The organism is Mesorhizobium sp. CO1-1-7, assembly GCF_020164885.1.
Taxonomy (GTDB): Bacteria; Pseudomonadota; Alphaproteobacteria; order Rhizobiales; family Rhizobiaceae; genus Mesorhizobium; species Mesorhizobium australicum.
The window spans coordinates 344446-400980 of sequence record NZ_JAIUHA010000001.1; the positions used below are offsets into that span (position 1 = coordinate 344446).

The 56535-nt window shown below is 62.8% G+C and carries 57 protein-coding genes (2 of these 57 cut by a window edge); 19 read left to right on the top strand and 38 right to left on the bottom strand.

What is annotated here, in order from left to right:
• Positions 1–659 carry the 3' portion of a tetratricopeptide repeat protein gene (locus tag LB516_RS01530; RefSeq protein ID WP_140821731.1) on the top strand. It extends 172 nt beyond the left edge of the window, so the window shows 659 of its 831 coding nt (coding positions 173–831); its start codon lies beyond the left edge, outside the window; it ends in the stop codon at positions 657–659.
• 89 nt (positions 660–748) lie between these two features.
• Here LB516_RS01530 and LB516_RS01535 read toward each other — a convergent pair whose 3' ends face one another.
• The 9 genes from LB516_RS01535 to LB516_RS01575 all read right to left on the bottom strand — a co-directional run bounded on the left by LB516_RS01535 (position 749) and on the right by LB516_RS01575 (position 9850).
• Positions 749–1765, bottom strand: a complete 1017-nt coding sequence (locus LB516_RS01535; RefSeq protein WP_015319327.1) for a type II secretion system F family protein — start codon at positions 1763–1765, stop codon at positions 749–751.
• Between the two features lie 9 nt (positions 1766–1774).
• Positions 1775–2788 carry a type II secretion system F family protein gene (locus LB516_RS01540; protein ID WP_015319328.1) on the bottom strand — a complete coding sequence of 338 codons (1014 nt, stop codon included), beginning with the start codon at positions 2786–2788 and terminating at the stop codon, positions 1775–1777.
• A gap of 29 nt (positions 2789–2817) precedes the next feature.
• A complete protein-coding gene (locus LB516_RS01545) occupies positions 2818–4329 on the bottom strand; it encodes a CpaF family protein (RefSeq protein WP_015319329.1) in 1512 nt (503 codons plus the stop codon).
• Positions 4330–4352: 23 nt separating this feature from the next.
• Positions 4353–5642 carry a CpaE family protein gene (locus tag LB516_RS01550; RefSeq protein WP_224718791.1) on the bottom strand — a complete coding sequence of 430 codons (1290 nt, stop codon included), beginning with the start codon at positions 5640–5642 and terminating at the stop codon, positions 4353–4355.
• 47 nt (positions 5643–5689) lie between these two features.
• Positions 5690–6421 (bottom strand): CpaD family pilus assembly protein, encoded by a 732-nt coding sequence (locus LB516_RS01555; protein WP_140787152.1) that lies wholly within the window; start codon positions 6419–6421, stop codon positions 5690–5692.
• Between the two features lie 14 nt (positions 6422–6435).
• Positions 6436–7950, bottom strand: a complete 1515-nt coding sequence (locus tag LB516_RS01560) for a type II and III secretion system protein family protein (RefSeq protein WP_140714024.1) — start codon at positions 7948–7950, stop codon at positions 6436–6438.
• On the bottom strand, positions 7947–8756 hold the full coding sequence (gene cpaB / locus LB516_RS01565) for a Flp pilus assembly protein CpaB (protein ID WP_140614762.1): 810 nt from the start codon (positions 8754–8756) through the stop codon (positions 7947–7949). The genes LB516_RS01560 and cpaB overlap by 4 nt, the downstream gene beginning before the upstream one ends.
• Before the next feature lie 210 nt (positions 8757–8966).
• Positions 8967–9485 carry a prepilin peptidase gene (locus LB516_RS01570; RefSeq protein WP_140614763.1) on the bottom strand — a complete coding sequence of 173 codons (519 nt, stop codon included), beginning with the start codon at positions 9483–9485 and terminating at the stop codon, positions 8967–8969.
• Between the two features lie 188 nt (positions 9486–9673).
• Positions 9674–9850 (bottom strand): Flp family type IVb pilin, encoded by a 177-nt coding sequence (locus LB516_RS01575; RefSeq protein ID WP_140614764.1) that lies wholly within the window; start codon positions 9848–9850, stop codon positions 9674–9676.
• A 358-nt stretch (positions 9851–10208) separates the two neighbouring features.
• Between LB516_RS01575 and LB516_RS01580 the strand changes: the two genes are divergently transcribed.
• The 3 genes from LB516_RS01580 (at position 10209) to LB516_RS01590 (ending at position 12030) form a co-directional block, all read left to right on the top strand.
• Positions 10209–10628 carry a pilus assembly protein N-terminal domain-containing protein gene (locus LB516_RS01580; RefSeq protein ID WP_140660658.1) on the top strand — a complete coding sequence of 140 codons (420 nt, stop codon included), beginning with the start codon at positions 10209–10211 and terminating at the stop codon, positions 10626–10628.
• 138 nt (positions 10629–10766) lie between these two features.
• Complete coding sequence (locus LB516_RS01585; RefSeq protein ID WP_015319337.1) at positions 10767–11348, top strand: TadE/TadG family type IV pilus assembly protein; 582 nt, start codon at positions 10767–10769, stop codon at positions 11346–11348.
• A 40-nt stretch (positions 11349–11388) separates the two neighbouring features.
• Positions 11389–12030, top strand: a complete 642-nt coding sequence (locus tag LB516_RS01590) for a TadE/TadG family type IV pilus assembly protein (protein ID WP_224593879.1) — start codon at positions 11389–11391, stop codon at positions 12028–12030.
• Positions 12031–12035: 5 nt separating this feature from the next.
• On the opposite strand, the gene LB516_RS01595 is transcribed toward LB516_RS01590, so the two are convergent.
• The gene (locus LB516_RS01595) at positions 12036–12956 is read right to left on the bottom strand and encodes a phosphate/phosphite/phosphonate ABC transporter substrate-binding protein (RefSeq protein WP_224718792.1); all 921 of its coding nucleotides are present in this window, start codon (positions 12954–12956) and stop codon (positions 12036–12038) included.
• A 135-nt stretch (positions 12957–13091) separates the two neighbouring features.
• Between LB516_RS01595 and LB516_RS01600 the strand changes: the two genes are divergently transcribed.
• The 9 genes from LB516_RS01600 (at position 13092) to LB516_RS01640 (ending at position 22665) form a co-directional block, all read left to right on the top strand.
• Positions 13092–14333 (top strand): phosphopentomutase, encoded by a 1242-nt coding sequence (locus tag LB516_RS01600; RefSeq protein WP_140821368.1) that lies wholly within the window; start codon positions 13092–13094, stop codon positions 14331–14333.
• Positions 14326–15216, top strand: a complete 891-nt coding sequence (gene mutM, locus LB516_RS01605) for a bifunctional DNA-formamidopyrimidine glycosylase/DNA-(apurinic or apyrimidinic site) lyase (protein ID WP_224718793.1) — start codon at positions 14326–14328, stop codon at positions 15214–15216. Before LB516_RS01600 ends, mutM begins: the two co-directional genes overlap by 8 nt.
• Before the next feature lie 33 nt (positions 15217–15249).
• On the top strand, positions 15250–16023 hold the full coding sequence (locus tag LB516_RS01610; protein WP_140714030.1) for an enoyl-CoA hydratase: 774 nt from the start codon (positions 15250–15252) through the stop codon (positions 16021–16023).
• Positions 16024–16202: 179 nt separating this feature from the next.
• Positions 16203–16469: a 30S ribosomal protein S20 gene (rpsT, locus tag LB516_RS01615; protein ID WP_015319343.1), complete on the top strand. Its 267-nt coding sequence runs from the start codon at positions 16203–16205 to the stop codon at positions 16467–16469.
• 854 nt (positions 16470–17323) lie between these two features.
• The gene (gene dnaA / locus LB516_RS01620; RefSeq protein ID WP_015313987.1) at positions 17324–18868 is read left to right on the top strand and encodes a chromosomal replication initiator protein DnaA; all 1545 of its coding nucleotides are present in this window, start codon (positions 17324–17326) and stop codon (positions 18866–18868) included.
• Between the two features lie 200 nt (positions 18869–19068).
• Positions 19069–20187 carry a DNA polymerase III subunit beta gene (gene dnaN / locus LB516_RS01625; RefSeq protein ID WP_015313988.1) on the top strand — a complete coding sequence of 373 codons (1119 nt, stop codon included), beginning with the start codon at positions 19069–19071 and terminating at the stop codon, positions 20185–20187.
• Between the two features lie 66 nt (positions 20188–20253).
• Complete coding sequence (gene recF, locus LB516_RS01630; protein WP_224718794.1) at positions 20254–21393, top strand: DNA replication/repair protein RecF; 1140 nt, start codon at positions 20254–20256, stop codon at positions 21391–21393.
• Between the two features lie 31 nt (positions 21394–21424).
• Positions 21425–22177: a molybdopterin-synthase adenylyltransferase MoeB gene (locus LB516_RS01635; protein ID WP_015313990.1), complete on the top strand. Its 753-nt coding sequence runs from the start codon at positions 21425–21427 to the stop codon at positions 22175–22177.
• Positions 22178–22179: 2 nt separating this feature from the next.
• On the top strand, positions 22180–22665 hold the full coding sequence (locus LB516_RS01640; protein WP_224718795.1) for a GNAT family N-acetyltransferase: 486 nt from the start codon (positions 22180–22182) through the stop codon (positions 22663–22665).
• Between the two features lie 35 nt (positions 22666–22700).
• Here the strand turns inward: LB516_RS01640 and LB516_RS01645 are convergent, their stop codons facing one another.
• Entirely contained in the window at positions 22701–23702 is a 1002-nt protein-coding gene (locus LB516_RS01645) for a 2-hydroxyacid dehydrogenase (protein WP_140660652.1), read from the bottom strand.
• A gap of 148 nt (positions 23703–23850) precedes the next feature.
• On the opposite strand from LB516_RS01645, the gene LB516_RS01650 reads away from it, so the two are divergent.
• The gene (locus tag LB516_RS01650) at positions 23851–24411 is read left to right on the top strand and encodes an SH3 domain-containing protein (protein WP_015313993.1); all 561 of its coding nucleotides are present in this window, start codon (positions 23851–23853) and stop codon (positions 24409–24411) included.
• Here LB516_RS01650 and LB516_RS01655 read toward each other — a convergent pair.
• Both LB516_RS01655 and irrA read right to left on the bottom strand, forming a co-directional pair.
• Positions 24401–24781, bottom strand: a complete 381-nt coding sequence (locus LB516_RS01655) for a DUF4260 domain-containing protein (protein WP_140714034.1) — start codon at positions 24779–24781, stop codon at positions 24401–24403. The genes LB516_RS01650 and LB516_RS01655 overlap by 11 nt on opposite strands.
• Positions 24782–24808: 27 nt before the next feature.
• Positions 24809–25240, bottom strand: coding sequence for an iron response transcriptional regulator IrrA (gene irrA, locus LB516_RS01660; protein ID WP_015313995.1), 432 nt, complete (start codon positions 25238–25240; stop codon positions 24809–24811).
• Positions 25241–25482: 242 nt separating this feature from the next.
• Here irrA and fabA point away from each other — a divergent pair, with 242 nt between their 5' ends.
• The 4 genes from fabA (at position 25483) to LB516_RS01680 (ending at position 29789) form a co-directional block, all read left to right on the top strand.
• Complete coding sequence (gene fabA, locus LB516_RS01665) at positions 25483–26001, top strand: 3-hydroxyacyl-[acyl-carrier-protein] dehydratase FabA (protein ID WP_127276870.1); 519 nt, start codon at positions 25483–25485, stop codon at positions 25999–26001.
• Between the two features lie 49 nt (positions 26002–26050).
• The gene (fabB, locus tag LB516_RS01670; protein WP_023773045.1) at positions 26051–27271 is read left to right on the top strand and encodes a beta-ketoacyl-ACP synthase I; all 1221 of its coding nucleotides are present in this window, start codon (positions 26051–26053) and stop codon (positions 27269–27271) included.
• A 31-nt stretch (positions 27272–27302) separates the two neighbouring features.
• The gene (gene fabI / locus LB516_RS01675; protein ID WP_224718796.1) at positions 27303–28115 is read left to right on the top strand and encodes an enoyl-ACP reductase FabI; all 813 of its coding nucleotides are present in this window, start codon (positions 27303–27305) and stop codon (positions 28113–28115) included.
• A gap of 129 nt (positions 28116–28244) precedes the next feature.
• Positions 28245–29789 carry a putative bifunctional diguanylate cyclase/phosphodiesterase gene (locus LB516_RS01680; RefSeq protein WP_015313999.1) on the top strand — a complete coding sequence of 515 codons (1545 nt, stop codon included), beginning with the start codon at positions 28245–28247 and terminating at the stop codon, positions 29787–29789.
• Between the two features lie 116 nt (positions 29790–29905).
• On the opposite strand, the gene LB516_RS01685 is transcribed toward LB516_RS01680, so the two are convergent.
• The 10 genes from LB516_RS01685 to rimP form a co-directional block, all read right to left on the bottom strand.
• Positions 29906–30916 (bottom strand): class I SAM-dependent methyltransferase, encoded by a 1011-nt coding sequence (locus LB516_RS01685; RefSeq protein WP_224718797.1) that lies wholly within the window; start codon positions 30914–30916, stop codon positions 29906–29908.
• A gap of 69 nt (positions 30917–30985) precedes the next feature.
• Positions 30986–33133 (bottom strand): polyribonucleotide nucleotidyltransferase, encoded by a 2148-nt coding sequence (pnp, locus tag LB516_RS01690; RefSeq protein ID WP_015314001.1) that lies wholly within the window; start codon positions 33131–33133, stop codon positions 30986–30988.
• A gap of 279 nt (positions 33134–33412) precedes the next feature.
• Positions 33413–33682: a 30S ribosomal protein S15 gene (gene rpsO / locus LB516_RS01695; protein ID WP_015314002.1), complete on the bottom strand. Its 270-nt coding sequence runs from the start codon at positions 33680–33682 to the stop codon at positions 33413–33415.
• A gap of 181 nt (positions 33683–33863) precedes the next feature.
• Complete coding sequence (gene corA, locus LB516_RS01700; RefSeq protein ID WP_140660647.1) at positions 33864–34958, bottom strand: magnesium/cobalt transporter CorA; 1095 nt, start codon at positions 34956–34958, stop codon at positions 33864–33866.
• A gap of 52 nt (positions 34959–35010) precedes the next feature.
• Positions 35011–35991, bottom strand: a complete 981-nt coding sequence (gene truB, locus LB516_RS01705) for a tRNA pseudouridine(55) synthase TruB (RefSeq protein WP_224718798.1) — start codon at positions 35989–35991, stop codon at positions 35011–35013.
• The gene (gene rbfA, locus LB516_RS01710; RefSeq protein ID WP_015314005.1) at positions 35991–36401 is read right to left on the bottom strand and encodes a 30S ribosome-binding factor RbfA; all 411 of its coding nucleotides are present in this window, start codon (positions 36399–36401) and stop codon (positions 35991–35993) included. Before rbfA ends, truB begins: the two co-directional genes overlap by 1 nt.
• Before the next feature lie 140 nt (positions 36402–36541).
• Complete coding sequence (gene infB / locus LB516_RS01715) at positions 36542–39118, bottom strand: translation initiation factor IF-2 (RefSeq protein WP_015314006.1); 2577 nt, start codon at positions 39116–39118, stop codon at positions 36542–36544.
• Positions 39115–39765, bottom strand: coding sequence for an RNA-binding protein (locus tag LB516_RS01720; RefSeq protein ID WP_224718799.1), 651 nt, complete (start codon positions 39763–39765; stop codon positions 39115–39117). The genes infB and LB516_RS01720 overlap by 4 nt, the downstream gene beginning before the upstream one ends.
• Positions 39766–39803: 38 nt before the next feature.
• Positions 39804–41399: a transcription termination factor NusA gene (gene nusA, locus LB516_RS01725; RefSeq protein ID WP_224718800.1), complete on the bottom strand. Its 1596-nt coding sequence runs from the start codon at positions 41397–41399 to the stop codon at positions 39804–39806.
• 49 nt (positions 41400–41448) lie between these two features.
• Positions 41449–42096: a ribosome maturation factor RimP gene (gene rimP / locus LB516_RS01730; protein WP_015314009.1), complete on the bottom strand. Its 648-nt coding sequence runs from the start codon at positions 42094–42096 to the stop codon at positions 41449–41451.
• A gap of 312 nt (positions 42097–42408) precedes the next feature.
• Here rimP and LB516_RS01735 point away from each other — a divergent pair, with 312 nt between their 5' ends.
• Entirely contained in the window at positions 42409–42546 is a 138-nt protein-coding gene (locus LB516_RS01735; RefSeq protein WP_198026155.1) for a hypothetical protein, read from the top strand.
• 52 nt (positions 42547–42598) lie between these two features.
• On the opposite strand, the gene trmB is transcribed toward LB516_RS01735, so the two are convergent.
• From trmB to LB516_RS01810, 15 genes are all read right to left on the bottom strand, one after another.
• On the bottom strand, positions 42599–43300 hold the full coding sequence (gene trmB / locus LB516_RS01740) for a tRNA (guanine(46)-N(7))-methyltransferase TrmB (RefSeq protein WP_041163235.1): 702 nt from the start codon (positions 43298–43300) through the stop codon (positions 42599–42601).
• A 27-nt stretch (positions 43301–43327) separates the two neighbouring features.
• A complete protein-coding gene (gene metK, locus LB516_RS01745) occupies positions 43328–44593 on the bottom strand; it encodes a methionine adenosyltransferase (RefSeq protein WP_015314012.1) in 1266 nt (421 codons plus the stop codon).
• Between the two features lie 168 nt (positions 44594–44761).
• Positions 44762–45181 carry a helix-turn-helix domain-containing protein gene (locus tag LB516_RS01750; RefSeq protein WP_015314013.1) on the bottom strand — a complete coding sequence of 140 codons (420 nt, stop codon included), beginning with the start codon at positions 45179–45181 and terminating at the stop codon, positions 44762–44764.
• 138 nt (positions 45182–45319) lie between these two features.
• Positions 45320–46912 carry an apolipoprotein N-acyltransferase gene (gene lnt / locus LB516_RS01755; protein ID WP_224718801.1) on the bottom strand — a complete coding sequence of 531 codons (1593 nt, stop codon included), beginning with the start codon at positions 46910–46912 and terminating at the stop codon, positions 45320–45322.
• An 86-nt stretch (positions 46913–46998) separates the two neighbouring features.
• Positions 46999–47469, bottom strand: coding sequence for a VOC family protein (locus tag LB516_RS01760; RefSeq protein ID WP_140722955.1), 471 nt, complete (start codon positions 47467–47469; stop codon positions 46999–47001).
• A gap of 14 nt (positions 47470–47483) precedes the next feature.
• A complete protein-coding gene (locus LB516_RS01765; protein WP_140722958.1) occupies positions 47484–48578 on the bottom strand; it encodes a hemolysin family protein in 1095 nt (364 codons plus the stop codon).
• Positions 48579–48606: 28 nt separating this feature from the next.
• Positions 48607–49113: an rRNA maturation RNase YbeY gene (ybeY, locus tag LB516_RS01770; protein ID WP_224718802.1), complete on the bottom strand. Its 507-nt coding sequence runs from the start codon at positions 49111–49113 to the stop codon at positions 48607–48609.
• 18 nt (positions 49114–49131) lie between these two features.
• Positions 49132–50124 (bottom strand): PhoH family protein, encoded by a 993-nt coding sequence (locus tag LB516_RS01775; protein WP_031241013.1) that lies wholly within the window; start codon positions 50122–50124, stop codon positions 49132–49134.
• Positions 50125–50207: 83 nt separating this feature from the next.
• Positions 50208–51629: a tRNA (N6-isopentenyl adenosine(37)-C2)-methylthiotransferase MiaB gene (gene miaB, locus LB516_RS01780; RefSeq protein WP_224718803.1), complete on the bottom strand. Its 1422-nt coding sequence runs from the start codon at positions 51627–51629 to the stop codon at positions 50208–50210.
• Between the two features lie 62 nt (positions 51630–51691).
• A complete protein-coding gene (locus LB516_RS01785; RefSeq protein ID WP_140722964.1) occupies positions 51692–52492 on the bottom strand; it encodes a lysophospholipid acyltransferase family protein in 801 nt (266 codons plus the stop codon).
• A gap of 121 nt (positions 52493–52613) precedes the next feature.
• Positions 52614–53108 (bottom strand): ribosomal protein S18-alanine N-acetyltransferase, encoded by a 495-nt coding sequence (gene rimI / locus LB516_RS01790; RefSeq protein WP_140660641.1) that lies wholly within the window; start codon positions 53106–53108, stop codon positions 52614–52616.
• A gap of 82 nt (positions 53109–53190) precedes the next feature.
• On the bottom strand, positions 53191–53868 hold the full coding sequence (gene tsaB, locus LB516_RS01795; protein WP_224718804.1) for a tRNA (adenosine(37)-N6)-threonylcarbamoyltransferase complex dimerization subunit type 1 TsaB: 678 nt from the start codon (positions 53866–53868) through the stop codon (positions 53191–53193).
• Between the two features lie 107 nt (positions 53869–53975).
• Positions 53976–55082, bottom strand: coding sequence for a DUF1513 domain-containing protein (locus LB516_RS01800; RefSeq protein WP_224718805.1), 1107 nt, complete (start codon positions 55080–55082; stop codon positions 53976–53978).
• 226 nt (positions 55083–55308) lie between these two features.
• The gene (locus tag LB516_RS01805) at positions 55309–56388 is read right to left on the bottom strand and encodes an imelysin family protein (protein ID WP_224718806.1); all 1080 of its coding nucleotides are present in this window, start codon (positions 56386–56388) and stop codon (positions 55309–55311) included.
• On the bottom strand, positions 56388–56535 hold the final stretch of the coding sequence (locus LB516_RS01810; protein WP_224718807.1) for a di-heme oxidoredictase family protein. Its footprint extends 1454 nt past the window's final position; the window shows 148 of its 1602 coding nt (coding positions 1455–1602); its start codon lies beyond the right edge, outside the window — the gene reads right to left on this strand; its stop codon occupies positions 56388–56390. Before LB516_RS01810 ends, LB516_RS01805 begins: the two co-directional genes overlap by 1 nt.

Here is a 56535-nt window from a genome sequence, read left to right on the forward strand (position 1 = left end):
ACGCCACGGCCGCACTTGGCCAATCCTACGCGAGGAACCCCAACGACAAGCGGATAGCGACCAACTTCGCGGCGGCGCTGCAGATGGACGGCGATGCCGACCAGTCGCTTGCCGTGATGCGCAAGCTGGCGATCGCCTACCCCAAGGACCGCGAAGTTCTCGCCGCCTATGGCAAGGCATTGGCCGCCAATGGCCAGCTCGAGGCAGCGCTCGACGCCGTGCGCCGCGCACAAACGCCGGAATACCCCGACTGGAGGCTGGTGTCGGCGGAGGCGGCCATCCTCGATCAGGTCGGCCAGAAGGACGAAGCGCGCCAACTCTACCGCAAGGCGCTTGAACTCAAGCCGAACGAGCCATCGATCCTTTCCAATCTCGGCATGTCCTATGTGCTGGAAGGGGATCTGCGCACCGCCGAGACCTATATGCGCTCTGCCGCCCAGCAGCCGAATGCCGACAGCCGGGTGCGTCAGAACCTGGCGCTTGTTGTCGGGCTGCAAGGTCGCTTCGATGAAGCCGAGAAGATCGCCTCGCAAGAACTTTCCCCCGAACAAGCACAGGCCAACGTCGCCTATCTCCGGCAGATGCTGGCCCAGCAGAACGCCTGGAGCCAGCTCAAGGATCAGGACAAGGCGAAAACGGCGAAAACCGCCACCAACTGATCGTCGCGCGCGGCGCCCGATCGCGCCAAACGAAAGAGCCGCGTGGCATTTTCCGCGCGGCTCTTTCGCTTTGGATTGTGCGGATTCGCCTACTGGGTGCCGTTGCTTTGCGACTGGCCGAAGATGCCGCGCTGGCTGACCTGGATGCCGGCAGGACCCAGGATGATGGCGAACAGCACCGGCAGGAAGAACAGGATCATCGGCACGGTGAGCTTGGGCGGCAGCGCGGCGGCCTTCTTCTCGGCCGCGTTCATGCGCATGTCGCGGCTTTCCGCGGCAAGCACACGCAGTGCGAGCGCCACTGGCGTGCCGTAGCGCTCGGCCTGGACGAGCGCCTGTGACACGGACCTGACCGATTCCAAGCCGGTACGGCTCGCAAGATTCTCGTAAGCCTGCTTACGTTCCTGCAGGTATGAGAGCTCGGCGTTGGTCAGGATGAATTCTTCCGCCAGGGCCACCGATTGCGCGCCGATCTCGTCGGCGACTTTGCGCAGGCCGGCTTCCACCGACATGCCGGATTCCACGCAGATCAGCATCAGGTCGAGCGCATCCGGCCACGCCAGTTGGATCGACTGCTTGCGCTTGGTCGCGCGGTTGTTGACGTAGAGGACCGGCGCATAGAAGCCGCCATAGGCAACGAGGATGCAGACGAAAAGCCGGATCACCAATGGCTTGTCGGGCAACCCTCCGAGCACGAAAATATAGAACAGACCCAGCGCGAAACCGACAAAAGGAAGCACCAGACGGAAGAACAGAAATCGCGTTAGCGGATTTTGCCCGCGAAAGCCGGCGACCTTCAGCTTTTGCAAGGTGGACTCGTCGGCCAACGCACGGCGCAGATCGAGCCGGTCGACAATGTTGCGCATACCGACCGACTGCTGCTCGCGCAGGCCCTTGCGGCGGCGATCGGCCTCGTTCGCAAGCCGCGCGCGCTGCTTGGCGCGAAGCTCGTCACGCTCCAGCGCGACCGACTTCATGCGCGCCTTGAGCTGGTTTCCGCCAAGGGCCGGCAGCAGCGTAAAAACGGTTGCGAACACGGCGACAGCGACCAGCATCGCAATCAGGAGGCTGGGATCCGTCAGTGATTTGATGACTTGTTCGGTCATGCCACGGCCCTAGACTTCAAAATTCATCATCTTGCGCATCACGAAGATGCCGATCGACATCCAGATGCCGGAAACACCGAGGATCAGATGGCCGACGCTGGTCGTGAACAGCGGCATCAGGTAGTTGGGACTGGAGAGATAGACGAGAAAGGCAACGATGAAAGGCAAGGCGCCGATGATGGCGGCGGATGCTTTCGCCTCCATCGACAGGGCCGCGACCTTGGCCTTCATCTTCTTGCGGTCGCGCAAGACGCGCGAAAGATTGCCTAGCGCTTCGGAGAGATTGCCACCGGCTTGCGACTGGATCTGGATGACGATGCCGAAGAAGCTCGCCTCGGTGCATGGCATGGTTTCGGGCATGCGCAAGGTGGCGTCGGGGATCGACAGGCCCATCTGCTGCGAATCGACGATGCGGCGAAACTCGGTCTTGACCGGTTCAGGGGATTCGTTGGCGATCAGGCGTATGGCATCGTTCAGCGGCAGGCCGGACTTGACCGCCCGCACGATGACGTCGAGCGCGTTTGGAAATTCGTTGAGGAATGACTTGACGCGCCGGCTACGACGAAAAGAAACGAACCAACGCGGCAGGCCAAGCGCTCCGGCGAGCAGCACACCGGGCAAGACAATCATCGGCGCACCGGCCACGAACGCGACCACCGTCAGCGCGAGACCGCAGATGGCCGAATAAATATAGAAACGTTCGATCGACACCTTCATCCCAGCCTGGCGAAGCTGCGCTTTCAGCGGCGGCTTCTTGACGGCGATGTCCTTGGATTTCTGCTTTTCGTCGAGATCCTTCAGTGAATCCTGCACCGATTTGCGGCGCTTGGCGGCGTCGGCCGCCCGGTCGCGGGTGGCCTTGACGACGGAACGGTCCGTCTCGGCGGCCTTGATCGTTTCCAGCCGCCTGCCGGCCTGTTTCTCGTTGCTGATCTGGTTGAACAGAAATACATAGGCGACCGCGCCGGCGCTGAAGCCGGCGAGTACGACAAACGCCAGTACGGTGCCGTCAATTCCAAACATCGACCAGAACCTTCACGCCTGTGAGTGCGTCAGTCAGCACGTTTCTCCATGGCCTCGAGCGCTATTGCGAGGCGCTGCTCTTCGCCGTAGTAGCGCGCGCGTTCCCAGAAATGCGGGCGGCCGATGCCGGTCGAGACGTGTTCTCCCAGCAGCCTGCCGTTGGCGTCCTCGCCCTTGATGTTGTAGAGGACGATATCCTGGGTGATGACGACGTCGCCCTCCATCCCGATCACTTCGGTGATATGGGTGATGCGGCGCGATCCGTCGCGCAGGCGTGCCGCCTGGATGATGACGTCGATGGAGCCGACGACGATTTCGCGCACGGTTTTCTGCGGCAGCGAATAGCCGCCCATGGCGATCATGGATTCGATACGGTTCAGGCATTCGCGCGGGCTGTTGGAGTGGATCGTGCCCATCGAGCCGTCATGGCCCGTGTTCATCGCCTGAAGAAGGTCGAAGACCTCGGGTCCGCGCACTTCGCCGACGATGATGCGTTCAGGCCGCATGCGCAGGCAATTCTTGACCAGGTCGCGCATCGTCACCTCGCCCTCGCCCTCGAGATTGGGTGGACGCGTTTCCAGGCGCACGACATGCGGCTGCTGCAGCTGCAGTTCGGCCGAGTCCTCACAGGTGATGACGCGCTCGTCGCGGTCGATGTAGTTGGTCAGGCAGTTGAGCAATGTCGTCTTGCCGGAGCCGGTGCCGCCCGAGATGACGATGTTGCAGCGGACACGGCCGATGATCTTGAGAACTTCGGCCCCTTGCGGAGAGATGGCGCCGAACTTGACCAGCTGATCGAGCGTCAGCTTGTCCTTCTTGAATTTGCGGATGGTGAGCGCGGTGCCATCGATAGCCAACGGCGGCGCAATGACGTTGACGCGCGACCCGTCGGGAAGACGAGCGTCGCAGATCGGGCTGGATTCGTCGACGCGGCGGCCGACCTGGCTGACGATGCGCTGGCAGATATTGAGAAGCTGCTGGTTATCGCGAAACCGAATGCCGGTCTGCTCGACCTTGCCGTTCACTTCGATGTAGACGTTCTTGGACCCGTTGACCATGATGTCGGCGATGTCGTCGCGCGCCAGCAACGGCTCGAGCGGCCCATAGCCAAGCACGTCATTGCAGATGTCCTCGAGCAGTTCTTCCTGCTCGGCGATCGACATCGCGAAGTTCTTGATCGCGATGATGTCGTTGACGATGTCGCGGATTTCCTCGCGCGCGCTTTCGGGATCGAGCTTGGCGAGCTGCGACAGGTCGATCGTATCGATGAGAGCCGAGAACACCTGGCTCTTGGTGTCATAGTAGGTTTCGCTCTTTTCGCGGCCCCTCCTCGGTTCCGGCGCCATGGGTGGCGCTTCGACCGCGCGCCTGGCCGGCGGCGCGACAGGTGCGCTCGGCTGAGGCGTGGCCGCGGGCCGGGCAAGCACCGCGGTGTCGGCCGGACCCGCGGCGGCCGGCGCAATCGTAGCCGGTGCCGATGCCGGCTGGCGGAATTCCGGCGTGAACCGGTTGCCGTCGTCGTTGCCTCTTTTACCGAACATGACCGACTACCGACCCCATTGCGTCACTTCTTGTTGCGCGAGAGCTTGCCGAGCAGACTGCCCAGGCCAGCTTTCTTCTTCGCCCGGATTTCGCTGCGGCCCGTCAGCACATGGGCAATCTCGTTGATCGTGGCCACAACCGGATTCTTGGCATCCATCTCGCCCAGCATGCGCCCGTTGTTTGCGGCATTGCCGAACAGCAGGGGATCAAAGCCGATGACCGACATTGGTGTCAGGCCGAGCGGTTCGGCGAAATCGGATGCCGAGATCTCGGGCCGCTTGGGCACGCCGGCCTGGTTGATGATCAATTTCGGCGGCGGGTCGTTCGGACGAAGCCGCTTCAACATGTCGACCAGGTTCTTGGTGTTGCGCAGATTGGCCAGTTCCGGAGTCGCCGTGATGACGATCTCGTCAGCCTTGACCAGCGTGTTCTTGGCCCATCCCGTCCAGACATGAGGAACATCGAGCACAAGCAGCGGCACGCTGCGCTGCGCGGTATCGACAAGTTGCGCGAAGGCATCGGGATCGAAGTCGTAGACGCGTTCCAGCGTCGAGGGCGCCGCAAGCAGCGACAGGTGCTCGGCGCATTGGGTCAACAGCCGGTCGAGATAGACTTCGTCTATGCGCTCGGGCGAGAACACCGCCTCGGCAATGCCCTGGGCCGGATCCTGGTCGAAATTGATGTTGGCGGTGCCGAAGGCGAGATCGAGGTCGGCGACAATGACCTCGGATTTGAACAGCGAGGACATTGCCCAGGCGACGTTGTGGGCGATCGTGGAAGAGCCGACGCCACCCTTGGCGCCGACGAAGGCGACGGTGCGGCCGAGCGGTTCGGCATCCGGATCGACGAAGATCGACGACACGACGCTGACAACGTCGGCCATCGACACCGGCGCGATGACATATTCGGAGATGCCGGAACGGATGAGTTCGCGATAAAGGCCGACATCATTGTAGTGACCGATCACCACCACTTTCGAGGATGGATCGCAGTATTCCGAAAGCTGGGCGAGCTGCTCCAGCAATTGCTTGGGTTCGCTGCGCGATTCCAGCAGGATCAGGTTCGGTGTCGGCGCCGACTGGTAGAATTCGATTGCGGTGGCGACGCCGCCCATATGGACCTTGAGATGCGCCTTGGTCATGCGACGGTCCTCCCCGGCGCGCTGGACCGGATTGGCAACGCCCTCGGTCTCGCAGAATGCCTGGATCGAAATGCGCGGAACCGGCCGCAACGCCTGCATCGCGGCGACGTCCTGCGGCGAGGTATCGCCGCCCTCGACGGTGGCGTCATAGGCAAGGCTGCTCATGGTCATGCTCTTTCCGTGGCCTGTTCCTGGCGTCGCTTCTTTCCGAAGGCGGCTTAGTAAGTCACTTCCGAGTTGCCGAGGAATTCATCCGAAATGCCCCTGTCTTGGTAGACACCGATGGCTTTGCTGCGATTTGCCGCATCAATGGTGGTAGACTTGCGCGGCCCGAGAAGGTCGGCCGGATTGGCCATCTGGGCGGCCAGATTGTTCTGATAGGAGCAGCCGAAATCGGCGTAGTGCTTGTTTTCCGACGTTTCCACCAGGTCATCGGGCCAACGTCCGCATTTGTCGGTCTGTGCCCTCACCGCGATATAGGAGACGCGAACCGGGGCTGATGCCTCGCTCGATCCAGCCTGATAGGAGACCACGACGATCCGGTTGCGCTTGATACCGGCGGCGGCCGCGAGCCGGGCGAAATCACGGCCGGCCGCCGTGGCGGCAAGCTCGTTGGCGGATCCGCTTGGAACCTGGATCGTCAATGTCGGAGCGGCAGACTTGTCGTAGCCGTCGAGGAACCCCAGAAGCGTGTCGCGCTGCGCGCCGGTCATGCCACGGTCGCCGGCGCCGACGGGAAGATCGATCTTCTGGTTCTTCTCCGCGATGACGATCGGATGATTGGTGCGATAGTCGTCGGGGATGGCGCCGACGGTAATGCTGTCGCGGTGGGCGCAACCGGCCAGGAGAGCCGTCAACGCTGCCGCGAGGATCGGAAGGACCCGCAGGCCTGTCCGAGAACGGCCGGAGCGCATCGCCATGGTCTTTGCCTTCAATACTGACTGAGACATGTCCGCTTTCCCGTTCACTTGTAGATGAAGCCGACAACGCCATGATAGCGGCCGTTGGGCCTGTCGGTCTGCATGGTGCCGTAGACGCGATTGACACGCCCAAGGAACATGCCGGCCCCGTCGCTTGGAGGGTTGAAATTGTCGTCCGGCTTGGCGAGTTCATTGCGCGCTACCGGCTTCACCAGATAGGGCGTAATGATGATGACGAGCTCGGTCTCGTTGCGCACGAAATCCCTGCTGCGGAAGAGCGCGCCGAGCACCGGGATCTTTGTCAGTCCAGGCAAGCCGTTGACGGCTTGCCTGACATCGTCGCGAACAAGGCCGGCGATCATCATGGAGCCGCCGGAGGGCAGTTCCACCGTCGTATCGGCAAGACGCTTGCGCAGAGACAGGACATTCGTGCCGGGACTTGTCACACCCGAGGACAGCGAAACGGACCCTTCGGTGGTCGGCTCGGAAACCGACGTTCTGACTTTCAGGCTGATGCGACCGGGAGACAGCACCACCGGCTGGAACTCAAGGCCGATGCCATATTCGATCTTGTCGATGGTATAGTTCTTCAGGCCAGTCTGGTTGTCGGTCGACACGTTCGCCGTGACGCCGCTCACCATGTTGTATTCACCGCCGACCTTGAAGGTTGCCTTCTCGCCGGATACGGCAGTCAAGGTGGGCTCGGCCAAGGTCTTCATGACCCCGGACTGCTCCATGGCATTGACATAGGCTTGCAGCCCCGAGGCGCCTATATTGAACCCCGAATTCGACAGCTGCTTACCGAGTCCGGTGAAATTGTCGCTAATCGCTCCATAGCTGATGCCGTTGCTGCCGCCGCTGCCGACCATATTGACGCCGAGCTGCTTCATCACGGAACGGCTGACTTCGGCCACCGTCACCTTCAGCGTGACCTGATCATCTCCGATGATCTGCAGCAGATTGACGATCTGGCTGACGCGGCGCTCCTGGTCCGGATTGTTGATGTCGACACCGCTCTGGGCCGAGCCGCCAGCGGCGGTCTGCGAATATTGTCCCGTCGTCGCTTCACCGCCGGACACAAACATATTTGCCAGCTGTTCGGCACGCTTGGCATCCAAGGGGGTATCCACGGTGCCGGTCAGAACCACGTTGTCGTTGAGCAGTTCCACTTTGACGGCCGAGGTCGGAAGGAAGCGCTTGATATAGTCTTCCAGGCCGGCGACGTCGCGCTCGATGGCCAGGTCCAGGCTGGCGATCTGTTCGCCGTTCGGTCCAAAGACGAAGATGTTGGTTTCGCCGACCGACTTGCCAAAGAGATAGATACGCCTTGCGGTACGGGTCACGGCGTCGGCAACGGAGGGATTGGCGACAAGAATGTCATAGGCATCGCTCGGCAGGTCTATGACCACCGACTTGTTGAGGCCAAGCTTGACGCGCTGGGTGGCTGTCGTGGCCGACACCTGCGTGCTCTTCGCCTCGACGCCCTGCACATTCGCTCCGACGAGCAGCAGGCCGAATGCCATGGCTGCGATTGCCGGCAGTTTAGCGCTTAGCCTCATTTCCTTGCCCCTACCTCGGAGACTTCGCCCGACTTGATCAGCCTCACCGTTCCCCTGCGACCATTGCCGGAAACGAGATAGTCGGCCTCGTCCACATTCTTTTCCTGGGTGTCCGTGATCGCCCGCAGCGCCAGCGTCAGGCGATCCGCCATCTGCTGGGCAACGGTGATGATCTCCGCCTGTTTGGGTGTCAGCTCCAGCGTGGCGGTCTGGCCTACCCTGGTCTTCTTGCCTTCCTCGTCTTCCTGGATGGTCTGATCGATTGCCAGGACGCGGATATTCTTCAGGATGGTCTCGGTGCTGAAGCCGGCCCCGGTGTTGGCATCGGCCCTGCGGGTCATGATGACGTCGACGAAATCGTTTGGAAGAATGAAGCCGCCGGCCGAGGTGTCGGCCGATATGGTCGTGGCGACCGCCCGCATGCCGGAAGGCAGGATGGACGACATGAAGCTTTGCCCCTCGCCGATCAGCTTGGAGCGCCGCACGGGCTCGCCCGCATACATCGGCACACGGGCAATCGACCCTTTCAGCTTCTCCAGGGCATCGGGAGCGGTGGCCTTGGTGATGAAATTCGCGTTGATGCCGTCAGCGGGCCAGGATTGCCAGGCGATGCTGTTCTGGAGCGCGTTGCCCATCGCGACATCACCCGAAAGCACGAGCACATCCTGCAGGGATACCGCCGGGGCCTGGGGGCCAGAATCGACGACGATCTGAGGCGGCGGAGCGACCATGTTTTTTGCGACATAGCCAGCACCGCCCGCCGCGGCCACCGCCACGCTCAGAATAATCAATCGGGATGCTGGCATCTGTCCGAACCCTCGCCCTTGGCAAACCACCTAGCCAAGCCGGACTTTGCAGCGGCAATCGTCAAAACAAGGTTAATGCAATGCTTACGATCGTGATTAATTTAAGGTTTACATAAATTGGATGGATCGCGCCGAGATGCGCTGAAATGCTGGGCCGCCGCTCCGCAAAACGGCTTGCAAGGCATGCCAGCCGACGAAAATTTGATGAATTCAGTTTGCCAGCCTTGCCAGCGCCCATACCATCAAGGGGGAATCCGGGAAGGTCAGCAGTCCGCCCAGGCCGAGCGCGATCCCGTAGGGAACACCGGCCGACTCTTCGGCGAAATGACGCAGGAATGGATTGCGGCCGGTGAAAACCGCCAGCGTCGACTTCCGGTAAAGCAGGATCGCGATTGTCAGAAGGCCGCCGATGAATGTCGAGACGACCAGATATTCGACGAGATGCACGTTGAGCCCCATCCACACGGCCGTGGCGGCCAGCAGTTTGGCGTCGCCGCCGCCCATGCCACCCAAGGCGAACAGGCCGAACGTCACGGCAAGGACGATGGCGCCGGCGGCGAAATGTCCGCCATAGGCTGCCCAGTCCATGCCCGTCAGCGGCGCCACCAGCGCGAAGACGACGACAAGCAGCACCGGCACGCGATTGGCGATCGTCATCGACAGCATGTCGGAGATCGCGGCGAACAGCATGCAGAACGGGAAGACGACGAAGATCAGGGCTTCAAGCATCGGCGCTTATGCCTATTGTGCGGATTTCCAGGATACTCAATCTAGGTCGGTTCGATTAACGATTGATGAGGTCCGCATGAAAAGACGGTCGTTGTCGGCAGCACTCTGGACCGGTCACAGAGAAACAGGGGCCGCAATGTGCCGACCCCTGTCCAGAATGCAATCCAGGTGATCAGCAAATAAGCAGATCAGCTGCCGCTGCTGTTCAGCGTTGTACCGATGGTCGTGAACTTGGCGTTGATGGCATTGCCGAGCGCGCCTGCGCCGGTGATGATGGCGAGCGCGATGAGAGCGGCGATCAGACCATATTCGATGGCGGTCGCGCCGGATTCGTCTTTCACGAAACGTGCGATGAGATTAGACATTCGAGAGCTCCTACTCCACGTGTTACAGCACTTCCGTCAACTTCTGTGATGGTTGATCGGATGCTGCAAATCTAGGGAGAAGCTCTTTCGATCGGCTTAATAAACAGCCTTACCGATTCCTTTCCCGGCTAGAACATGTTGCGTGGTTAACTCCACACTAAGCGCTGGCTAATGTTCTGTTTTGCAGGTCGACGCCGCAAACGGCAAGGGCTTGGGCAGGCTTGCGACGCCTGCACGAGTCCGATGGTGCGCTCGGCCATGCCGACCGCCATATCCGGGCGCAACAAGTCAACTTAACCGTTGGTTCACCAATCTCGTTCATGTTCTGTTGAACAGTCCGCTTGCGTGGAGCGCCGTGATGGCCGTGCCGAGATCCTCAATTCTGATTGCCGTGCTTCTTGCCGCCAGCTTGACCGCGCCCGCCAGGGCCGGCGCCGGGATCGAGGTCACCATGAACCAGGCCAAGATCGTGAAATTGTCGCGCCCCGCCGATACGATCGTCGTGGGCAACCCGGCAATCGCCGACGCCTCCGTCCAGGATGCCTCGACGATCGTGCTCACCGGCAAGGGTTTCGGTGTCACCAATCTCGTCGTTCTCGACCCAGAGGGCAGCCCGATCGTCGACGCACAGGTTACCGTGGTCCGCCAGGCGGCCTCGTCGGTTCGCATTTACCGGCGCGCGGAGGTCCAGACCATGTCGTGCACGCCCTATTGCGAAAGCTCCTACAAGAGCGACGCGGAGAAATCGTCCGAAGCCGAGATGAGCGTCAGCAAATAAGCCATGCGGGCCGTGCCAGCGCCCAGGTTACTGCCTGGTTAAAGCGCCTGCGCCGAGTTTAACGATCATTCAAACCGGACCTCAATTGGTTTGCACTAATACACCTGTCAGCACCGTCCAGGATGGCAGGAACATCGCATGAGCAAGGAAATCGGCTCGACAGATCAACGCAAGATCGAGCGCGCCAGGCCTTTCCAGCGCTTCGTGCGCGACCGGCGCGGCGCCACGGCGCTCGAGTTCGCGCTGCTTGCGATGCCGTTCGCGCTTCTCGTCTTCGCCATCCTCGAAAGCTGCATCTCGTTTGCCAGCCAGGAGGTGATGGCCAACATTACAGACGATGTCGCGCGCCGGCTGCGCACCGGCCAGTTGAGGGCCGCTGACGTCGCCGGAGACAATTTGAAGAACATGATCTGCGGCAAGCTGGAAATCATCGTTTCGCAGGATTGCCCCAATCAGTTGAGCGTCGATCTTCGCCAGTACACGGCTTTCGCCGACGCGGCCCAGGCCGGCTTCAGGATTCAGGGCGGTAACATCCAGCTGACGAATAGCGGCGCCGATGTGCCCTTTACCGTCACGGCGGGTGCGGCGGAGTCAAGGAACATGCTGCGGGTTTTCTACAAATGGCCCATCATGACCAACCTGATGGCGCAGTCGATGGGCGGCAACAAAACGCTGCATTTCGCTTCGGTGACCTGGCAGAACGAGCCGTTCGACAATTGAGACAATCACCGAAGCAACAACAAGAAAAAAGGCAGTGAATATGATGCGTGCGGGGGCACATCAGGGAATTGCTGGGCTCTGGGGCAAATCAATGCTCTGGGGCAAATCAATCCGGTTCTGGTCCAATCGTCGTGGCGTCGCGGCGGTCGAGTTCGCGCTTATCGCGCCTATCCTGCTGGTCATGTATTTCATGACCATGGAGGCTTCGCAGGCCATCGAGACGAGCAAGAAGGTCAGCCGTGTCGGCAGCATGGTCGCCGATCTCGTCACACAACAGCCGACCATCGCCAAAGTGGACCTCGATGCCATCATGAAGATCGGCACCTTGACCCTTCAACCCTATAACCGCTCCGTGCCGGACATCACCATCACGGCCATACAGGTCACCACCGATGCCACGCCGCAGGTCCTGGTGGTGTGGTCGCGCAAGGTGGTCAACGGTGTGAACGGCGTCGGGGCCACCGCCGGCACCGCCACCACGGTTCCGGCAAGCCTCAGGGTCCCCGGAACCTTCCTCGTCCGCGTCGACAGCACCCTGGCCTATAAGCCGATCATCAGCTGGACGACCGACAGCCAACAGAAGCTCGGGTTTGTCGAGACGCTCGCCAAAGGCATGACGATGAGCGAAACCTATTATCTGCGTCCCCGCAGAAGCGTCACGATCCCTTGCAGCGATTGCTGAAGGACTTATTGCCGCCCATCGACCGATACCATCCGCACGATGGCCTCCGCCGCCGCATAGTCCTTGGGAGCCACGGGCATGAAGCCGCCAGCATGCTTCGGCTCCAGAAGGTCGTAGACATCCGGCGTCGTCGATTTGAGGTTGGTGAGGAACACGGTCAGCCGACGCTTGGCTTCCGGATCGAGGTCGCCGCGCACCGCATGGGGACCGTATCTCAGCAGACCCGACGTCCACACGACCTGAAGGGCCGAGGCCGAAAGGCCCGACGATTCGAGCCTTGCCTGCGTGCCCCCAGGCAGTCGCGGCTGACCATCGGCCGCTGCCTTCACCCAGCCGAACATGGCGTCGGCCTCGCCGTCGACGAGCATGGTTTCAGCCGCCGACGCCGACGGGGCATGGACAAGGAATGGTGCGTCTTCGGCGATCCTGACGTGTTCGGCGGCCAAGCCCGCCAGCGGCAAAAGCGAACCGCCGACGCTGTCCGGCGGCGGCATGGCGATCCGGCGGGTCTCCATGTCAGCCAGGCCGGGCAATTCGCCGTCCCTGGTCAGCAGTACCGAGCGGATGCCGGCCGCACCGTCTGAATCGACCGGAGCTACGAGCGGCTCGACGCATTCGCAGCGTTGCAGCGCCGTGGCGTAGGCGGTCGCCGAATAGATGGCGTATTCGATCCGCGCATTGGCCTGTGCCTCGATCAGTGCCGCGTAATCGCGGGAAACGACGAATTCCACCTTCATGCCGAGCGCATTGGTAAAGGCTTGCGTCAGCACGGCCAGCCCCGGAACGGTATTGCCGGCGCCGGGTTCGGCGACGATACCGATGCGAAATGTGCCGATATCGTCGCGCCAGTCTGCCCACGCCGGTCCACAACAGAACGCACCGTTCACAGCCATGAGGGCAGTCCATGTCTTGAGCGCAGCCTTCATGACAGGACCGCCTTGCCTCTTGTTTCGTCCATGGGCGCCCAACTGGTCGCGACACCTGATCTTTGCGCCTTCCGAATTGCCAAGGCCGCCATGGAACCCTATGTCTTGAGGTCCACACTGGCAACAAATGACCCGATGGCGCGTGCATTCCTCTTTGTCCTGGATTCCTTCGGCATCGGCGGCGCGGCCGACGCAGAACGTTATGGCGACGCCGGTGCAAACACGCTGGCGCACATCGCCGAAGCTTGCGCGGAAGGGCGCGCCGATCGCGACGGGCTTCGTCAGGGACCATTGTTCGTCCCCCATCTGGCATCGCTGGGACTTGGCAAGGCGGCCGAGACGGCGACAGGACTGGGTTTTACCCATTTCGGGACGGACCTGCTCGCCAATGCCTTCCATGGCGCGGCGCAGGAGATTTCGAGCGGCAAGGACACGCCTTCCGGCCACTGGGAGATCGCAGGCCTGCCAGTACGCTTCGACTGGGGTTATTTCCCGGATACGGTTCCCGCCTTTCCGGCCGACCTGACCGAGGCGATCATCCGCGAGGGCAAGGTTTCAGGCATCCTCGGCAATTGCCATGCGCCAGGCACCGAGATCATCGAGCGGTTCGGCGAGGAACACATCCGCACGGGCAAGCCGATCTGCTACACATCGGTCGATTCCGTCCTGCAGATCGCCGCGCATGAGATCCATTTCGGCCTGGAGCGGCTCTATGAATTGTGCCAGGTGGTGCGCCGGCTGGTTGACCCGCTGAGGATCGGACGGGTGATCGCGCGCCCCTTCGTCGGCGAGACGTCAGCCACCTTCGAACGAACCTACAACCGCCACGACTACGCCGTGCCGCCACCCGAAGCGACATTGCTCGACCGGCTGACGGCGCGTGGCAGCCGCGTCATCGCCGTTGGCAAGATCGGCGACATCTTCGCCCATCGCGGGATTTCGCAGGTGCGCAAGGCTGCGGGCAACATGGCCATGTTCGACCAGGCGCTGGGCGCCATGGACGAGGCCGGCGACGGTGACCTCGTGTTCGCCAATTTCGTCGATTTCGACACCGAATTCGGCCATCGCCGCGACGTCGCCGGTTATGCCGCCGCACTCGAGGCCTTCGACCGGCGTCTGCCGGAGGCGTTTGCGAAGCTGAAGCAGGGCGACCTTCTCATCCTGACCGCCGACCACGGCAACGATCCGACCTGGCGCGGCACCGATCATACGCGCGAACGCATTCCGGTCATCGGCACTGGACCCGGCCTCAAAGGCGGCGACATAGGGCTGAGGGCGACATTCGCCGATATCGGCGAGACGGTTGCCGAACATCTGCGGCTGGCGCGCGGCCGTAACGGCACGTCCTTCCACGCCACGATTGGCGGCCATGCCTGAATTGCCCGAAGTCGAAACGGTCCGGCGCGGCCTGCAGCCGGTCCTGGAAGGTGCCCATCTGGCCAAGGTCGAGATGAGACGACCCGATCTGCGCTTCCCCTTTCCCGAACGGTTCTCGGAGCGGCTGACAGGCAGGACGGTCACGGCGCTTGGCCGGCGCGCCAAATATCTGACCATGCATATGCAAGGCGGTCCGGTTCTGATCTGCCACCTCGGCATGTCGGGCTCCTTTCGCATCGAGACCGGCGACGACGACGAGACAACGGGCGTGTTCCATCATGAGCGTTCGAAGAGCGCGGCGCACGATCATGTCGTGTTCCATGTCGTTTCCGCGGCCGGCGCGCGCTCCCGGGTGATCTTCAACGACCCGCGCCGCTTCGGTTTCATGCTGTTTGCGGAAGAGCCGCCGGAGACGCATCCGATGCTGGGCGGACTGGGTGTCGAGCCCACCGGCAATGCGCTGGACGGCGGTCTGCTTGCCTCGCTGCTGAAAGGCCGCAGAGCGCCGCTCAAGGCAGCGCTTCTCGACCAGAGGCTGATCGCCGGCTTAGGCAATATATACGTCTCGGAGGCGCTCTGGCGCGCAGGGCTGTCACCCCTGCGCGAGGCAGGCACCATCGCCAAGCCAGGCAAGAAGGCCAGGGAACAAAGCGAAGGCCTCGCCGAGGCAATCCGTTCGGTCGTCGCGGACGCCATCGCGGCCGGCGGGTCTTCACTGCGCGACTATGTGCACACCGATGGGTCGCTGGGCTATTTCCAGCATTCCTTCGCCGTGTACGACCGCGAGGGTGAGCCTTGCCCCAAGCCCGGCTGCCGCGGCCATGTCGAACGTATCGTGCAGAGCGGACGCTCGACCTTCTATTGCCGGACCTGTCAGAGGTAGGCTAGACCGCCGTCGAGCAAGGAGAAGCAGCCCATGGACTATGAGACGATCATCACCGAGACGCGTGGCAAGGTCGGGCTGATCACGCTGAACCGGCCAAAGGCGCTCAATGCGTTGAATTCCCGGATCCTTGCTGAACTCGTCTCGGCCGTGAACGGTTTCTGCGCCGATCCTGGCATCGGCGCCGTGGTTGTTACCGGTTCCGACAAGGCCTTCGCCGCCGGTGCCGACATCAAGGAAATGCAGGCGATCTCCTACGCCGATGCCTACATCCAGGACTTCTTCGTTGGCTGGGAAGAGTTCACGCGGGCACGAAAGCCGATCATCGCGGCGGTGGCCGGCTATGCCCTGGGAGGCGGCTGCGAACTCGCCATGATGTGCGACTTCATTATTGCCGCCGATACGGCCAAATTCGGCCAGCCCGAGATCACGCTCGGTGTCATTCCCGGCATGGGCGGGTCGCAACGCCTGACCCGGTTCGTCGGCAAATCGAAAGCAATGGACATGTGCCTGACGGGACGGATGATGGATGCCGCCGAGGCCGAACGTTCGGGCCTGGTGTCGCGGGTCGTTCCGGCCGCCGAGCTGGTCGAAGAGGCCGTCAAGGCGGCGGCCAAAATCGCGGATTTCTCGCTGCCATCGGTGATGATGGCCAAGGAAGCGGTGAACCGGGCCTATGAGACGACGCTTGCCGAGGGATTGCGCTTCGAACGCCGCCTGTTCCACTCGCTTTTCGCGCTCGAAGACCAGAAGGAAGGGATGGCGGCGTTCGCCGAAAAGCGGAAGCCGAATTTCACCAACCGGTAGGGCGTGGCGGGCCAGCGTCCGAAACCCGTGGCATCGGCAAAAAGAACGCCCGTCGGCGTTGACGCGCCGGAAAAGCTGAACTATAAGCCGCACCAACCGAGGCGGCCCCGTGGCTGCCCGTTTGTTTTTTGCGCCCTGCGGCACGCCGCGTGCGCCGACCAGATCAGAAGAGAGGCATCATGGCCAACACATCCTCGGCCAAAAAGGCAACGCGCAAGATCGCCCGCCGCGCAGCGATCAACAAGAACCGCCGCTCGCGCGTCCGCACCTACGTCCGCCAGGTCGAGGAGGCACTCGCCTCCGGCGACAAGGCCGCCGCACAGGCCGCCTTCAAGGCAGCCGAGCCGGAATTGATGCGCGCCGCAACCAAGGGCGTGATGCACAAGAACACAGCGTCCCGCAAGGTGTCGCGCCTCGCCCAGCGCCTCAAGGTGCTGTCGGCCTGACATCGCCTTTTCAGGACGATCTTCTTCGAACCCGGCCGATCGCGCCGGGTTTTTTCGTTTGCCGGCAAGTACTTAAAAAGAATAGCCGCAGACAGCCCCAAGTGCAGATTCCCCAGTGCGAAATGATTTGCCGGCACATACATGCCCGCTGATGACCGGCACGCTTGAAAAGCGCCGACTGAAAAAACTACGCTCCGCACAAATAGCTATTTTTTTTCAAACGGTTAGCGACAGTCATCCACAGCTTGTCCACAACGCGCCGAAGAGACGGGAGGACAACTGGCTGTCAAGTGAATTATTTCAGAAAATTTCGCGCCGGCCCGGCTTTTTCATATTCGTCGGAAAAGGGTTTGAATCCCAATGGCTTTGTCAAAATATGCCGCTGCGGCATGGCGCTCCAACCTGCCCGAGGTAACCAGATTCCTTAAAAATCCGTTAGACGTGGCCTTGCCCTATCCACAGCGATTTCGGTAATGTCGATCTATCGAACGGGACGGGCCTCTGGCCCTAACCCAGCCTTACGCGGCCAGCTTAAATTGGCGGGATTTGCGACGTGGATCAAGTCCGCGAACGGGTATGGTTTGCTCTTTTTCGATACGGTAGGGGACTGGCGTAACTAGACATGGCAGGTAGGACGGCGCGCCGGCGCTCTTTCGCCGGACGGCGTTGTATTGCCCTGACATACCCAACGCGGACTGGCTTCCATGGGCCGGCACCGGTTCCCGTCGGATAGTGGGCGACGTTCATTGCCGGCGGCGGCAATGGGCATCGTAGCGAAGACACGGTCGCCGGAAAAGGATGCAGGAGGCGCATCCCCAGCGAAAAACAGGTACAGAAAGGCAAGGAACTCGATCATGCAGAGCGGCATCGAAAGGGAGCTTACGGGCGACCTCCCATTTCCTGGAACTTTGATCGGAGCAAACGAGATGGCGGTCTCCAGCGACGCGGAACAGAAGTTCGACCGGGTCAAGGCCCAGTTGAAGGCGCGCCTGGGAACCGAAGTCTATTCCAGCTGGTTTGGGCGCATGAAGGTCGCGGAAGCGTCCAAGGGCATTGTCCGCATCTCCGTGCCCACCGCATTCCTGCGCTCGTGGATCAACGGCCACTATCATGATCTCATTTCAGAGCTGTGGAAGCACGAGGATCCCGAGCTTCTCAAGATCGAAATCGTCGTGCGCACCGCAACCCGTCAGGGGCGCGGCCAGCCCGAACCGGAATTGGCGCCGGCCCGCAAGATGACGCGGCAGACGCAGACGGCGCTGGCCGCCGGCACCGTCAGTCCAAGTAGGGTGGAGCGGTCTCCGATGCCGCGTCCGGGCGTGCCGGTCGAGAGCGAGTTCCGCCACAATGTCCTGGGATCACCGCTTGATCCGCGTTACACGTTCGGCTCCTTCATCGAGGGACCGTCGAACCGCGTTGCCTTCGCCGCCGCCAAGGCCGTGGCGGAATCGCAGTCGAGCGCGGTACGCTTCAACCCGCTTTTCCTGCATGCCACCGTCGGGCTCGGCAAGACGCACCTGCTGCAGGCCATCGCGGCGGAATCGCTGAAGCAGAACCCGAAGTCACGCGTCGTCTACCTCACCGCGGAGTATTTCATGTGGCGCTTCGCCACGGCGATCCGCGACAACAACGCACTGACGCTCAAGGAGCAGTTGCGCGACATCGATCTCTTGATCATCGATGACATGCAATTCCTGCAGGGCAAATCGATCCAGCATGAATTCTGTCATCTGATCAACATGCTGCTCGACAGCGCCAAGCAGGTCGTCGTTGCCGCCGACCGGCCACCGTCGGAGCTGGAATCGCTCGAACCGCGGGTCCGTTCGCGTCTCAATGGCGGCGTCGCGCTCGAAATGTCGGCGCCCGATTTCGCCATGCGGCTCGGCATGCTCAAACTGCGTCTGGCCACGGCCAGGATCGACGATGCATCGCTGGGCATTTCCGAAGAGATCCTCAACCACGTTGCCCGCACCGTGACCGGCAGCGGACGTGAACTGGAGGGCGCCTTCAACCAGCTCCTGTTTCGCCAGTCGTTCGAGCCGCAGATCACCATCGACCGCATCGACGAGATCCTCGGCCACATCTATCGCACGGGCGAGCCGAAGCGGGTCCGCATCGAGGACATTCAGCGCATCGTGGCGCGTCACTACAACGTCTCGAAGACGGAATTGCTGTCCAATCGGCGCACGCGCACCATCGTCAAGCCGCGACAGGTCGCCATGTATCTGTCGAAGGTGATGACGCCGCGCTCGCTGCCGGAAATCGGACGGCGCTTCGGTGGCCGCGATCACACGACGGTGCTGCACGCCGTGCGCAAGATCGAGGACCTTTCCGGCAATGACAACACGCTGGCGCAGGAACTGGAATTGCTGAGAAGGCTGATCAACGACCAGGCCTGACCGGCTGGAAAGCGCCCGCTTGCGGGGTTGGCCAGCTTTATCCCCAGAAAGCCCGCGCAACCGGCCCGAACCGGTGGCGCGGGCTTGCGTTCACTGGTTTTTTCCTGTCAGTTTGCGTAGATTCTGAAGCCTGTTCAGAGCTTTCGCGGGGCGCCGGCAGCCGGAGACCCGTTCATTCATTCAAGCGAGCCTGTTTCGTCATGCGTGTTATCCTGGAACGGTCAAATCTCCTGAAGTCGCTCAACCACGTGCACCGCGTGGTCGAACGGCGCAACACCATACCGATCCTGTCGAACGTGCTTCTCAGCGCGGACGGCGCCAGCCTCGAAATGAAGGCCACCGACCTCGACCTGGAGGTGACGGAAGCGACGCCCGCCAAGGTCGAGCGCGGCGGCGCGACGACGGTCCCCGCGCACCTGCTCTATGACATCGTGCGCAAGCTCTCCGACGGTGCCGAGGTAATGCTGAAGACGGATGAGGACGGCAACGCCATGACGGTGACGTCGGGCCGCTCGAGCTTCCGCCTGCAGTGCCTGCCGCAATCCGACTTTCCCGAGCTTTCGGCCGGATCCTTCTCGCATATCTTCCGCCTCGATGCGGTGGCGCTGAAGGGCCTTATCGAGAAGACCCAGTTCGCCATCTCCACCGAGGAGACACGCTACTATCTCAACGGCATCTACCTGCACACGCATGAAGTCGGCGGCAAGCTGAAGCTGCGCTCGGTGGCAACCGACGGCCATCGGCTGGCGCGCGCCGAGATTGACGCGCCGGCCGGCTCCGAGGGCATGCCGGGCATCATCATTCCGCGCAAAACAGTGAGCGAGTTGCAGAAACTGGTCGACGATCCGGATGTCGCCGTGACCACCGAACTGTCCGACACCAAAATCCGCTTCACCATCGGCAGCGTCGTCCTCACCTCGAAGCTGATCGACGGCACCTTCCCGGACTATCAGCGGGTCATTCCGACCGGCAACGACAAGAAGCTGATCCTCGACCGCCAAAGCTTCGCCGCCGCGGTCGACCGGGTCTCGACCATCTCTTCCGAACGCGGCCGCGCGGTGAAGCTCTCGATCAGCGAAGGCCAGGTGACGCTTGCGGTCAACAATCCTGATTCAGGCAGCGCCACGGAAGAACTGGCGGCCGACTATTCGGCCGACCCGATCGAGATCGGCTTCAACGCCAAATACCTGCTCGATGTCGCCGCGCAATTGACCGGCACGGAGGCCAAATTCATGTTGGCCGATGCCGGTTCGCCGACGCTGATCCACGACATGGCCGATGAGACCGCGCTTTACGTGCTGATGCCGATGCGGGTATAGCCGGCGCGGCGTCGCTGGCGATACGACTAGGCCTTGGTTGCGGCGACTTCTACAGGCGGATAGCGGTTGCCGGCACAAACCCACATAAGTAAGCTCACGCTTACCAGTTTTCGCAACTATGCGACCCTTGCGATAGATGTCGCGCCGGGCGCCGTGGTCTTTTCCGGCGACAATGGTGCCGGTAAGACCAATCTCCTCGAAGCGATCTCCTTTTTGACACCGGGACGCGGCTTGCGCCGCGCAGCCTACGGGGATGTGGCCCGTGAGGGTGGCGATGGCGGTTTTGCCCTGCATGCACGGCTCGACGGACCTGAAGGCGAGGTCGAGATCGGTACAGGCATTTCCGGGGGCGACACCGCGGAGAGCGGCAGGCGGGTGCGTATAAATGGAGCCGCGGCGCGGGCCGAGGACATGCTGGAATGGCTGCGGGTCGTGTGGCTGACGCCGGCGATGGATTCGCTGTTCACCGGGCCGGCCGCGGATCGCCGGCGCTTTCTCGACCGGCTGGTGCTAGCGATCGATCCCGGCCATGGCCAGCGCGCACTCGATTACGAGAAGGCGATGCGAGGCCGTAACCGCTTGCTGACGGAAGGCTCGCGGGATGCCAGCTGGTTCGAGGCGATAGAGACGCAGATGGCCGAGACCGGCGTGGCGATAGCGGCCGCGCGCGCCGAGTTGGTGCGCCTGCTGGTGGCCATGATCGACAGGCTGCCCGACACCGGACCGTTTCCGCGGGCCGATATCGGCCTTTCGGGTGAATTGGAGGCCGAGATTGCCGGTGCGCCGGCGGTCGATGTCGAGGAGCGGTTCCGACGGGCGCTTGCCGATGGCCGCGACCGCGACCGCGCCGCCGGACGTACCCTCGAGGGCCCGCACCGCTCGGACCTCATGGTCCGGCACCGGCCCAAGGCAATGCCGGCCGAACTCTGCTCGACCGGCGAACAGAAGGCGTTGCTGGTCGGCATCGTGCTGTCGCATGCCCGGCTGACCGGCGAAATGTCCGGCCTGACGCCGATCCTGCTGCTCGACGAGATCGCGGCGCACCTCGATGGCGGCCGGCGCGCGGCACTGTTCTCGATCCTGGAAGACCTGAACTGCCAGGCTTTCATGACGGGTACCGATGCGGCGCTGTTTTCCAGCCTGCATGGCCGCGCTCAGTTCCTGACGGTCGACCATGGCACGGTTGGGCCAACCGAAGACCCCTGACAATATTTTTCGGCCGCTATATGGTCCTGACATGACTACCGCCCTCACCGCCGACGAGATCGAACGCTATGCCCGCCACATCGTGCTGCCCGAGGTCGGCGGCGCTGGCCAGCAGAAGCTCAAGCAGGCGCGGGTGCTGGTGATCGGCGCTGGCGGGCTCGGGGCGCCGGTGCTTGAATATCTCGCCGCGGCCGGTGTCGGCACGCTCGGCATTGTCGACGACGACACTGTTTCGCTCTCCAACCTACAACGGCAGGTCATTCACGGCACCGATACGGTCGGCATGCTGAAAACCCAGAGCGCCGGCGCTGCGATCGCCCGCATCAATCCCAACATATCGGTCGAAACGCACACATTCCGGCTCACCGCGGAAAACGCCCCTGCCCTCGTCGCCAAGTACGATATCGTCGTCGACGGGTCCGACAATTTCGAGACGCGTTATGTGGTTGCCGATGCCTGCGCCAGCGAAGGGAAGCCGCTGGTGCATGCGGCCGTCGGACGTTTCGATGGCTCGGTCACCGTGTTGAAGCCTTTCGAGGACGGCAGGGACGGCAAGCCGAACCCGAGCTATCGGGATCTGTTTCCCGAAGCCCCGCCGCCGGGCCTGGTGCCGTCCTGTGCGGAGGCCGGAGTGCTCGGCGCGCTGACCGGCGTCGTCGGCACCCTGCAGGCAATGGAGGCGATCAAACTGGTCACCGGCATAGGCGAGCCGCTGATCGGCCGGCTGCTGCTTTACGATGCGCTCGCCGCCCGCTTCGAGACCATCCGCTACAAAAGACGCTGATCTTGGAACAACCCCCTGTTTCGATCACGCAAATCCCCGCCGATTTCGGCCGCTGGGGTGATGTGCTTGCCCTGATCATGCATGCCTTCGCCTTCATGGACGGCATCATCGACCCGCCGTCGTCGGCTCACCTGCTCACGGTCGAAGCACTGCGCGCCAAAGCCTTGCGGGAGACAGGCTTTCTGGCGCTCGACGGCGACAGGATCGTGGGCTGCGTTTTTGCTCTCGAAAAGGCCGAGGGTCTTTATGTCGGCAAGCTCGCCGTCGCCCCGGACCGGCAGGGGCAAGGCATTGGCCGGCGGCTGATGCAAGCGGCCGAAGATCTGGCCCGCAGCCGCGGCAAGGCCGACATCGAACTGGAGACGAGGATCGAACTGGCCGCAAATCATGCCGCCTTTGCCCGGCTCGGCTTTCGCGAAACCGAACGGACGGCGCATGAGGGCTATGACAGGCCGACGTCCATCACCATTCGCAAGACCATTTCGTAAGCTTCGGTTTATGAGAGCCGGCGCCTGGAAGGTTTTCAGGTCCTGAGCGGCAGCACGCGGTCCGGCGGGCGATGGCCATCGACGAAGGCGCGGATATTGATGATGACCTTCTCGCCCATGTCGATGCGGCCCTCGAGCGTGGCCGAGCCCATATGCGGCAGAAGCACGACCTTGTTCCTGGCGGCCAGCTTCAAGAGCTTGCCGTTCAGGGCCGGTTCGTGCTCGTAAACGTCCAGGCCGGCGCCGGCGATCTTGCCGTCCTGGATCAGCTTGACCAGCGCTTCTTCGTCGATGATGTCGCCGCGGGCAGTGTTGACGATATAGGCGGTGGGCTGCAGCAACGCGAGCCGCCGCGCCGACAGAAGATGAAAGGTAGCGGGTGTCGAGGGACAATTCACCGAGATGATGTCCATGCGGGCCAGCATCTGGTCGAGACTTTCCCAATAGGTCGCCTCCAGCCCATCCTCGACCGCCGGCAGCACACGATGGCGGTTGTGATAGTGAATGGACAGGCCGAAAGCCTTGGCTCGCCTGGCAACGGCGGTGCCGATGCGGCCCATGCCGACAATGCCGAGCCGCTTGCCCCAGATGCGCCGGCCAAGCATCCAGGTCGGCGACCAGCCGGCCCATTTCTTGTCGCCCGTGAGCACACTGGCGCCTTCCGCCAGCCGGCGCGGCACCGCCAGCATCAACGCCATGGTCATGTCGGCGGTATCTTCGGTGAGCACGTTGGGCGTGTTGGTGACGGTGATGCCCCTCTTGGCCGCCGCCGCCACGTCGATCTTGTCGACGCCGTTGCCGAAATTGGCGATCAGCTTGAGATTGTCGCCGGCCTGGGCAATCAGTGCGGCGTCGATCTGGTCGGTCACGGTCGGCACCAGCACGTCGGCTTCCTTGACCGCGGCGACCAGTTCCGGCTGCGTCATCGGCCTGTCCTCGACGTTCAGCCTTGCGTCGAACAGCTCGCGCATGCGGGTCTCGACCGGGTCGGGCAGCTTTCGCGTGATGACCACGAGAGGCTTCTTTTTGCCTACCATTGTTTCCCTCGTTGAGACCTCTTTAACCAAGACAGGCGAAACTGAAAGCCGGTCGCGGTAGCCGATTTACCCATGTAACAAGCGGTGCCGCCGAAGACAAAGAAAAAGGGGTGCCGCAGCCATCGGGCCGGTGCCGAAAGGAACGAAAGTGTCTGGTTTCGCGTCGCTTCGCCTGGCCCTCAGCGCAGCATTTCTCGGCGCTCTTCTCTATTCTCCGCTTGCCGGCGCGCAAAGCGCGGCCGCTCCCGCCCAGAGCGCCATCACGCTCGGACCGAGCGGCCTGCCGCTGCCGCGATTCGTCAGCCTGAAATCCGGCCGCGTCAACTCGCGTGTCGGCCCCGGCGCCAACTATTCGGTCGACTGGATGTACATGAAGGCTGGCCTGCCCATGGAAATCATCCAGGAATTCGATACGTGGCGGCGCGTGCGCGACGCCGACGGCTCGGAAGGATGGATCAACCAGTCGCTGCTTTCGGGCCGACGTACCGCAATCGTCGCTCCCTGGCAGCGCGGCAAGGGCGGCCAGATCAACCTTCTCAAGAGCCCCGAAAAGGATGCCAGAGTGGTGGCGATCGTAGAACCCGGCGTCATGGGCACGATCAAAGCCTGCGACGGCCAGTGGTGCGAGATGACGTTCGACGGCCACACCGGCTGGCTTGCCCAGTCGGTCGTCTGGGGCGCTTATCCGGGCGAGCGGGTCAAGGACTGAACGTTTCGCTTTTGCGCCCGATACGGCCGAGATGGGTATCCTGAAATCCTGTTGACAGCTTCAAGCCGTAGCCCAGCGCGCGGTCGATCGCGATATGCGCGATCCAGATCAGTGCGACGGCGTTGCCGACCGCACTGCCGGCGAGGTGCCCGGCAAGCAACACAAGCACCGGTACGATCAGAATGTGCAAGGCGTTGTAGGCAATGGCGCCGACGCGTGGGCCGCCGAGATAACCCAGCATCGACAGGTCCGGCGCCAGGATGAGCAACGCGAAGAGCCACCAGGAAACGCCTGTCGCGCCATAGAAGACGATCGCGGCAGCCGCCGCGACGGCCCATTCGAGCCGGACTATCCAATTGAGGAATTTCATCCCAGACCGCTATTCCGGCCTTGCCGATCATTCCGGACGCTTGGGACGCAGCCTCACCACGATATCGACATTGGCGATCTCCATGCCTTCGGGCGGCTCCGGTAGATTGGTGACGGTTACCGGGCCGTTGGCGATGTCGAAAATCCTGTTTTCGCCTTCGATGTAGAAATGGTGGTGGTCGGAGGTGTTGGTGTCGAAGTAGGTCTTGGAACCTTCGACGGCGAGAATGCGCAGCAGCCCCGCCTGGGTAAACTGGTGAAGCGCGTTGTAGACGGTGGCCAGCGATACCGGCACGCCGGCGGCCTGCGCCTCCTCATGCAGTTCCTCAGCCGACAAATGGCGGTCGCCCTTGGCGAAAAGCAGGTCGGCCAGCGCAATGCGCTGACGGGTCGGCCTCAGGCCGGCTTCACGTACCCGCTTGTCCACAGCGACATTTTCCTTCCGGCAGCCCCGGTCCATCTGGTCTTCCAAGCTCGCAGTCCCGCTTCAAGACACGCCCAGAATGGCAAAAAAATGAATGTCTGCCGGAACCGGACCCCTGTTGACATATATTCTGTCGCCCGAATGCGATCAATAGCGCGCATTGACCCGGGCAGACTGGCGGGTTAAGCGCAAACGCCGGTTTCCGGCCTGAAACAGATTGTGTTAGGACACCAACGACAAGGGCGCGCTACCGCCCGGACGATATGGGGACGAAATTGATGGCGGGTTCGAAATCCAGCTACGACTACGAAGAATTGCTGGCCTGCGCTCGTGGCGAGCTGTTCGGAGAGGGCAATGCCCAGTTGCCCTACCCGCCGATGCTGATGTTCGACCGCATCACCGAGGTCAGCGAGACCGGCGGCGCCTTCGACAAGGGTTTCATTCGCGCGGAATTCGATATCAAGCCCGACCTGTGGTTCTTTGCCTGCCATTTCATAGGCAATCCGATCATGCCGGGCTGTCTCGGCCTTGACGCCCTGTGGCAATTGACCGGCTTCTATCTCGGCTGGCTTGGCGAACCCGGCAAGGGAATGGCGCTGTCGACCGGAGAGGTCAAGTTCAAGGGCATGGTCACGCCATCGGTCAAGAAGGTCGAGTACGGCGTTGATTTCAAGCGTGTGATGCGCGGCCGGCTGGTGCTCGGCATCGCCGATGGCTGGATGAAGGCGGATGGCGAGCCCATATATGCGGCGACGGATCTGAAGGTCGGTCTGTCCAAGCAGTCGGCGGTCGCTTGACCGCAGCCCTGGCCCGCGCATTGGCCAGCATCCCTGGAAGGAGTTGCGAATGAGACGTGTCGTAGTCACAGGCCTCGGCATCGTGTCGTCGATCGGCAACAATGCCAACGAGGTGCAGACCTCGCTGCATGACGCCAGATCCGGCATCAGCTTTTCCGATTCCTTTGCCGAACATGGCTTCCGGTGCCAGGTCTGGGGCGCGCCGACGCTCGATCCTTCGGCGATGATCGACCGCCGCGCGATGCGATTCCTGAGCCAGGGCGCGGCGTGGAATCACGTCGCCATGGACCAGGCGATCGCGGATGCCGGCCTCGACGAGAGCGACATCACCAACGAGCGCACCGGCATCGTCATGGGTTCGGGCGGCCCCTCCACGCGCACCATCGTCGAGGCGGCCGAAACCACGCTCAAGAACGGCAGCCCCAAGCGCATCGGTCCCTTCGCGGTGCCGAAGGCGATGTCGTCGACGGCCTCGGCAACCTTGGCCACATGGTTCAAGATCCATGGCGTCAACTATTCGATCTCCTCGGCCTGCTCGACCTCGGCGCATTGCATCGGCAATGGCTACGAGCTGATCCAGTGGGGCAAGCAGGACATGGTCTTTGCCGGCGGCCACGAGGATCTTGACTGGACGATGTCGGACTTGTTCGACGCCATGGGCGCCATGTCGTCGAAGTTCAACGACAGGGCCCCGACCGCATCGCGCGCCTATGACGCCAATCGCGACGGCTTCGTCATAGCCGGCGGCGCCGGCGTGCTGGTGCTGGAAGAGCTGGAGCACGCCAAGGCGCGCGGCGCCAAGATCTATGCCGAGATCGTCGGCTACGGCGCCACTTCGGACGGTTTCGACATGGTTGCGCCCTCGGGCGAAGGCGCGGTCCGCTGCATGCGCCAGGCGCTGGCGACGGTTTCCACGCCGGTCGACTACATCAACACACACGGCACCTCTACGCCGGTCGGCGATTCCAAGGAAATGGGCGCGATCCGTGAAGTGTTCGGCGAGAAGATGCCGTTCATCACGTCGACGAAGTCGCTGACCGGCCATTCTCTGGGCGCGGCGGGCGTGCAGGAATCCATCTATTCGATCCTGATGATGCAAGGCGGCTTCATCGGCGAAAGCGCCCATATCGAGACGCTCGATCCGGAATTCGAGGGCATGCCGATCGTACGCAAGCGCATCGACAACGCAGGGATCGACACCGTTCTGTCGAACTCCTTCGGTTTCGGCGGCACCAACGCGACGCTCGTTTTCCAGCGCTACTCCGCATAAGGCCAAGTTTTTCATATAAGGATTGCCGGCCATGGACGGATTGATGAAGGGCAAGCGCGGGCTTGTCATGGGTGTCGCCAACGATCATTCGATCGCCTGGGGCATTGCCCGGAAATTGTCCGAACAGGGGGCGGAATTGGCCTTCACCTACCAGGGCGAGGCTTTTGGCCGCCGGGTCAAGCCGCTCGCCGACAAGCTCGGCGCTTCGCTGGTCCTTCCCTGCGACGTCGAGGACAGCGCTTCGGTCGCCGCCACGTTCGAGACGCTTGGCAAGGCGTGGGGCGGACTGGACTTCGTCGTCCATGCCATCGGCTTTTCCGACAAGAACGAGTTGAAAGGCCTCTATGCCGATACCAGCCGCGACAATTTCGTCCGCACCATGGTGATCTCCTGCTATTCCTTCACCGAGGTGGCGCGCAATGCCGCGCCCCTGATGACCGCCGGCGGCTCGATGATCACGCTGACCTATGCCGGCTCGGTCCGCGTCATGCCGAACTATAATGTCATGGGCGTCGCCAAGGCCGGCCTGGAGGCCAGCGTGCGCTACCTCGCCAACGACTACGGTCCGCGCGGCATCCGGGTCAACGGCATCTCGGCCGGTCCGGTGCGTACACTGGCCGGCGCCGGCATTTCGGACGCCCGCCACATGTTCTCCTACCAGCAGCGGAACTCGCCGCTGCGCCGGACGGTGACGATCGACGAGGTCGGCGGCTCCGCGCTGTATCTCCTGTCCGACCTTGCTTCCGGCGTCACAGGCGAAATCCACTATGTCGATTCCGGCTACCATATCGTATCGATGCCGACCCTCGACGAGTTGAAGCAGACGGATGGCGGCCGCGACTGACGGCGGCCCCGGTCACGCGGGTCTTTTGCCAGTAAAGAAAATAATCCTCTCCAGTAAAATTGGATTCATTCGCGGAAACTCATTTTAAGAAGGTTTCCGCTATAAAGCTTCCCATCTGGGGACCTTTTCATGCCTGCCGCCATCAACCCGAAGCGAACACCCGTGTTCCGACTGCTCACGATAGCAAGTTCGGGCATTGGCAGTTTCGTCATCGGAATCTGGGGGCTGAAGCACGGTCTCGGCGACGGATTTGCCGGCATTTCGGCTGATATGATGGTGTCGATCATGGCCGCGCTTTGTGCGCTGGCCGCATCGGTGGCGGCAATGTCCTTCTTTGCTGGTGTCGATGAATCAGCGGATTTCGTCTTCAACGAAACCCATTTCGACAAGCTGACCGGACTGCTGGCCCGCCCGGCGATGGTCGGCAAGATCGCCGAGGCGGCATGCGCGACAAGCCGCACCGGGGAACCGATGTTCCTGATCGACATCGACATCGACCGGTTCAAGCAGATCAACGATGCAATCGGCTACACTCACGGTGACGAACTGATCCGCGCCTTCACCAAGCGGCTGCGCGACTGCGTGCCGGCGCGCGCACTGATCGGGCGGATCGGGGCCGGCGAGTTCGCGGTGCTGCTTCCCGATCACCAGATCCAGGGGACCCTGGAAAGCATGGTCGAGAGGCTCATCGACGAGATGATGGAGCCGTATGAACTCAGCACCCACCAGCAATCGGTGAGCCTGTCGGTGGGCATCGTGGCGATGCCCAAGGATGGGATCGATCCGGTCCTCATCCTGCGCCGTTCCAACCTGGCGCTGCAGAATGCGCGCGCCAGCGGGGTTGGCAACTGGTCGGTCTTCAACAGCGATATGGGGCGGGTGGCCGACCATCGCCAATGGGTCGAGTCCGAACTGCACAATGCGTTCGAGCGCGGCGATTTCGACCTGCATTATCAGCCGCAGCTCGACCTTCCGACAGGCCGCATCGTCGGCTACGAGGCGTTGATCCGGTGGCAGCATCCCGAACGCGGCATGATCCCTCCGATGGAGTTTATCCAGATCGCCGAGGAGACCGGCATGATCAATCCGATCGGCGAATGGGTGCTGCGCAAGGCCTGCAGCGATGCCCGCCATCTGCCGGACGACTGTTTCGTCGCCGTCAACATCTCGCCGGTCCAGTTCATGACCAAGGATTTCGTCGGGCTTGTGCGCGACACGATGCGGAGCACCGGCATCAAGCCGTCACGGCTGGAACTGGAAGTCACCGAGACGGCGATGATGCAGGACCGCGACCGCGCGGCCGCCATCCTGAAAGAACTCGCCGAGATGGGGATCTCGGTCGCTGTCGATGATTTCGGCACCGGCTATTCCAACCTCAGTTATCTGATCGACTTCTCGTTCGGCAAGCTGAAGATCGACCGCTCCTTCGTCAGCCGCATCGATACCGATGCGAGCTCCGGCGCGGTCGTGTCGACCATTGTCGGGCTTTCCCGGGCGCTTGGCGTCAGCATCATTGCCGAGGGCGTCGAGACCGAGAACCAGGCGACACTGCTGCGGGCAGCTGGTTGCGAAGTGGTGCAGGGCTATCTGTTCGGCCGGCCGGCGCCGCTCAAATTCAGCGCTGGTGACAGGCACGCCACCGACGAAGTCCGGCGCGTCGCCAATCTACACTGACCTACAACATGTCGCGGCAATAGGATTCGCCCGACCTGCTGTAAGCTTCCGATTTATGGATGGCGTTGTCCCCGAACCGATGACACTTCCGGGCGACACGCATTAAATGCATCGCGTCAGCGCCGTGCGACAAACACCTTGAACATGCCGTCGCGGGCAAGCTCGGAGTGGCTGGCAAAGGCGGCCGACAGCACCGGCTCGTAGGGAAGCTGGCGGTTGGCGACCATGAACAGGCGCCCACCGGGCTTCAAGGCCTTGGCCGCGGCGCGGATCATGCCGACGCCGATCTCGGGCTCGGCCGCACGGCTGCGGTGGAAGGGTGGGTTCATTGCGATGACGTCGTAGCGGCGCTCGACAGGCTCGGCCAGCAGATCCGTCCAGAAGAAGCCCTGCGCCACGGTGTTGGCAAGGTTGCCCCTGGCGGCCTCCAGCGCATCGAAATCGGCTTCGTAAAGATCGAGGGCCGACAAGCCCGGACAGCGGGCAGCCATCTCGGCCGCCACATAACCCCAGCCGGCGCAGAAATCGGCCGCGGTGCCACGCAAATCACCGGGCAGATTGTCGACCAGCAGTTTCGAACCGGCATCGACGCGGTCGAAGGAGAACATGCCGGGTGCGGTGCGGAACCGGTCCTCAACAAGCAAGGCGGGATTGGCGGCGCGAAGCGCGGCGGCGGCTTGCACATCAACCGGACGACGCAGCCAGAAGGCAATGCCGTGATATTTTGGCATGTGGCTATCAAGGAGAACAAGATCGCCGACGCGCTTACGCAGGCTTGCGATGCCATCCTCCTTGCCACCGGCAATGACGATCAATCCGCCCTCCGCCACCCGCTCGAGAGCCTCGGCGATGCGCAGTTCGTTTTCGCCGCGATGGCGGCCGGCGAGCACAAGCACGGCATCAAAATCCTCACCGGCCGATCGCGGCGTGACCGTGAAGCCAGCCGCCTGCAAAGCGCGGAAATACGGGCGAAAGCCCTGTACGAGATGCAGCGTAGCCTCGAAGGCCTGTGGCAAGCGCAGGCCGGGTTCGGCGCCAAGGAAGAGAATGCGCTCGTCCCTGCCCGGCGGGGAAAGAGCCTCGGCCTCGAATGGATGAAAAAGCGTCTTCAACGCTTCAGCGGACATGGCCGTGCTCCATAAACAAAAGCGGGCGCGACATAAGCCGCGCCCGCTTCGATTTTTCCGTCAGAGGCCTCAGGCGGCGTTTTCTTCGCCTTCGGTCTTCTTGTCGCGGGCGATTTCCTTGCCGGTGGCCTGGTCGACGACCTTCATCGACAGGCGGACCTTGCCGCGCTCGTCGAAGCCCATCAGCTTGACCCAGACCTTGTCGCCTTCCTTGACGACGTCCGAGGTCTTGGCGACCCGGTCGTTGGCAAGCTGCGAGATGTGGACGAGGCCGTCACGCGGACCGAAGAAGTTGACGAAGGCGCCGAAGTCGGCGGTCTTGACGACCGTGCCTTCGTAGATCTCGCCGACTTCCGGCTCGGCGACGATGGTGTGGATCCACTTCTTCGCCGCCTCGATCTCCTTGGCGTTCGACGAAGCGATCTTGACCGTGCCGTCGTCCTCGATGTTGATCTTGGCGCCGGTCTTCTCGACGATCTCGCGGATGACCTTGCCGCCCGAACCGATGACGTCGCGGATCTTGTCGGTCGGGATGTGCATGACCTCGATGCGCGGCGCGAACTCGCCGAGTTCAGGGCGGGCGCCGGTCAGGGCATGGGACATCTCGCCGAGGATATGCAGGCGACCGTCCTTGGCCTGGCCAAGGGCGATCTTCATGATCTCCTCGGTGATGCCGTCGATCTTGATGTCCATCTGCAGCGAGGTGATGCCGCCTTCGGTGCCGGCAACCTTGAAGTCCATGTCGCCGAGGTGATCCTCGTCGCCCAAGATGTCGGAGAGCACGGCGAAGCGCTCGCCTTCCTTGATCAGGCCCATGGCGATACCGGCCACCGGCTTGGCCAGCGGCACGCCGGCATCCATCAGCGCCAGCGAGGTGCCGCAGACGGTAGCCATCGAGGACGAGCCGTTGGACTCGGTGATCTCCGAGACGACGCGCAGCGTGTAGGGGAACTGGTCGGCGGAGGGCAGCATCGGACGGATGGCGCGCCAGGCGAGCTTGCCATGGCCGATTTCGCGGCGGCCCGGCGAACCCATGCGGCCGGTCTCACCGACGGAGTAGGGAGGGAAGTTGTAGTGAAGGAGGAATTTCTCCTTGTACATGCCGGTCAGGGAATCGACGTACTGCTCATCCTCGCCGGTGCCGAGCGTGGCAACCACGAGCGCCTGGGTCTCGCCGCGGGTGAACAGCGCCGAACCATGGGTGCGCGGCAGGACGCCGACTTCGGAGACGATCTTGCGAACCGTGCTCAAGTCGCGGCCATCGATGCGCGCGCCGGTGTCGAGGATGTTCCAGCGAACGACCTTCGCCTGCAATTCCTTGAATACCGAGCCGATCTGTTCGGAGGTGTACTTTGCGTCCTCGCCTTCAGCCGGGGCAAACGCGGCCTTGACCTTCGCCTTGACGGCGTCGACGGCGGCGTAGCGCTTCTGCTTGTCGACGTTCTTGTAGGCATTGCTGAGCTCGTCGCCGACGATCTTCAGCATCTCGGCCTCAAGCGCGGAATAATCCGGCGCGGTGAAGTCGCGCGGCTCCTTGGCGGCAACTTCCGCCAGCTTGATGATGGCGTCGATGACCGGCTGGAAACCCTTGTGGCCGAACATGACAGCGCCGAGCATCAGCTCTTCGCCGAGTTCCTTGGCTTCCGACTCGACCATCAGCACGGCATCGGTGGTGCCGGCGACGATGAGGTCGAGCTTGGACTCCTGCATCTCGTCGACATGCGGGTTCAGCACATATTCGCCATTGATGTAGCCGACGCGCGCGCCGCCGATCGGGCCCATGAAGGGAACGCCCGACAGGGTCAGGGCCGCCGAGGTGGCGACGATCGACAGGATGTCCGGGTCATTTTCGAGATCGTGCTGGACGACGGTGACGACGATCTGCGTGTCGTTCTTGTAGCCGGCGGCGAAGAGCGGGCGGATCGGGCGGTCGATGAGACGGGAAACCAGCGTTTCCTTCTCGCTCGGACGGCCTTCGCGCTTGAAATAGCCGCCCGGGATCTTGCCGGCGGCATAGGTCTTTTCCTGGTAATTGACGGTCAGCGGAAAGAAGTCGAGACCGGGCTTGGGCTCCTTCATCGAAACGACGGTGGCGAGAACCTTGGTCTCGCCGTAGGTGGCGAGCACCGCGCCGTCGGCCTGGCGCGCGATCTTGCCGGTCTCCAGGATGAGCGGACGACCGCCCCATTCGATTTCCACTTTGTGGTGATTGAACATGTCTTGTCCTTAATAAGCGGAAAGGGCCGCGCCGTTTCACGGTGCGCGGATGCCCTTTGCCTGGCTTCCTTTCTCGGGCAGCCACGGGCAAGACAACGGGAAGCTCGGGTGATTTAGGCGCGACAAGCGCGCGCGAGCGTCCTGCAATCCTGCCCCATGACCGTCCATGGGCGGTTTCGAACGGCCCTTTGCACGCTCGAAACCGGGTCTGGCCAGCCTGTGCGACTGGCAGAATGCGCGACCGGCGGGCTCTCCGAAGAAAGCCCGCCGGTCAATTCGTCAACGGCGCAGACCGAGCTTCTCGATCAGTGTCTGATAGCGCGAGTCGTCCTTGCGCTTGAGATAATCAAGCAGGCTGCGGCGCTGGGACACGAGAGCGAGCAGACCACGGCGGGAATGGTTATCCTTCTTGTGGTCCTTGAAATGGTCGGTCAGGTTCTTGATGCGCTCGGAAAGGATGGCCACCTGGACTTCCGGAGACCCGGTATCGCCCTTGGCGGTTGCGAATTCACCCATCAATTCCTGTTTGCGCTCGGCAGTAATCGACATCGTGTTTTTCCTTATCTGTTTGAGGAAACGGGTCGCCCACAGCCGGGATGTCGTCCAGCAGGGGCCGTGCATGCAAAGCGTCAAGGCGCTATGCTGCGGCGCATATAGTGCAATTCCCAGAAAAACACCAGCCCAATTCACAAGCCGGCTTTTGAGGCTCAAATGACAGGTTTAAACCCGGTCAAAGCCATTTCTTCCATTTGAAGAATGCAATCAGCCCGACAGCGACGGCAGCCATGAACAGCAGAGACAAGGGATAGCCGTAGTACGCCTTCAGCTCCGGCATATTCCATGGCGAGCTGGCGGGGTCGAAGTTCATGCCCCAGATGCCGACCAGGAAGGTGAGCGGCATGAAGATGACCGAAACGATGGTGAGATAGGAGATGACGTCGTTGGTGCGGGCCTGGCTCAGCGACAGATGCATTTCGATCAGGCCGGTCAGCATGTCGCGCTGGGTCTCGACCAGCTCGATCAGCCTGAGCGAATGGTCGAGCGTATCGTTGAGGAAGACCTTGGTCTCGGCTGTGACATAGGCCACGTCGTTGCGGATCAGCGTTGCCAGCGCATCGCGCATGGGCCACAGCACGCCTTTCAAAACATTGGCATCGCGCCGCAATTCGTGCAGCTGCCGCATCTGGTGCTTGTGCGTCGAATGCAGCATCTGGTCCTCAATGCTGTCGACCAGGTCGCCGGCAGCCTCGATCGGCGGAAAATAGCTGTCGACGATGGCGTCGATCAGCGCATAGGCGAGATAGTCGGCGCCGCGCGTGCGCAACCGGTTGGGGGCCGAACTCTCGATGCGCTTGCGCACCGGATCGAACGGATCGCCCTCGCGCTCCTGGAAGGTGACGACGAAGTTCTCGCCGAGGAAGAGAGCGATCTGCTCATAGCGATGCGACGTGACATCGTCGATCATGCGCATGACGACGAAGGCGTGATCCTCGAAGAAGTCGACTTTCGGCCGCTGGCCGGTGTTGACGACATCCTCCAGCGCCAGCGGATGCAGGCTGAAGATGCGGCCGATCTCCTCGATCAATTGGATGTTGGCAAGGCCGGTGCAGTCGAGCCAGATGACCGGCCATTTCCGGCAACTGACCTCGACGTCGTCGATGCTGGCGTTCTCGATGGTCTTGAACTTCTGCGGCGAGATCAAGGTCAGCCGCAGTTCGGAGCGCCGCGCCGCCGGATCGGCGATCAGCGTGCCGGGCGAGGCGCCAACCGGAGGCCGTCTCGTCTTCACCGGCGCCCTTTTTTTCACCACCTCGGCCTTTGCCATGCCACCACCCGTCGAACCTGCTTGTCCTATACCGTCATGGCGATCAGACCGGTCACCCGGCAAAGACCCGCTTGGGCTTGAACATGCCTTGCTCGATAGCGCCAATGGCGACGAGCTTGCCGCGCGCCGTCGCACAGGCTTCCTCCGCCTCCACCGGGGCGTCACGGCCACGAATGATGACTGGATTGCCGAGGCGGATCTTTGTCGCGGCATCGTCGCTGATCGCGATCTGCGGCAGGCAGTCGAGCGCCGCCGAGGTGTCGACGAGAAGCCCGTCGATGGCGCCGAAATCTATAGGCATCTCCACTACGTCCGCGGCATCTGCCTCCGGATCCGGTTTATCGTCACCTTGCGCGCCGAAGCGCGCGGCCTCGAGTTCGGCGATGGTGACGAAGTCCTCTGGCGTAAACGGCTCGACCTCGACCCGGCGCAGTTCGCTGATATGGCCGAAGCAGCCGAGGTCGCGGCCCATGTCGCGGGCCAGCGAACGCACATAGGTGCCCTTGCCGCATTCGACTTCGAAAATCGTCTGGTCCGGCTTGTGCTCGACAATGTCGAGCCGGCCGATCTCGATCTCGCGTGGCGGTATGTCGACCGTCCCGCCTTCGCGGGCAAGGTCGTAGGCGCGCTCACCCGCAATCTTGATCGCGGAAAATTGCGGTGGCGTCTGCATGATGACGCCGGTGTATTTCGGCAGCAGCACCCGGACATCGGCTTCCGATGGACGCTGATCGGCCTCTTTCGTCACCGGACCTTCGAGGTCATCGGTCGACCGCTCCTGTCCCCAGGCAACGGTGAAACGGTAAATCTTGGCGCCGTCCTGCACGTAGGGCACGGTCTTGGTGGCCTCGCCGAGCGCGATCGGCAGCATGCCGGAGGCAAGAGGGTCGAGCGTGCCGGCATGGCCGGCCTTTTCGGCCTGGAACAGCCATTTGATCTTGGAGACGGCCTCGGTCGAGCCCATACCGACCGGCTTGTCCAGCACCACCCAGCCGGAGACCGGCCGGCCCTTCTTCTTGCCGCGACGCCCCATTATTCTTCTTCCTTGTTGTCGTCGCTATCCAGGTCGCGTGCCACTTCGGGTGACTTCAGCAGGTCGTTGATCCTGGCGAAATTGTCGAAGGACGTATCCAGCCGGAAACGGAACTCCGGCATGTACTTCATCTGCCGGAGCGCGCCGGAGACGCGGCCGCGCACGAACTTGGCATGCTTGTTCAGCGCTTCGATCACGGCGTCGGTATCCTTTGCGCCGAGCGGAGAAACGAAGGCTGTGGCGATCTTGAGATCCGGCGACATCCGCACTTCCGACACCGAAACCACGGTATTTTCAATCAACGGGTCGATGATGTCCCCGCGCTGCAGGGTTTCCGAGAGCGCATGGCGCACCTGTTCACCGACGCGCAACATGCGCTGGGATGGGCTTGATGTGGTGGAACGGGGCATTTTTCTCGATCCTGAAAGCGTGAGGCGCGGGATGGGACCGTGCCGCATGTCTCAAATGATTATTCTCAACAGGCTTGTGGTCAACAGGCTTGGGGCGGCGGTCTTTCGACCACCGCCCGATATCGACAAGTCACTCGACCTCAGAGTGTGCGGGTCACCATCTCGACGCGGAAGCACTCGATGACGTCGCCGACGCGCATGTCCTCGTAGTTCTGGAAGGCCATGCCGCACTCCTGGCCGCCCGGGACTTCCGAAACTTCGTCCTTGAAGCGCTTCAGGGTCTTCAGCGTGCCTTCGTGGATGACGACGTTGTCGCGGATCAGGCGTACGCCCGCACCACGCTCGACCTTGCCTTCGGTGACACGGCAGCCGGCGATCTTGCCGACCTTGGTGATGTCGAAGATCTCGAGGATCTCGGCATTGCCGATGAAGGTCTCGCGACGCTCCGGCGAGAGCAGGCCCGACAGAGCCGCCTTCACGTCATCCACGAGGTTGTAGATGATCGAATAATAGCGGATCTCGATGCCCGCGGCCGCGGCCGCGGCACGTGCCTGCACATTGGCGCGAACGTTGAAGCCGATGATCGCCGCGCCAGACGTTTCCGCCAGCGAGACGTCGCTTTCGGTGATGGCGCCGGCGCCGGAATGAACGATGCGCGCACGAACCTCGTCGGTCCCAAGCTTGTCGAGCGCGGCATTGATCGCCTCGATCGAACCCTGCACGTCGCCCTTGATGACCAGCGGGAATTCCTTCAGCCCGCTCGTCTGCAACTGCGACATCATCTGTTCGAGCGAGCCGCGCTGGCCGGCATGCCTGGCCACCGCCTTCTCGCGCGCCAGACGCTGGCGATATTCGGTGATCTCGCGGGCACGGGCCTCGTTGTTGACCACGGCGAAGCGGTCGCCGGCCTGCGGCGTTCCCTGAAGGCCGAGCACCTCGACCGGCATCGCCGGCGGTGCTTCCTTGATCTGCTCGCCGCGATCGTTGACCAGAGCGCGCACGCGGCCCCATTCATTGCCGGCGACGAGGATGTCGCCCGGCATCAGGGTGCCGGTCTGCACCAGAACGGTGGCGACGGGACCACGGCCCTTGTCGAGCTGCGCCTCGATGACGACGCCCTCGGCGGTACGGTCGGGGTTGGCCTTGAGGTCGAGGATTTCGGCCTGCAGCAGGATCGCCTCGAGCAACTTGTCGAGATTGGTGCCCTTGGTCGCCGAAACTTCGACGTCCAGCACTTCACCGCCCATGGATTCGACGAAGACCTCATGCCGCAACAGTTCGGAACGCACCTTCTGCGGATCGGCGTCATGCTTGTCGATCTTGTTGATCGCCACGATGATCGGAACGCCGGCCGCCTTGGCATGGCTGATCGATTCGATCGTCTGCGGCATGACACTGTCGTCGGCCGCGACCACCAGGATGGCAATGTCGGTGGCCTGGGCGCCACGGGCGCGCATCGCCGTAAAGGCGGCGTGGCCGGGCGTGTCGATGAAGGTGATCTTCTGACCGTTCTTCTCGACCTGATAGGCGCCGATATGCTGGGTGATGCCGCCGGCCTCGCCGGAAACGACATTGGCATTGCGGATCGCATCGAGCAGCGAGGTCTTGCCGTGGTCGACGTGGCCCATGATGGTCACGACCGGCGGACGCGACACCAGGTCCTCGGCATTGTCGGCGATGTTGAACAGGCCTTCCTCGATGTCGGACTCGGCAACGCGGCGGACCGTATGACCGAATTCGGTGGCGACCAGCTCGGCCGTGTCGGCGTCGATGACGTCGCCTGGCTTCAGGATCTGGCCCTGCTTCATGAAATACTTGACCAGGTCGACAGCACGCTCCGACATGCGCTGCGCCAGTTCCTGGATGGTGATGGTCTCGGGCAGGATCACTTCGCGCATGACCTTCTCGCGCGGCTCGTTGTGCATCGCGCGCTTGAATTTTTCCTGGCGGCGACGCATCGACGACAGCGAACGAGCCCGGGCATCCTCGTCGGACAGCGCGGAGTTCAGTGTCAGCTTGCCACGGCGGCGGTCTTCCTCGCTCTTGGTGGGCTTTGCCGGGCGCGCCACTTCGGGCGTGACCAGGCGGCGCACCGGTGCGCCGGCGGTCGCCCGCTTCGGCTTGACCTCTTCCTCCTCGTCGGCGGTCGCCAACTCGGCGGCTTGCGGTGCGCGGCGGCGCGCCTCTTCCTCGGCGCGGCGGCGCGATTCGGCCTCGGTCTGCAACCGTGCCTCTTCCTCGGCCTGGCGGCGCGCCGAATCCTCACGTTCGCGCTTGCGGCGCTCTTCGTCCTCGGCGCGGCGCTTGGCGTCCTCGGCGGCCCGCTGACGGTCTTCGACCTCGCGGACCTTCGAGCCCTCGAGCGCCCTGCGGCGCGCTTCCATCTCGCTGCGCGACAATTCGTTCAGCACCATGCCGCTGCGCTCGACCGGAGCCGGCGGCGGAGGTGGCGCCTTGGGCGCTTCCTGGACGACAGGCGCCGCCACGACCGCCGGCTTCGGCGTGAAGACGGGCGCAGGCGGAGCCGCGGCCGGCTCCGGCTTGTCGCCGGGCAGCGAGAACTTGCGCTTCTTGGTCTCGACCACGACCGACTTGGTACGGCCGTGCGAGAAGTTCTGGCGCACGGTGCCCTGTTCCATGCCGGGGCGCTTCAGCGTCAAGGTCTTCTTCGGTGTAACACTCAACGTCTTGTCGTCGCCCGATTTCGTATCGCTCATTCCATATCCTCTGCGGCATCATCTTCGTCAGCAACGGCCGCAAGCATTGCAAGATCGTCCGGGGTACCGCCCCGATATCGGTCGAGCGCAACCATGCGCTTCTGGACCGCCTTACCCGCGTCTCCCGCGAGGACGGCAGCATGTATCACATTTGTACCCCCCAATGCCAAGCTCAACTCGGCCTCGGAGAAAAGTTTGTAAGCAAGGATGGAGGGGCCGCCGATATGGACGGTCGCCCGCCGCGCCTGGCTGATCTTGCGCACGCCATCCTCGGACGCTTCGGTCGCGTGGAGCACGAAAAGCGCCAGTCCGCCGCGCACCGCGCTCTCGACCTTGGTGGCGCCTAGCGAAATCGAGCCTGCCTTGCGGGCAAGACCCAGCATACCGAGGGCGTATCTGGAAAGCAGCCCGTCGACCATGCCGCCGAGATCGGGCGGCACGACCACCTGTGCCTTGAAGGCGCGGGCAAAAAGGTTCTTGGCCGCCGCCTTCTCGATATGTAGGCGGTCCGCACTCACCCAGCAACCACGGCCGGGCAGATTTCTCTTGAGATCGGGAACGATGGCCGAATCCGGGCCGACGACGAACCGGATCAGTTCATCCGGTTCGGCCTGTTTGCGGGTGACGATGCAGGTGCGATCGTTCATCTCGTCCAAGGGCGGGTTGTGTGCGATGCGGTTTCACCTCACGCACCAACGGCTTCGTCGGCCGTTTCTTCTTCGGCCGCAAGCTCGTCTTCGGTGATCCAGCCGGCCTTGAGGCGAGCGGCCAGAACCATCTGCTCGGCATCGGCGCGCGAAACGCCGTGATTGGCCAGCACGCCGGGATAGACCTTGGTCTCGCCGTCCTTGCGTTCCTTCCAGCCGGTGAGGTCGTCGGCGGCATAGCCGGCGAAATCCTCGATCGTCTTCACGCCATCCTCGCCGAGCGTCACCATCATGGCGGTGGTGACGCCGGGAATTTCGCGCAGATCATCCGAAACGCCCAGCGCCTTGCGCTTCTCGTCGTGCTCGGCCTCGATCTTCTCTAGATATTCGCGGGCGCGGGTCTGGATTTCCGAGGCTGTATCCTCATCGAAGCCGTCGATCGAGGCGATCTCGCCGGCATCGACATAGGCGACTTCCTCGACGCTGGTGAAGCCTTCCGAAGCCAGCACCTGGCCGACCATCTCGTCGACATCGAGAGCTTCCATGAACAGCGCCGAGCGCTCGACGAATTCTTTCTGGCGGCGCTCGGATTCCTCGGCCTCGGTCAGGATGTCGATGTCCCAGCCGGTGAGCTGCGAGGCAAGGCGCACATTCTGGCCGCGGCGGCCGATGGCCAGCGACAGCTGATCGTCGGGAACCACCACTTCGATACGCTCCGCATCCTCGTCGAGCACGACCTTGGCGACTTCCGCCGGCTGCAGCGCATTGACGATGAAGGAGGCCGCCGATGGCGACCACGGAATGATGTCGATCTTCTCGCCCTGCAATTCGCCGACGACGGCCTGGACGCGGCTGCCGCGCATACCGACGCAGGCGCCGACCGGATCGATCGAGCTGTCGCGCGAAATGACGGCGATCTTGGCGCGCGAGCCCGGGTCGCGGGCGACCGACTTGATCTCAATGATGCCGTCATAGATCTCCGGCACTTCCATGGTGAAGAGTTTGGCCATGAACTGCGGATGGGTGCGCGACAGGAATATCTGCGGGCCGCGCTGCTCGCGCCGCACGTCGTAGACATAGGCACGCACGCGATCGCCATATTTGTAGTTTTCGCGCGGGATCAGCTCGTCGCGGCGGATGATCGCCTCGCCACGGCCGAGATCGACGATGACGTTCCCATATTCGACGCGCTTGACCGTGCCGTTGACGATCTCGCCGATGCGGTCTTTGTATTCGTCATACTGGCGGTCACGCTCGGCCTCGCGCACCTTCTGCACGATGACCTGCTTGGCAGACTGGGCGGCGATGCGGCCGAAATCCATCGGCGGCAGCAGTTCGGCGATGAAATCGCCAAGCTGGGCGTCAGGATTGCGCTCACGCGCCGAGGAAATGGCGATCTGGGTCGCGTAATCGTCGACCTTCTCGACCACTTCCATCAGCCGCTGCAGCTTCATCTCGCCGGTGTTCGGGTTGATGTCGGCGCGAATGTTGGTCTCCTGGCCATAACGCGAACGCGCCGCCTTCTGGATCGCATCGGCCATGGCGGCGATGACGATCGACTTGTCGATCGACTTCTCACGCGCGACCGCATCGGCGATCTGCAGCAGTTCAAGTCTGTTGGCGCTTACAACCATGTTCTTTCTCCCGAGCCTGTTCGCCGGACCTTTGCGCCCGGCAGCTCAATCAAATTTCCTGTTCGTGTTCTTCCGTGGCGTCCGGTTCCGTACCCTCGGACACATCGTCGTCCGGTTCACCGCGGCGTCTCTTGGCTTCCTTGCGCTCCCTGTTGTCCCTGGACAACGCTTCGCGAATGAGGTCGTCGGTCAGGATCAGCCTGACATCGGCAATGGCATCGTAGGGCACGCGCACCGTCGGCTCCTCGCCATACGCCGCCTTGTCGCGCTCGATCAGCACGTCGTTCTCACCGGCTTCGGCGATCTTGCCCTTGAAGCGCTTGCGGTCGGCGACGACGACCGATGTTTCCATCTTCACCAGATGACCGGTCCAGGTCACGAAATCCGATTTACGCACCAGAGGCCGATCGATGCCGGGCGAAGAGACTTCGAGGTGATAGGCCTTTTCGATCGGATCATCGACGTCGAGCGCCGGCGACACCGCGCGGCTGACCTCTTCGCAATCCTCGACGGTCATGGTGCCGTCCTCACGCTCGGCCATGATCTGCAGCGTCAGCCCGTTCTGGCCGGACAGATGCACGCGCACGAGGCGAAAGCCGATGCCGCGCAGCACCGGCTGGACGATCAGCGCAATGCGCGCATCGATGCCGCTTTCGCGGATGATGCGATCGTCACCTTCGTTTGCCGTTCCAGTCATCGTTGCCTATCGTTGGTCTCGAACCTATCGGCAGGTAATAAAAAAGAGCGGGACCGGGTGGACCCACTCTTCGTCATACCGACCAAGAATTTGAGGCTGATATAAACGAACACGGTTCGTGTTTCAAGTCCGCAGTCCCGGCCGGACGAAAGCCTGTGGGTTCAGGGTTGTTCCAGGCGCATGGCCGCCATCCGGCAATCCGCCTGTGAGAGCCGGCGGCGCGCTCTTATTTATTAGCCATCAAACGAATTGAATTGGCGCGCTGGCGCGCGAAAGGACAAGACCATGAGCAACTGCAGGATATTCTCCGCCTTGGGCGATCTGTTCACCACATTCGGCAGCGCCGTTGCCGCGTCTCGCGCCGTGGAAGCCGGGCGCAAGCCCAGAGCCGACGACCTGCGCAATCTCGGCATGGATCCGGCCGTATTCAACAGGATCGGTCGTTTCTGACTCCAACAGGCATTCGACCCCGTCCTCCCGGCAGGTTGCCGGTTGGGCGGACCTAGGTCCTGACGAAAGTCAGATAGGCCGGCCGGCGCCCCTCGCGAATGGCCTTTGCCTCATAGCGCGTGCCGGGCCAGCCCTCATAGGAGCGATGCCAGTCCGCCGCTTCCGCAGCCTGCCATGCGAAAGCGCCATGCGCCCGGCAATGCAGCAAGGTCCAGTTCACATAAGTGTCGATGTCGGACGCAAAGCGGAATTTCGAGCCGGGTTTCAGGACGCGTGCGAAACGATCGAGATTGACCGGACTGACGAAACGCCGCTTCCAGTGTTTTTTCTTTGGCCAGGGATCGGGATAGAGAAGATCGATGCCGTCGAGCGAGGCCGGCGGCAACCAGTCAAGCAACTGGGTGGCGTCGTCGTCGTAGACCCTGAGATTGGCCAGCGGCGCTGCCCGCACCGCCATCATCATCTTGGCCATGCCGTTGACGAAGGGCTCGACGCCTATGAAGCCTGTCGCGGGCGCCTCGATGGCGCGATGCAGGAGATGTTCACCGCCGCCAAAGCCGATCTCGAGCCGAACCGCCGAAACCTCTGCTGCAAACAGGACGCGCAGGTCTGGCGGTGCCTCGGCCGTCAGATCGAGCCGGTATTTGCCAAGCCCGCTTTCCAGCGCCGCGGCCTGCTGCGGGCGCACGGGCTTGCCGCGCCGGCGACCGAAGAAGGCTTCGGTCATGCGGCTTGGCCTGTCCGCGTCACTCATCGACTGGCGCCAGTCCTGCCGCCGCCCTCAGGCCGCGACAGCATCCTTGAGCGCCTTGGCCAGATCGGTCCTTTCCCAGGAGAAAGACCCGTCACGGCCAGCCTTGCGGCCGAAATGGCCGTAAGACGACGTCTTGGCGTAGATCGGCTTGTTGAGGTCGAGATGACGGCGGATGCCTGACGGCGACAGGTCCATCACGCTGCGCAGCGCGTCCTCGAGCTTTGCCTCGTCGACCTTGCCGGTGCCGTGCAGGTCGACATAGACCGATAGCGGCTGGGCGACACCGATGGCGTAGGAAAGCTGGATGGTGCAGCGATCGGCGAGCTTCGCCGCCACGACATTCTTGGCCAGGTAGCGCGCCGCATAGGCAGCCGACCGGTCGACCTTGGTGGTATCCTTGCCGGAAAAGGCGCCGCCGCCATGGGGGGCTGCGCCACCATAGGTGTCGACGATGATCTTGCGGCCGGTCAGGCCGGCATCACCATCCGGACCGCCGATGACGAACTTGCCGGTCGGGTTGATGTACCACATGCAATCGTCAGCGATCTTGAGGTCGCCCAATGCCTCGCGGATATAAGGTTCCACCACCTTGCGGACCTTCTTGGAATCCCAGCTTGAATCCAGATGCTGGGTCGACAGGACGATCTGCGTCGCCTCGGCGGCCTTGCCGTCGACATAGCGGACGGTGACCTGGCTTTTCGCGTCCGGCCCGAGCTTGCCGGCCTCGCCGTTGTTTTCGTGGCGGGCCGCTGCCAGCAGTTCCAGAATCTTGTGGCTGTAATAGATCGGCGCCGGCATCAGGTCCGGCGTCTCGCGGCAGGCATAGCCGAACATGATGCCCTGGTCGCCGGCACCTTCCTCGCCCTGACGGTCGGCGGCATTGTCGACGCCCTGGCCGATATCAGGCGACTGGCCATGCAGCAGGACCTCGATCTTGGCCGTCTTCCAGTGAAAGCCGGCCTGCTCGTAGCCGATCTCACGGATCGCCTTGCGGGCGACGGATTTGAACTTCGCCGGGTTGACGACGGGGTGGCCCGCGGCATCCTTGAGGATGTTGCCGGCCTTGTCCTTCTTCAACAACGTCTCGGGAACGCGCACTTCACCGGCGATGACGACTCGGTTGGTGGTCGCGAGCGTCTCGCAGGCGACACGGACTTTCCATGGGTCCATGCCGGTCTTCTTGGCTTCACGATAGACCAGATCGACGATTTCGTCGGAGATGCGGTCACAGACTTTGTCGGGATGGCCCTCGGCCACGGATTCCGAGGTAAAGAAGTAGTTCTGCCGCGTCACGGGTGTCCCCTCTTGAAAAACGATCGGCAGGCTGCCGATTTTGGCGCGCCACGTGTTAGCGGGGCAAAGCGCTGCTCGTCAAGCGCTGCCGCGGCTCTGGCCCGAATGTCGGAGGCGATATCTTGTGCCACCGGCGGCGCATGCCGCCGGTGCAAAGCGCATTGCGGATCAGTCGGGATCGTCCTCGGCGAGCGATTTCACCAGGTCAATGATCCTGCGGCGCACCTTGACGTCGGCGATCTTGACAAAGGCCCGGTTGAGCTGAAGTCCTTCGGGACTGCCGCAGAACTCGACAGCGAAAGCCATCGAACTATCCTCGGCAAAGCCGCGGTTGGCGGTCAATTCCTGGCCTGGCGCATCCTCGAAAAAGAAGGCGACAGGCACGCCGAGTATGGAGGCAATCGCCTGCAGGCGGCTGGCACCGACGCGATTGGTGCCCTTTTCATATTTCTGGATTTGTTGGAACGTGATGCCGAGATTCTCGCCCAGCTTTTCTTGGCTCATTCCGAGCATATTGCGGCGAAGCCGGACCCGGCTTCCCACGTGAATATCGATGGGATTGGGTTTCTTCTTGTTTTCTTCTGTCATTTTTTCCTCGCCGAATTTTTTCGGCTTTGTGATTTTTTCCTGCCCAAAGAAAGCCGGAGGCGACTGCCCCAACAGAACGATCCACCAGCTTCGAGAAATTTTCAGGCGGTACAGTATGAGTTTCTAATGTGCCAGCTGTCAATTCGCCCGTAGCTTTTGCCTTACGTTCAACAGCCCCCCTACAAGCGCAAACAGCAACATGATCAGCATTCCGTTAATGCGCCGCTGGCTGGACGAAATGACCGTCTGTGCGGAAACAGGCACCTTCACATCGATGGCTCCGCGCGCGTCGATCGCAAGGGCGTCGACGACGCGGCCACGGGCGTCGACCACGGCCGAGATGCCGTTGTTGGCAGCACGCAACAAGGGCAATCCATTCTCCACCGCGCGAATCTGGGCCTGCCTGAAATGCTGATACGGTCCCGGCGTGTCGCCGAACCATGCATCGTTGGTAACGTTCACAATAAGCTGCGATGACGTAGCGTCAACTGCCACCAGATCGGGAAAGATCACCTCATAACAGATAAATGGCAGGGCACGAATGCCGCCCGGCAACGTGATGGCATGACGCTCGTTGCCGGCCGTGAACGTCAGCGGCCCGGCGACCAGCTGTTCGATGCCGAAACGAGCGAGCAGGTCGGCGAAAGGCAGATACTCGCCGAACGGCACCAGATGAACCTTGTCCACGGCGTCGGCGATCTCGCCCTTGTCGTCGATCGCCACCACGGAGTTGTAGTAGCGGCTGTCGGCGCTGGCCGCCGAGCCGCCCTCCTCACGCACGACGCCGGCGATCAGCATCTGGCCACCGCCCAGCATGTCGCCCAGCGCCGTCAAGGCGTCAGGGCGCTCCGTGAAAAGGAACGGTACCGAGGTTTCCGGCCAGAGAATCAATTGCGGTTTTTCGTGACCTGGGTCCGGTGCCTTTGCGGAGAGGCCCAGCAAGGTGGCGAAGATGCGGTCGCGCACCGAGGCATCCCATTTTTCCGACAGATCCACGGCCGGCTGGACGATGCGGACATCGAGACTGCGCGTCGCCGGCTTTTCGGGGGCGTTGAGCCTGACATAGCCAAAGCCGACATGGGCGGCGGCGAGCACGACAAACAGCGCGGCGCCCAGCCGAAGATGCCGACGCGCCGCCAGCAGCGCCGGCAGCGCGAAAAGGAAAACCGCGAGCGCGTTCATGCCGATCATGCCGGTCACCGAGACGCTCTGCATCAAAAGCGGCACCGGCATCGCCGCGTAGCCGATGGCGTTCCAGGGGAAACCGGTGAACAGGAAGCCGCGCAGCCACTCCGCCAGCGCAAAACCGAAGGCAAGGGCAGCGATACGGCCGATATCGCTGCTCCACAGGAGCCGCGCGACCACCGTTGCGAAGCCGTAGAAAAATGCGAGCGCGAAGGGAATGCCGACCACCGCGAACGGCAGCGCCCAGGCAAAGTCGTCGGCCTCGACCAGCAGCGCCGAGCCGATCCACCAAAGGCCGGCGAGGAAATAACCGAAGCCGAACCACCAGCCGACGGCGAAAGCCGGCCGCAGGCGCCGCAACAGGCTGCCGGAGGCTTCGCCGGTCGCGCCATCGAGCAGCCAGACCAGCAGCGGAAACGAAATGAAACAGGCGGCAAAGAAATCGTAAGGCGCCTGGCCCAGAACCGTGAGCGCCCCAGCGAAAAACGCCACAAGCGAACGCCGCCAACCCCAAAGCAGAATTATCCGGCCGGCAAGGCGCTCCATGCGTATTTCCGTCGCGCGAATCAGGAGCTAAGATTTATCAGGCCGCGCCGCGCGCTCCAAACGCCGGCGTGGTTACCGGCCGCTCTCTACCGGTGCCAGCCTTCGATGCGCAGGCCACCCAACCGCTCGGCCTCTTCACGAGAAACAGAACCCATCGGTTGCGTGAACGTCCAGACATGGCCCTCGGGATCGCGCGCCCGATACTGGCGTTCGCCGTAGAACTGGTCGGCCGGCTCGTGGATTATTGCAGCACCGGCCGCGCGGGCCTGCTCGCAATGCGCATCCAGGCCGTCTTTCAACCTGACATAGACCGATTGCGTGTTCTTGCCCTGGACCGACGCGGGGCTCGCGACATGATCGGCCCATTCAGAATCGACAATGAGGTAGCAATCGCCGAACCGCATTTCGGCGTGGACCAGCTTTCCCTCGGCATTGCTGACCACCATGCTGCGCTCGAAGCCAAAGGCTGTTTCAAGCCAATCCAGGGCAGAGCGTGGATCTTTGTAAAACACACCGGAGCCGAGGACCGAGTGCTTGAACGGATCTTCGATCGTCATGCGACAGCAGGCTTTCAGGCCTGTTCGGTGCGCGCCGTGGCCCGCCGGCGGCGTTCGCCCTTCTGGCTCTGCACGATGCGAACGCGCTTGACGCGGCGCGGATCGGCGTCCAGCACGTGGAATTCGAAGCCGGGAATGGCCTGCACCACCTCGCCGCGCGCCGGCACGCGGCCGAGCGTGTTGAAGATCATGCCGCCAATGGTGTCGACATACTCGCCATGTTCACCGGCGGCGAAATCCTCGCCGATCATCTTGGCGACCTCGTCGATCTCGGCCTTGCCATCGACGATAAACACGCCGTCGCCGGTCTGGGTGATCATCGGCTCGTCGTCGTCGTGCTCGTCCTCGATGTCGCCAACCACCATCTCGACGATGTCCTCGAGCGAGACGAGGCCGTCCGTGCCGCCATATTCATCGATGACCAGGGCCATCTGCGTGCGCGTCGTCTGCATGCGGCCCATCAGGTCGGACGCAAGCATCGACGGCGGCACGAACAGGACCTGCCGGATCAGGTTGAGCTCTCCGATGGTGCGCGCGAGGTCGACCTGGGCGAGATCGAGAACCGTGGCGACAGGCGTTTTGCGGGTTGCACGGCCCTTCCTGACGCGCGCCAGCTTGGTGATATGGGCCAGCACGTCGCGGATATGGACCATGCCGCGCGGGTCGTCGAGCGTCTCGGAATAGACCGGCATGCGGGAATGGCCGGATTGTTCGAACATGCCAAGCAAGTCACCGAGCGACGTGGCGATCTCGACCGCCTCGATATCGGCGCGCGGCACCATGACGTCCTCGACGCGCACCTCGCGCAGGCGCAGGATGTTGTTGAGCATGGCGCGCTCGCCAGGCGAGAAGGATTCGACATCGCTCGTCGTCTCGGCGAGCGCGCCGGCGATCTCTTCGCGCAGGCTGGTGCCGTTGCGTTGCCGGAACAGGCCCAGCACGCGGTTGAACAGGGAGGGGCCGGCAGGCGACGGCTCGATGGCCGCGCTGCCAGTGTTGGCAACACCAGGGGTGACGGTACTCGGACCTGATCCCTCTTCCGACGTATCGGAAGCCTTGATCGCACTGCCGACATCGGGGCGGGCGGCAGTCTCTGGTTTGTCGTTCATCGTCGTCCGGTCAATTGGTCGTTTTTAGTTACGCGTAGGGATCGGGAATGGCAAGCCTTGCCAGCGCGGCGCGCTCGATGGCTTCCATCTCCTCGGCCTCCGCGTCGGTCTCGTGATCATGGCCGATGAGATGCAGCAGGCCATGGATGACGAGATGGCAGATATGGTTCTCCAGCGGCTTGTCTTCCAGTGCCGCCTCGCGCGCCACCGTCTCGGCGGCAAGCACGATGTCGCCGAGCATCGGGGGCAGCGGGCCGCCTTTTGCCGGCGGAAAAGCCGGGAAAGACAACACGTTGGTGGGCTTGTCCTTGCCGCGCCAGCCGGCATTCAACGTACGGACATGGGCGTCGTCGGAAAAAACAATGCTGAGTTCGGAATGACCCGCCGCACCGGTCTCGGCAAAGGCGGCGTCAACCGCGCGATCGACCAGCCGCGTCAGGCTTGCTTCATCGGGCCAGTCGCCCGCTTCAACCGATATATCGATCTCGGCGGGAACCGGGAGGCTCCCGCCGCCGGATGTGTTGTCATCAGGCATGAGGCCGCATCGTCAAGATCAATTCTCGGCACCGAGGCCACGAGCCAGCTTGGCGTCCCGGTCATAGGCCCTGACGATTTCCGCCACCAGCGGATGGCGAACGACGTCGACATCGTTGAAGCGTACGGTTACCGCGCCTGCCACACCGTCGAGGACACGCAAGGCTTCGACCAGGCCCGACTTGGTGCTCGGAGGAAGGTCGATCTGTGTCGGATCGCCAGTGACGATCATGCGCGAGTTCTCGCCGAGACGGGTGAGAAACATCTTCATCTGCATCGGCGTGGTGTTCTGAGCCTCGTCGAGAATGACGGCGGCGTGCGCCAGCGTGCGGCCGCGCATGAAGGCGAGCGGCGCGATTTCGATTACTTCGGCGGCAATCGCACGCTCGACCTTGTCGGCCGGCATCATGTCGTAGAGCGCGTCATAGAGCGGCCGCAGATAGGGATCGACCTTCTCCTTCATGTCGCCCGGCAGGAAGCCCAGCCGTTCGCCCGCCTCGACAGCCGGTCGCGATAAAATGATGCGCTCGACCATGCCGCGTTCCAGCAGCATCGCCGCATGCGCCACTGCCAGATAGGTCTTGCCGGTGCCGGCTGGACCGATGCCGAACACCAGTTCCGACCGCTCCAGCGCCCGCATGTAGGCGTCCTGATTCAGGGAGCGGGCATAGATGGTCTTCTTGCGGGTGGCGATCTGGGCGGCGGAGACCTTGCCCTTGCGCTCCAATGTCGGCAGCGTGAGCTGGTCGTCGGCGGCGATAGCCATGCGCACGGCCCCGTCGACATCGGACTGGCTGATATCGACGCCCTTCTGCAGGATGCCGTAGAGATTGTCCAAGGCGCGGCGCGCCTGTTCGGCGGCCGAAGCGGATCCCTTGATGGTCAGCTGGTTGCCGCGCGAGCGTATGTCGACGCCGAGCTTCTGCTCAAGCCGGGCCAGGTTTTCGTCGAACTGGCCGTAAAGGGCGCTGGCAAGCTTGTTGTTGTCGAAAGTCAAAACGATGTGCGCCATGTCAGAAGCCCCGGATGCCGGTACCGGGGGCAGATTCTTCAGCTCCGCTGCGCTCAACCGTCTCTCCTCATCTGCCGAGACCATCAGGCCAATTCGGCGAACAGGCTGTTGTAGCCCGTCTTCGTGATTCGCACCTTGATAATGTCACCGATTTCGCCGGCGTTTTCATCAACAATAACTGGCTGCAGCCAAGGCGAGCGGCCGACCTTCTGGCCAGCCTGACGACCGGGCTTCTCGATCAGCGTATCTATGGTGCTGCCGATCAAACTCAAGCCGAAATCCTGCTGTTGCTTCAACAGCAATGCCTGCAGGCGCTGCAAGCGGTCGTCCTTGACCGCTTCCGGCACGTGGTCGGACATCTCGGCGCCGGGCGTACCGGGACGCGGCGAATATTTGAACGAGAAGGCCGAGGCATAATTCACCTGGCGCACCAGATCCATGGTCGCCTCGAAATCGGCCTCCGTCTCGCCGGGGAAACCAACGATGAAATCGCCCGACAGCGCGATATCGGGGCGGGCGGCGCGGATGCGGTCGAGCAGCGCCAGATAGTCCTTGGCCGTATGCCTGCGGTTCATCGCCTTCAAAATGCGATCCGACCCGGATTGCACCGGCAGGTGCAGATAGGGCATCAGTGCGGCCAAGTCGCGGTGCGCGGCGATCAATTCGTCGTCCATGTCGCGCGGATGGCTGGTGGTGTAGCGCAGCCGCGCCAGGCCGGGGATTTCGGCCAGCCGGAACAGCAGCCGCCCGAGACCCCATTCCGCGGTCTTGCCCCCTTTGGCCTCGCCCTGGCCATGCCAGGCGTTGACGTTCTGGCCGAGCAGCGTCACCTCGCGCACCCCGGCCTCGGCCAGCCGCTCGGCCTCGGCGACGATCTGCGCCACCGGCCGCGACACTTCCGAGCCTCTCGTATAGGGCACGACGCAGAAGGTGCAGAACTTGTCGCAGCCTTCCTGGACGGTGAGGAAGGCGGTGACGCCACGCTTGATCACCTCGGCACGCTTGGGCTGCGGCAGATGCTCGAACTTGTCCTCGATGGCGTATTCAGTTTCGACGATCTTTTCGCCGCCGCGAACCCGCGCCAGCACGTCGGGGAGACGGTGATAGGTCTGCGGACCGATGACCAGGTCGACGGCCGGCGAACGCCGGATGATCTCGGCGCCCTCGGCCTGCGCCACGCAGCCGGCGACACCGATCAGCATCTCGCGGCCAGCGCTCGCCCGCTCGGCCTTCATGTCGCGGATGCGGCCAAGTTCGGAATAGACCTTTTCGGCGGCTTTTTCCCTGATATGGCAGGTGTTGAGCAGCACCAGATCGGCCTCGCCGATAGCATCGGTCGCCGTATAGCCGTCAGCGACCAGCGCATCGGTCATGCGCTGTGAATCATAAACGTTCATCTGGCAGCCATAGGTCTTGACGAAGACCTTCTTGGCTGCCGTGGCGCGCGCCGCCGGCTGTCCGGCCGCAGTGCCGATGTCGTCGCTTTCAATCGTGTTCAAGTCCATCCGGCGGCTTCTAACGCCTTTCCGTAACAAAAAACAGACGATTCTGCCTTGGGGCGTTGGGTTCAGCGGCTCGGGAGCGGATCGGCAAGGGCCGCCTGCATCATCTCGCGCACCCGGCCTTCCATCAGCTTGGCCGTTTCCTTGCGGTTGGAACCCTTGGCAAAGGCGATCGGCTCGCCGAAATGCACCTCGACGTCGAGCGCGCCCTCGGCCATCAGCACCTTGAGATGCGGCATCAGGTCCTCATCGCCGATCCAGGCTGCGATCGGACGGTGGCGGCGGCCGAGCGGCACGCCGTGCAGGCGCGTATAGGCGATCGCAACGGGCTGGATAAAGACCTGCTCGGCCGCGCCTTCGGAGATGGCCATCGAGGCGGCGCCGAACAGGGTGCTTTTGAAGGGCAGGACGACATTGCCGTCACCGGTCGAACCCTCGGCGAACAGCACCATGGCATCGCCCTTGGCCATGCGTCTGGCGATCTCGCTGGCCTGATCGCCAGACGAACGCTTGCGTTCGCGCTCGATGAAAACAGTGCGCTGCAGTTTCGACAGCATGCCGATCAGCGGCCAGCCTTCCATGTCGGCTCGGGCGATGAATTTCACATCGGCAAAGGAGCCCAGCACCATGATGTCGGTCCAGGAGATGTGGTTCGAGGCAACCAGCAAGGGGCGTTTGTCGGACAGTGCCCCCCTGACATGGATACGCATGCCGAGCGCCCGGATGATCAGCCGGTGCCAGATCTTGAGGATGAAGGTTTCCGGCCACCAACCGGTCTTCATCGACAGGATCTGCAGCGGCACGAAAACCAGCGACCCAGCGACGACGAGGCCCAGCGCCAGGAAAATCCTAATTTTCTTGATCATCGCCCTACCATTACAGCGCCGCGCGTCCTCTTGGACGCGCAAAGGACGCTGTAACACCTTAATTCTGGCGCATGATCCTCTCCGAAATCGGATTCGATTTTTGGGATCATGCGGTCCCTGGCTAGCGAAGATCGCGGCGCATGACAAGCGCCCCAGTCGGCCCGCGATCGGGCGACTTGTAGTAATCCGGACGCTTGCCGACTTCCCGAAAACCCAACCGACGATAGAGGGCGATCGCCGCGGCATTGGTCTCATCGACCTCGAGGAACAAGGCTTCGGCGCGCTGCGAATGCAATTCGCGCAGCACTGCGTCCATCAACTGCCAGCCCAGGCCCTGGCGACGATGCGACCGTGCCACCGCGACGGTCAGGATTTCACCCTCGCCCGCGGCCAGCCGGGCGAGGACGAAGCCGACAGGCGGCTTGGCGCCCTGCCCGGTTTCGCGCGCGGCATAACCGAACACGGTGTCCTGTTCGAGCAGGGCGGCGAACTCACCATCGGTCCAGGGGCGGACAAAATCCTCGCGGTGCAGCAGCGAGACCGCGGCGCTGTCGGTGATCCTGAGCAGCTCGAGCGCGTAGTCCCGGCGACGTGGTTGAAGAAAAGGTATGCGCATCAATTCTCGTTTTCTCGTCTGACCATGACCTCTGGACAAACGGAACCGTTTGTCCGCGAAAACCGGCTTCCACTTTTCGGGATCATGGTCTTTGCCTCGAAAGTATGAACCCGGCCTGCGGCTTGGCATCGGCACCGCGCAGATAAAGCGGCTTCGGCCTTTCGCCCTCCCTCTTTGCGGCAGCCAGCCGGGCGTAGGTGAGAATGTCGGCGGTGGCCGCCCGAGGCCCGATGTCAAAGGTGCGGCCGGCCGCGTCAGCGATCAGCGTCGCTGCCGTGCCGGCGAGCACCGCGAAACGTTCCGTCGCCATCGTCACCGCCTCCGCAAGCGTGGCCACGGCCGGACCGTAAGTCAACACTGACATTTCATCGTACAGTGCGGCATGGATTTCCTCGCGGCCGGCATCAAGCGCCACCAGCACGGCGCGGCCAGGAAAGGCACTGGCCGCCTCGGCGGCCAGTGCCTCAAGGGTCGTCACCCCGATTGCCGGCAGCTTGAGCGCCAGCGCCAGGCCACGCGCGGTCGACACGCCGACGCGCAGGCCGGTGAAGGAACCCGGACCGACAGAGACGGCAATGGCGCCAAGCCCGGCGTAGTCGGTCGCGCCGGTCTTCAACGCGTCAGCGATGACGGCCATCAGGTGCTCGGCATGACCCTTGCCCAGATCAAGCACCGAGCGGCCAAGCTCCAGCCCAGCCGCCGCGTCGTAGACGCAGGCGGCGCAGAGGCTGGCGGCACAGTCGATGGCGAGAACTTTCATGAAACGACCGGTTCGAGAAGCAATTCCCTGTGCCCGCCATAGCGCGCAACCGCAAGTGTATAGTGCATAATTTGTTAAGCGGCTTCGGTTTGGCCTGGCAGAAGAGCTTATGCCGCCGGCCCTATGCGCAGCATGTGGTTGTCCCAGACATAGTCCGGCTCCGTCCGCGTGGCACCACCGCCCTCGATGATCTCGCCGGCGCCCGTGGTGGCCATGAACCCTGCCCCGTCGGGCGCCACGCCGCAGACCTCGACCAGCGCGCTGGAGGAGACGATCCGGCCGCTGCCCGCATCGATCACGACAAGCGAATTGCCTTCCGGCGAGGAGACGGCGACGGTGCCGGCACCAGGATTGGCGGCGACCGAGCCGATATAGTTGCGGAAACCGGACAGCACATCCCGCGGCATGTCGAGCAATGCCAACTCCTTACCCCGCGCGGCGCGACCGACCAGAAGCGGACGATCGGTGCCGGAGCCCCTGTATTGGCAGCCGAACCAGACGGTGCCGGTCTGGTCGATATCCATGTGGCGGATCGACAATTGGTGGAGAGCGGCCGGCAGTTCATGCTTTTCGATCAGGTCGCCGGTGACGCGGTCGACCAGCACATAGGAAGGCTTCATGGTGGCAATGTTGAGCTCGGCGCGTCCATAGTCTGGATGGGTCTCGATGCCGCCATTGGCGACCGCGATCGTCTTGCCGTCGCCCAGCAGAAGAAGTTCGTGCGGGCCCATGCCGTAGGTCGGGAATTCGCCGATGCGATTGAATTTCGCCCGCGCGTCATAGACGCCGACCACGCCAGCGGCGTTGTCGAAGTCGTTCTCGGTGGCGTAGAGCAGAGCGCCGTCGGGCGAAAAGACACCATGACCGAAGAAGTGCCGGCCTGCGATGCTGGCGATGGTCCGCGGGGCGTCGCGCCCGGCGTGATCGAATACGACGGCGAAGGTGCCGGGCTGGCGGGCGAAAACCACCGAACGCTTCGAGATCGGATCGAAGGTGACGTCATGACCGCGATCGGGCAGGTCAACCGTATGCAGCACCTTGCCGGCCTCGGACAGGACGGCGGCACCAAAACTGCCGTCGCGCTTGACGAAGGCGGTGGCGAACACGGCATCCGCCGCGAGCGTATTTGCCCAGGCCGAGGGCGTCACGGCGGCGGCAAAGCCAATGCCGGCGGCCCTCAAGAAATCGCGGCGGTCGATGAGAGGCGTTTTCAAGACATGGCCCTCCCCTGCACTGGCCGGCTCCAAGACATGGTAATTTTTAGGGATCGGAACTGACGCTTGGCACCTGCCGATTCTTCGAATGACTCATCGCAGACATTGGAAGTTGGCCGAAGCCTCCGGAACTTCGTCATCCTTGGGCGGAGCAGGAGCGTAGCTCCGTCGCGGAGACCCAAGGATGACGAAGCTATGGGCGTTTCGGCCAATCTCAAGGTCACGCTCAGTCTCCATCCAGCGACGAGAAGCCGGCGGTCAGGCCGAATTCGGCGGTCAGCCTGGTGCCGATCAGGGTCGACAGGCTGGAGGTGATCAGGGCGAGATGCTCGAGTTTTTCGCGCAGCGCCGGATCGGCGAGCGCCTTGTCGATCGGACCCTGGACGGCCTTGGCGGTCGCAACGCCGTTGAGCAGCTGGATGTGGATCGACTCTGCCATCCAGCGCGCATCCGGCGGCAGCGCGTTGCCGAGCTTCGACACCTGGAACAGCGCATCGATGCCGGCCAGATTTCCGGCCAGCGCGTTGCCGGTGTTCTGCGAACGCCAGTAGATCGCCTGTTTTGGCTTGTCGGCCTCGGGCTTGGCGCCCAGAAAACCCTTCAGGCGCACATCGCGGACCATTTCCAGTTCGTTGATCAAGACGCCGACCAGTTCGGTCACCGCCTCGTTACCATCGCGATAGAGCGTGTTTTGCGGCCCCGGATTGGCCCACAGTGCCGCGAATCCATCTGGTTTGTCCCAGGCCGCGCTGACGTCCGCGGCGATGGTTTCGATGTTGCCGGCGACAGCCGCCCCGTAAGCGCAGCGATAGGATTCAGCCTTGCCCGTCAAGGCGTCGGCGCCGTCGCCGTAGAGCACGAATTCCAGCGCCCCGAGCCCCTGCATGGCAACGCTCTTGCCGGCAAGCTGGACAGGATCGGTGGCAGCGGGATCCTTGTCCGACAACGCCGCCTGCACCTGTTTCAGGCCGATGCTCTTGCGATCCGGCCAGAACAGCATGCGCTCCAGCCTGTTGTTCTCCTTGATCGGCCCGAAACCGATGATCTCGGCCGATGACCAGGCGTAGACGGTAGCCGAGAACGCGGCTCGCGCCGCTTCAAGGTCCGCTTGCGAGGGCGCCTCGCAAAGCTTGTGCATGGCTTTGGTCAGGGCTTCCGCATGCTGGTGCAGGTCCTCATATGCCGGGCGGACAAAGCCGTCGATCGCGCGCTGGATGACATCAGAGGCTTTCACCGCGGCCGATGCGGGCAAGGCGCCCAGCAGAACCAGCGGAAGAACGAGAACCAGCGCGAAACGCTTCGCCATCAAAGTGACCCCAGGAATTTGACCAATGCATCGCGCTCGGTGGCGCTGGTGGCGGCAAAGCGGTCGCGCGCCTTCTGCGCCTCGCCGCCATGCCACAGGATGGCCTCGACCAAAGTGCGCGCACGACCATCGTGCAGATAGAAGGAA

Bases quoted from the DNA above. Each gene is read 5' to 3' on its own strand.
- LB516_RS01535 (WP_015319327.1), bottom strand. From the start codon at position 1,765: ATGACCGAACAAGTCATCAAATCACTGACGGATCCCAGCCTCCTGATT.
- LB516_RS01540 (WP_015319328.1), bottom strand. From the start codon at position 2,788: ATGTTTGGAATTGACGGCACCGTACTGGCGTTTGTCGTACTCGCCGGC.
- LB516_RS01545 (WP_015319329.1), bottom strand. From the start codon at position 4,329: ATGTTCGGTAAAAGAGGCAACGACGACGGCAACCGGTTCACGCCGGAA.
- LB516_RS01550 (WP_224718791.1), bottom strand. From the start codon at position 5,642: ATGACCATGAGCAGCCTTGCCTATGACGCCACCGTCGAGGGCGGCGAT.
- LB516_RS01555 (WP_140787152.1), bottom strand. From the start codon at position 6,421: ATGTCTCAGTCAGTATTGAAGGCAAAGACCATGGCGATGCGCTCCGGC.
- LB516_RS01560 (WP_140714024.1), bottom strand. From the start codon at position 7,950: ATGAGGCTAAGCGCTAAACTGCCGGCAATCGCAGCCATGGCATTCGGC.
- cpaB (WP_140614762.1), bottom strand. From the start codon at position 8,756: ATGCCAGCATCCCGATTGATTATTCTGAGCGTGGCGGTGGCCGCGGCG.
- LB516_RS01570 (WP_140614763.1), bottom strand. From the start codon at position 9,485: ATGCTTGAAGCCCTGATCTTCGTCGTCTTCCCGTTCTGCATGCTGTTC.
- LB516_RS01575 (WP_140614764.1), bottom strand. From the start codon at position 9,850: ATGTCTAATCTCATCGCACGTTTCGTGAAAGACGAATCCGGCGCGACC.
- LB516_RS01580 (WP_140660658.1), top strand. From the start codon at position 10,209: ATGGCCGTGCCGAGATCCTCAATTCTGATTGCCGTGCTTCTTGCCGCC.
- LB516_RS01585 (WP_015319337.1), top strand. From the start codon at position 10,767: ATGAGCAAGGAAATCGGCTCGACAGATCAACGCAAGATCGAGCGCGCC.
- LB516_RS01590 (WP_224593879.1), top strand. From the start codon at position 11,389: ATGATGCGTGCGGGGGCACATCAGGGAATTGCTGGGCTCTGGGGCAAA.
- LB516_RS01595 (WP_224718792.1), bottom strand. From the start codon at position 12,956: ATGAAGGCTGCGCTCAAGACATGGACTGCCCTCATGGCTGTGAACGGT.
- LB516_RS01600 (WP_140821368.1), top strand. From the start codon at position 13,092: ATGGCGCGTGCATTCCTCTTTGTCCTGGATTCCTTCGGCATCGGCGGC.
- mutM (WP_224718793.1), top strand. From the start codon at position 14,326: ATGCCTGAATTGCCCGAAGTCGAAACGGTCCGGCGCGGCCTGCAGCCG.
- LB516_RS01610 (WP_140714030.1), top strand. From the start codon at position 15,250: ATGGACTATGAGACGATCATCACCGAGACGCGTGGCAAGGTCGGGCTG.
- rpsT (WP_015319343.1), top strand. From the start codon at position 16,203: ATGGCCAACACATCCTCGGCCAAAAAGGCAACGCGCAAGATCGCCCGC.
- dnaA (WP_015313987.1), top strand. From the start codon at position 17,324: ATGCAGAGCGGCATCGAAAGGGAGCTTACGGGCGACCTCCCATTTCCT.
- dnaN (WP_015313988.1), top strand. From the start codon at position 19,069: ATGCGTGTTATCCTGGAACGGTCAAATCTCCTGAAGTCGCTCAACCAC.
- LB516_RS01635 (WP_015313990.1), top strand. From the start codon at position 21,425: ATGACTACCGCCCTCACCGCCGACGAGATCGAACGCTATGCCCGCCAC.
- LB516_RS01645 (WP_140660652.1), bottom strand. From the start codon at position 23,702: ATGGTAGGCAAAAAGAAGCCTCTCGTGGTCATCACGCGAAAGCTGCCC.
- LB516_RS01655 (WP_140714034.1), bottom strand. From the start codon at position 24,781: ATGAAATTCCTCAATTGGATAGTCCGGCTCGAATGGGCCGTCGCGGCG.
- irrA (WP_015313995.1), bottom strand. From the start codon at position 25,240: ATGGACCGGGGCTGCCGGAAGGAAAATGTCGCTGTGGACAAGCGGGTA.
- fabA (WP_127276870.1), top strand. From the start codon at position 25,483: ATGGCGGGTTCGAAATCCAGCTACGACTACGAAGAATTGCTGGCCTGC.
- fabB (WP_023773045.1), top strand. From the start codon at position 26,051: ATGAGACGTGTCGTAGTCACAGGCCTCGGCATCGTGTCGTCGATCGGC.
- fabI (WP_224718796.1), top strand. From the start codon at position 27,303: ATGGACGGATTGATGAAGGGCAAGCGCGGGCTTGTCATGGGTGTCGCC.
- LB516_RS01680 (WP_015313999.1), top strand. From the start codon at position 28,245: ATGCCTGCCGCCATCAACCCGAAGCGAACACCCGTGTTCCGACTGCTC.
- LB516_RS01685 (WP_224718797.1), bottom strand. From the start codon at position 30,916: ATGTCCGCTGAAGCGTTGAAGACGCTTTTTCATCCATTCGAGGCCGAG.
- pnp (WP_015314001.1), bottom strand. From the start codon at position 33,133: ATGTTCAATCACCACAAAGTGGAAATCGAATGGGGCGGTCGTCCGCTC.
- rpsO (WP_015314002.1), bottom strand. From the start codon at position 33,682: ATGTCGATTACTGCCGAGCGCAAACAGGAATTGATGGGTGAATTCGCA.
- corA (WP_140660647.1), bottom strand. From the start codon at position 34,958: ATGGCAAAGGCCGAGGTGGTGAAAAAAAGGGCGCCGGTGAAGACGAGA.
- truB (WP_224718798.1), bottom strand. From the start codon at position 35,991: ATGGGGCGTCGCGGCAAGAAGAAGGGCCGGCCGGTCTCCGGCTGGGTG.
- rbfA (WP_015314005.1), bottom strand. From the start codon at position 36,401: ATGCCCCGTTCCACCACATCAAGCCCATCCCAGCGCATGTTGCGCGTC.
- infB (WP_015314006.1), bottom strand. From the start codon at position 39,118: ATGAGCGATACGAAATCGGGCGACGACAAGACGTTGAGTGTTACACCG.
- LB516_RS01720 (WP_224718799.1), bottom strand. From the start codon at position 39,765: ATGAACGATCGCACCTGCATCGTCACCCGCAAACAGGCCGAACCGGAT.
- nusA (WP_224718800.1), bottom strand. From the start codon at position 41,399: ATGGTTGTAAGCGCCAACAGACTTGAACTGCTGCAGATCGCCGATGCG.
- rimP (WP_015314009.1), bottom strand. From the start codon at position 42,096: ATGACTGGAACGGCAAACGAAGGTGACGATCGCATCATCCGCGAAAGC.
- trmB (WP_041163235.1), bottom strand. From the start codon at position 43,300: ATGAGTGACGCGGACAGGCCAAGCCGCATGACCGAAGCCTTCTTCGGT.
- LB516_RS01750 (WP_015314013.1), bottom strand. From the start codon at position 45,181: ATGACAGAAGAAAACAAGAAGAAACCCAATCCCATCGATATTCACGTG.
- lnt (WP_224718801.1), bottom strand. From the start codon at position 46,912: ATGGAGCGCCTTGCCGGCCGGATAATTCTGCTTTGGGGTTGGCGGCGT.
- LB516_RS01760 (WP_140722955.1), bottom strand. From the start codon at position 47,469: ATGACGATCGAAGATCCGTTCAAGCACTCGGTCCTCGGCTCCGGTGTG.
- LB516_RS01765 (WP_140722958.1), bottom strand. From the start codon at position 48,578: ATGAACGACAAACCAGAGACTGCCGCCCGCCCCGATGTCGGCAGTGCG.
- ybeY (WP_224718802.1), bottom strand. From the start codon at position 49,113: ATGCCTGATGACAACACATCCGGCGGCGGGAGCCTCCCGGTTCCCGCC.
- LB516_RS01775 (WP_031241013.1), bottom strand. From the start codon at position 50,124: ATGGCGCACATCGTTTTGACTTTCGACAACAACAAGCTTGCCAGCGCC.
- miaB (WP_224718803.1), bottom strand. From the start codon at position 51,629: ATGGACTTGAACACGATTGAAAGCGACGACATCGGCACTGCGGCCGGA.
- LB516_RS01785 (WP_140722964.1), bottom strand. From the start codon at position 52,492: ATGATCAAGAAAATTAGGATTTTCCTGGCGCTGGGCCTCGTCGTCGCT.
- rimI (WP_140660641.1), bottom strand. From the start codon at position 53,108: ATGCGCATACCTTTTCTTCAACCACGTCGCCGGGACTACGCGCTCGAG.
- tsaB (WP_224718804.1), bottom strand. From the start codon at position 53,868: ATGAAAGTTCTCGCCATCGACTGTGCCGCCAGCCTCTGCGCCGCCTGC.
- LB516_RS01805 (WP_224718806.1), bottom strand. From the start codon at position 56,388: ATGGCGAAGCGTTTCGCGCTGGTTCTCGTTCTTCCGCTGGTTCTGCTG.